The sequence below is a fragment of the Flavobacteriales bacterium genome, assembly GCA_016713875.1.
Classification (GTDB): Bacteria; Bacteroidota; Bacteroidia; order Flavobacteriales_F; family PHOS-HE28; genus PHOS-HE28.
On sequence record JADJOI010000003.1, the window covers coordinates 1,882,675 to 1,940,345 of the forward strand.

The following is a 57,671-nucleotide window of genomic DNA, read 5'->3' on the forward strand; positions in this document are numbered from 1 at the left end:
CCGAACCCTTGGGACCTTCTCCAGCCCCAGGATGTGACGAGCCGACATCGAGGTGCCAAACCATTCCGTCGATATGAGCTCTTGGGAATGATCAGCCTGTTATCCCCGGCGTACCTTTTATCCTATGAGCGATGGCCCTTCCATATGGAACCACCGGATCACTTTGTCCTACTTTCGTACCTGTTCGACTTGTCGGTCTCACAGTCAAGCACCCTTTTGCCAATATACTCAACGCACGGTTACCAAGCGTGCTGAGGGTACCTTTGAAAGCCTCCGATACATTTTTGGAGGCGACCACCCCAGTCAAACTACCCACCACACACTGTCTCCCTGTTTCGCAGGGATTAGACATCAGATGAACGAAGGGTGGTATTTCAACGTTGACTCCACGATGCCTAGCGACACCGCTTCAAAGTCTCCCACCTATCCTACACATCGGGCAGCCGATGTCAATGTGAAGCTATAGTAAAGGTGCACGGGGTCTTTCCGTCCCGTTGCGAGTACCCGGCATCTTCACCGAGACTACAATTTCACCGAGCTCGTGGCTGAGACAGTGCTCAGATCGTTACACCATTCGTGCAGGTCGGAACTTACCCGACAAGGAATTTCGCTACCTTAGGACCGTTATAGTTACGGCCGCCGTTTACTGGGGCTTCGATTCAAAGCTTTGCCTTGCGGCTGACCTCTCCTCTTAACCTTCCAGCACCGGGCAGGTGTCAGGCCCTATACATCATCTTTCGATTTTGCAGAGCCATGTGTTTTTGTTAAACAGTCGCCTGAGCCATTTTACTGAGACCCTACTTGCGCAGGGTACCGCTTATTCCGAAGTTACGCGGTTAATTTGCCTAGTTCCTTAGCCACGGATCACTCGAGCGCCTCAGGATTCTCTCCTTGACCACCTGTGTCGGTTTGCGGTACGGGCGGCTTGCATCTGAAGCTTAGAGGTTTTTCTCGGAAGTCTGATTAGGGTCACTATCCACTTGCCCGAGGGCTCGTGGTACTGTCAGGTTTCAGCAGGACCGGCGGATTTGCCTACCAGCCCTATACCTACGCCCTTCAACGCACATACCGTTCATGCGCGGACCTTTCACTCCTTCGTCACCCCATCGCAATGCAAGTCGGTGCAGGAATATTGACCTGCTGTCCATCAGCTTCGCCGTTCGGCTACGCCTTAGGTCCCGACTAACCCTGATCCGATTAACGTTGATCAGGAACCCTTGGTCTATCGGCGGGCAGGTTTTTCACCTGCCTTATCGTTACTTATGCCTACATTTTCTTTTCCGGACGCTCCAGCATGCCTCACGACACACCTTCAACGCCGACCGGAATGCTCTCCTACCGATCCTTACGGATCCCACAGCTTCGGTAGCATGCTTGATGCCCGATCATTATCCACGCCGGACCGCTCGACTAGTGAGCTGTTACGCACTCTTTAAATGGATGGCTGCTTCCAAGCCAACATCCTAGCTGTCAATGCAGTCCGACCTCGTTAGATCAACTTAGCATGCATTTGGGGACCTTAGCCGATGGTCTGGGTTATTTCCCTCTCGCGCACGGACCTTAGCACCCATGCGCTCACTCCCGGATATTGATGTTGTGGCATTCGGAGTTTGTCCGGGTTTGGTAGGCGGTGAAGCCCCCTAGCCCGATCAGTAGCTCTACCTCCACAACAATACGTCCGAGGCTGCCCCAAAAGGCATTTCGGAGAGTACGAGCTATCTCCCAGTTTGATAAGCCTTTCACCCCTAACCACAGCTCATCCGAAGACTTTTCAACGTCTACCAGTTCGGACCTCCATCCCGTGTTACCGGGACTTCATCCTGGCCATGGTTAGATCACTCAGGTTTCGCGTCTGCCGCCACTGACTATGCGCCCTGTTAAGACTTGCTTTCGCTTCGGCTACGGGCCTGAAGCCCTTAACCTTGCCAGTGACGAGCAACTCGTAGGCTCATTATGCAAAAGGCACGCCGTCATCCCCGGAGGGACTCCGACCGCTTGTAAGCGTACGGTTTCAGGGACTATTTCACTCCTCTGTTCGAGGTGCTTTTCACCTTTCCTTCGCAGTACTGGTTCGCTATCGGTCTCTCAGAAGTATTTAGCCTTGCCAGATGGTTCTGGCGGATTCAGACAGGATCTCACGTGTCCCGCCTTACTCAGGATACCACTAGGTACCACATGCATGCCGTGTACGGGACTATCACCCGCTATGGTCCAACTTTCCAGAAGGGTTCCACTATGAAGATGGATTCCACGTTATGGTCCTACAACCCCGGTTGCGCCGAAACGCCCCCGGTTTGGGCTGTCCCCTTTTCGCTCGCCACTACTCGGGGGATCTCTACTTGATTTCTTTTCCTCCAGGTACTTAGATGTTTCAGTTCCCTGGGTTCGCTTCCCTTTCGGGATATCCAGTCTTCAACTGGATGGGTTTCCCCATTCGGAGATCCGCGGATCACAGGATATTATGCTCCTCCCCGCGGCTTATCGCAGCCTATCGCGTCCTTCATCGCCTCTGAGAGCCAAGGCATCCGCCGTACGCCCTTAGTAACTTTTCAACCTTCGAGGTTTTGCTCGGTGGACCGATCTCTCGGTCTGTTTTGGTCGGTCTAACAAACACGTCAAAGAACAGTGCCCTGGATGGGCCGCCAGCGGTCGGCTCCTGAAGGAGCTTCGGCATGGCGCAGTGGAGAATATCGGAGTCGAACCGATGACCTCCTGCTTGCAAAGCAGGCGCTCTAGCCAGCTGAGCTAATTCCCCGTTCCCTATCCCTGGTAGTCCTGCGCAGATTTGAACTGCGGACCTCTACATTATCAGTGTAGCGCTCTAACCAGCTGAGCTACAGGACTAGGAGATGGTCACGGTGGCACCGTTAAAAATATCATCCATCTGAGACAGCGAAGGTCGGATCCCCTTGGAAGGGGAAACGAAGGGCTTGTCGAGCGATCGCTCTAAAAAGGAGATGTTCCAGCCGCACCTTCCGGTACGGCTACCTTGTTACGACTTAGCCCCAGTCACCGGTTTTGCCCTAGGCAGCTCCTTGCGGTCACCGACTTCAGGCACCCCCGGCTTCCATGGCTTGACGGGCGGTGTGTACAAGGCCCGGGAACGTATTCACCGCATCATGGCTGATATGCGATTACTAGCGATTCCAGCTTCACGGAGTCGGGTTGCAGACTCCGATCCGAACTGAGACGAGTTTTAGAGATCGGCATCCGCTCGCGCGGTAGCTTCCCTTTGTTCCTCGCCATTGTAGCACGTGTGTAGCCCAGGACGTAAGGGCCGTGATGACTTGACGTCGTCCCCACCTTCCTCACCGTTTACACGGGCAGTTTCTCTAGAGTCCCCGGCATTACCCGCTGGCAACTAGAGATGGGGGTTGCGCTCGTTATGGGACTTAACCCGACACCTCACGGCACGAGCTGACGACAGCCATGCAGCACCTCGCACGCAGTCCGAAGAAGATCACGTTTCCGCGACTGTCTACGTGCGTTCGAGCCCTGGTAAGGTTCCTCGCGTATCATCGAATTAAACCACATGCTCCACCGCTTGTGCGGGCCCCCGTCAATTCCTTTGAGTTTCAGCCTTGCGGCCGTACTCCCCAGGTGGATCACTTAACGCTTTCGCTAGGTGACTGACCGTATATCGCCAATCACGAGTGATCATCGTTTACGGCGTGGACTACCAGGGTATCTAATCCTGTTCGATCCCCACGCTTTCGTGCCTCAGCGTCAGTATCGCCTTAGTGAGCTGCCTTCGCAATTGGTGTTCTGTGCCATATCTAAGCATTTCACCGCTACACGGCACATTCCGCCCACTTCAAGCGCACTCAAGAATGGCAGTATCAATGGCAATTCTACAGTTAAGCTGCAGGATTTCACCACTGACTTACCACCCCGCCTACGCACCCTTTAAACCCAATGAATCCGGATAACGCTTGCACCCTCCGTATTACCGCGGCTGCTGGCACGGAGTTAGCCGGTGCTTATTCCTCCGGTACCGTCAACCCAGGACACGTCCTGGGGTTTCTTCCCGGATAAAAGCAGTTTACAACCCGTAGGGCCGTCTTCCTGCACGCGGCATGGCTGCGTCAGAGTTTCCTCCATTGCGCAATATTCCTCACTGCTGCCTCCCGTAGGAGTCTGGTCCGTGTCTCAGTACCAGTGTGGGGGATAACCCTCTCAGGCCCCCTAACGATCGTAGCCTAGGTGAGCCGTTACCTCACCTACTAGCTAATCGTGCGCATGGTCATCCTGTACCGCCGGAGCTTTCAAACCCGAGTGATGCCACTCAAGCTATTACGGGGTATTAATCCTCCTTTCGGAGGGCTATTCCCCAGTACAGGGCAGATTCCATACGTGTTACGCACCCGTGCGCCGGTCGCCGGCGATGTATTGCTACACCCCGCTGCCCCTCGACTTGCATGTGTTAAGCCTGCCGCTAGCGTTCATCCTGAGCCAGGATCAAACTCTCCGTTGTAAAAGTTTGTTTGATCTTGGACTCGACGTGGCCCTTCTTCTCGATCTGTGATCAAGAGGACCTTCTGCTGTTCTCAGAATGGACAATACTTCAAAGAACGTTTATGAGTTCCGGGGCATGCCCGGTCCACAGACGCTGTCAACCCCTCGTTCGCTGCGGACATTTCCGCGAGAGGGAGGGCAAAAGTAGGCGTTCGGTCGTTACCACCGACGAACTGGAGCGAATTTTTTTGAACAACTCGCGCCCAGCGCCACTTACAGCCCCTCCAAAGGGTCAGAACGAAAGAACGTTTGCTCGAAAGCGGCTGCAAATGTAGGTGGCCATCCAACTGGAAACAACACCGAGGGAAGAATTTTTTCACACCCCGTGGTCAAGGGGTGGTCAACGACATGGATAACACCTTGCCGTTGAAGAACTTATGACCATCGACCAGGAACCGTGCGACTTCCCTTCCCATGGCCTCCGCCGTCACCGGTGCCTGATACCCAGGAAAGGCCTCACGCAGCATATCCGTGTCCACAGCCCCCAGGGCCAAGCAGTTACAGCGTACCTGCCGGTCGCGCAGTTCCTCCGCCAAGCACTCGGTGATCCCCGCCAGGGCCATCTTCGACGCACTGTAACCCACGAGGCCGGCGAACTTGGCACTGCCCTGCACCCCCCCCATGCTACCGATGTTCACCACATGCCCCGGAGGATCGCCGCTCAACCGGTCCGCCAGGGCCTGCACCAGCAGCAGGGGCACATGGGCGTTCACGTGGAAAAGGGCCCCCAGGTCCTCAGCGGTCCAGGAGCCGAACGTGCGCTTGCGCAACAGCCCGGCATTGTTCAACAGGCCTAGCACCCGGCGCTGACCCACGCGATGCACCACCTCGTCCACCGCTGCGGGCCCGGACAGGTCCAGGGCCAGCACCTCCACCGCACCAGGACCATCGGAGCAGGCCTGCCGCAGGACCCGGAGCGCTCCCTCATCGCGGGCGACCGCCAGCACGTTCAACCCGTGCGTGCCGGCCAGGGCGCGCACCGCCTCACGGCCCACCCCGCGACTGGCTCCGGTCACCACGACAAGGGCATCCTGGTTCATGTCCGATCCCGTTGTCGGCGCCGTTCCTCGCGCCGTTGTTCACGAAGCTCCTCACGCTCCATCTCCTCCCTCGCCCGGGCGAGCACCACCGGGTCGAGCTGATCGCCCAGGTTGTCCATCTGCCGGGCGATCCATTATTGTTGGCGCGACCGAACGAATCCGCCCGGGCGCTGGCAGGAGTAGCGGCGTGGAGCAGGCAGTACGGCGGCCAGAAGGGCGGCCTCCTGGGAACCGAGCCGGGAGGCGCTCTTTCCGAAGCAGCGCTGGGCCGCCGCCTCCGCGCCGAAGGTGCCCGGTCCCAGTTCGGCGACGTTCAGGTACACCTCCAGGATCCGCTCTTTGGACCAGAGCAGCTCGACGAGCGCGGTGAACCAGACCTCGAGCCCCTTGCGGACCCAGGTCCGGCCCTGCCACAGGAAGACGTTCTTGGCCACCTGCTGGCTGATGGTGCTGGCGCCTTTCACGCGCCCCCTCCCCTTCCGTCGTTCGTTCTGATCGAGCGCCTTCTCGATGGCCTCGATGTCGAAGCCGTGGTGGAACATGAACTTCTGGTCCTCTGCAGCGATCACCGCATTGGGGATCGCCCGGGACATGGCCTCCAAGGGCCGCCAGCTGCGGTCCGCCCGTCCCTGTTCGACGCGTTGCACAAGCATGGTGGAGGTGACCGGCGGGGGCAGGACGGCCAGCAGCATCACCCAGCCGATGCTCAGGCCGAGGCCCCAGAGGACCACAGACACCGACGTCCGCACGAAGAGCCGCAGGTGTCGCATGCCACAAAAGAACGAAGCGGTGCCGTTCGGGCACCGCTCCGGACGTTCCGGCGGGCTTCGCTACCCCTGTTGCTTGCGCCGGGCGATGAGGTGGTGCGCGATGAGGGCCGCGCCGCCGAAGACCAGGACGCAGATGAAGTACGGCAGCGGGTTGTTGCCCTGTTCCTCGGGCAGCGCTCCGTACATCGCACGCTCCATGAAATGTCCGCAGAGCAGGCCCAGTCCGATGCCCAGGAGAAAGAGCCCGTTGCGCAGGCCGCGCATCGGCACTTCCCGGTCCATCAGGTTCCCGGGGTCCATGCCCTTGTCGATCATGGCCATGCGCTGGCGATGCCTCGCGGTGACCGAAACGTAGACGATCCCGAAGACCATCGCGAAGAGCGTGACCGGGATGAGGACCTCTGCTGCTGGCGTACCCATGGTGAATGTGTGATCGTGCTGGTGTGACGCCGGCCATCCCGGGGTCGGTTACGATCGATGGTCCACGCCCCGGGACGCCCATCCCGGCCAACCGCCGTTCATGTGTAGCCTTCATTCTACATGACAAAGGACCGGCACCTTCGTAACCGCAACGACCGAAGCCCCGTCCCATCCATGACCGGCCACATGCACGAGGAGGAGCTCATCGCCGCCGCCCGCCAGGGTGACCAGCAGGCGTATGCCCGGCTGATGCGGTCCTACAAGCACATGGTGTACACGGTGTGCATGCGCGTGCTGCGGAACCGGGAGGAGGCCGAGGAGGCCGCCCAGGACAGCTTCGTGAAGGCCTTCCGGAACCTGGGCGCCTATCAGGGGCGCGCGGTTCAGCACCTGGCTTTACAGCATCGCCTATCGCACGGCCTTGTCCGCGCTGCGGGCTCGTCGGCCGGGCGCGGTCGACCTGGAGGCCACACCGGAGCAGGCGCTGGCGGACACGACCCCCGGTGCGGGCCATGTGCAGGACCTGCGGATGATGGTGGACGCGGCCCTGGCCCGCATGCCCGCGGAGGATGCGGCACTGATGACCTTCTACTACCTGCAGGACCGCAGCGTCGAGGAGATCGTAACCATCACGGGCCTGTCGGTGTCCAACGTGAAGGTGAAGCTCCACCGGGCGCGCAAACGCATGCTCGACCTGGTGGAAGGGCCTTGGAAAGCGGAAGCATGGACGCTGATCAACGACTGACGGACGACGCCGTGGACGGGCGCCTGCGCGCCTTGTTCCACACCGCCGGGCCCATGGCCGCGCCGGATGACCTGGAGGACCGGGTGCTGATGCGGCTGAAGGCCAGCGCCTCGGGAACGGCCGTGATGGACAAGCCGCTGTTGAGCCGGACCGCCTGGGTGAGCGCAGCGGTGATGCTTCTTGTGCTGTGGGGCTGGACGTCGATGATCTCCGCCCCGGACATGCCGTCCACCACAGTGCCGATCCTTCCGATGCTCGGATGGGACACGGTCCTGTCCGCACTCACTGCGCCATGGACGCTGATGGCCCTGACCTGTGGCGCCCTGCTCGTGTTGCTGGACGCCATCCTCAGCCGACCACGGCCGGCCCCCCGCACCGCTTAAAGGAGCTGGCGCGCCGCGGCGATCACCGCCTCATAATCCGGTTCGGCCCCGAGCTCCGGGGTCAGCTCGACATGGCGGATGACGCCCTGGCGGTCGATGACCCAGACCGCACGGCAGTGCAGGCCTTCCATGGGGCCTTCAGCGATGGCGGCGCCCCAGCCCGTGGCCATGTCGCGGTAGCGGAAATCGCTTCCGGTGTGCACGTTGGTGATGCCCTCGGTCTCGCAGAAGCGCTTCATGGCGAAGGGCAGGTCCATGCTGATCACCAGCACGTGCGCGCCCAGGCCGGCCACCTTCTGGTTGAAGGTGCGGGTCTCGGTGGCGCAGACGCTGGTGTCGAGGCTGGGCAGGGAGAACAGCACCACGACCTCACCGCGCAAAGCGGCCAGATCATGGTTGCTGCGGTCCTGCTTCACATATCGGAGGGCCGGGGCGGTCTGGCCGACGCCGGGAAGGGCGGAGAGGGTGCGGGGTTGGGGCATGGGTTCGTCGGGTTGATGCGGAAGGCCGGTCGCGCAACGGGCGAACGGGCCGTGGCGGAACACCGCCGGTCCGCTATTGTTCGTTCATCGCCTTGGGAATGGCGTTCTCGTACAGCTTCCGGGCATCCTCGATGAGGCCGAACGGCTCGTCGTCCACCACCAGTTTGCCCTTGGTCACGTGCCCTAGGAGGATGAAGGGCACACGGCTGGCGCGCATCATGTCCAGGAAGGCGTTCTCCTGCTCCTCGTTCACGGCCACGGCCACGCGCCCCTGGCCTTCGCCGAAGAGGAACGCGTCCGGGCGCACCTCGCTGTCGGTGACGATGTCGAACCCCAGCCCGTTCACCAGGCCCATTTCCACGAGGGTGGTCCAGAGGCCGCCATCGCTGACGTCGTGGGCCGCGGTGATGACGCTGGAGCGGATGAGCATGAGCAACATGGTGTGCAGGCGGCCCTCCTCCTCCAGGTCGAAGTAGGGCGCGGGCGACCGGCGGATGCCGTGATGGCGGACGAGGTACTCGCTGCAAGCGATGTCGTCCGTGGAGCGGCCCAGCAGGTAGATGAGCTCGCCCTTGCTGCGGAAGCCCAGCCCCATGCGTTTGATGGCGTCGTTGAGCACGCCGACCATGCCGATGGTGGGCGTGGGGAAGACCGGCACGGTGGAATCGGCGCTGACGGTCTGGTTGTAGAAGCTGACGTTGCCTCCGGTGACCGGGGTGCCCAGGGCGCGGCAGGCCTCACCCATGCCGGCGATGGCCTCGCTGAACTGCCAGTACACCTCGGGGTCGTACGGGTTGCCGAAGTTCAGGCAGTTGGTGACCCCGCAGGGATCGCCGCCGCTGCAGGCGATGTTGCGGGCGGCCTCGCACACGGCGATCATGGTGCCCTTGCGGGGGTCGGCATGCACGTAGCGGCCGTTGCAGTCCACGGTGACGGCGAGGGCCTTGCCGGTGTCGCGCAGGAGCACGAGCCCCGCATCGCTGGGCGCGTTGGTGCTCATGTTGTTGGTGCGCACCATGCTGTCGTACTGCTCGTACACCCACCGCTTGCTGGCGATGTTGGGGCTGGCGAGGAGGTCGTAGGCCACGGCGCGCAGATCATCCGGCTCGGGGACGTCCACCGCGCGGAAGCGCTGGTTCTCGGCGAAGTAGGCCGGTTCCTTCACGGCCCGTTCATAGACCGGGGCGCCACCGCCCAGCACGAGGCTGTCCGCAGGCACCTCGGCCACCAAGCGGTCGTGCATGAAGTAGCGCAGCATGCCGCCATCGGTCACCGTTCCGATGGCCACGCAGTTGAGGTCCCACTTGTCGAAGATGGCCTTCACCTCGGCCTCGCGGCCCTTCTTCACCACCACGAGCATGCGCTCCTGGCTCTCGCTGAGCAGGATCTCCCAGGCGTGCATGCCGGCCTGCCGGGTGGGCACGCGGTCCAGGTGGATGTCCATGCCCGCCCCGCCCTTGGCGCTCATCTCGCTGGTGCTGCAGGTGATGCCGGCGGCGCCCATGTCCTGCATGCCGATGATGGCATCGGTCTGCGCAAGCTCGAGCGAGGCCTCCAGCAGCAGCTTCTCCATGAAGGGGTCGCCCACCTGCACGGCGGGCAGGTCGTCCATGCTGGTGTCGGTGATGTCCTTGCTGGCGAAGCTGGCGCCATGGATGCCGTCCTTGCCGGTGGCGCTGCCCACGATGAACACGGGATTGCCGGCACCGTGGCTGGTGGCGCTGATGACGCGATCCGTGCGCACGATGCCCACGCTCATGGCGTTCACCAGCGGGTTGCCGGTGTAGCAGGGATCGAAGTACACCTCGCCCCCGAGCACGGGCACGCCGAAGGCATTGCCGTAGTCGCCGATGCCCTTCACCACGCCGCGCATGTGCCAGCGGCTGCGGGCCTCGGCGGTGATGTCGCCGAAGCGCAGGCTGTTGAGCTGCGCGATGGGGCGGGCCCCCATGGTGAAGATGTCGCGGTTGATGCCGCCCACGCCGGTGGCCGCCCCTTGGTAGGGCTCGATGGCGCTGGGGTGGTTGTGGCTCTCGATCTTGAACGCACAGGCCCAGCCATCGCCGATGTCGACCAGGCCGGCGTTCTCCTGGCCGGCCTCGGCCAGCAGCTTGGGCCCGGTGCGCGGCAGGGTCTTCAGCAGGCGGATGGAGTTCTTGTAGGAGCAGTGCTCGCTCCACATGGCGCTGTAGACGCTCAGTTCGGTGAAGTTGGGCGTACGGCCCAGGATCCCCTGGATCCGGTCATACTCCTCGGGCAGCAGCCCGAGCTTGCGGGCGGTCTCCACCCCGGCCGGGGCGGTATCGGGGTCGAGCGTGGTGGTGGCCATGAGCGGAGGCCAAAGGTAACGGCCGGCACTCAGCGACCCGTCCCGCGGACATCCCCCAGCGCCCTGCCCGCGTCTACCTTGTGCCGCCCATGTCAGGTCTGCTGCTCGCCACGGCATACACCGCGCTGCTGCTCTTCGCCGCCCGCCGGATGGCGCTGTTCCGCAGGGTGCCGGGCATCAGCGGGCACGGGCTTGTAGCCTTGTTCGGGATGAAGCTCTTGGCCGGCGCGGCCCTGTGGGCGGTGTACACGCACGTCTATCCCGATCGCCACACGGCCGACATCTTCAAGTACTTCGACGACAGTGCGGTGATGCACGCGGCGCTGTGGGAGCGGCCGCTGGACTTCGTGCGGATGCTGACGGGCGTGGGCAACGATTCGCCCTACTTCACCGAGCGGTACTACCTGGTGATGAACAACTGGGTGCGGCAGTACGAGAACAACGTGTACAACGATTCGCACACGATGATCCGGCTGAACGCGGTGCTGCGGATCCTCAGTGCGGGCCATTACGCGGTGCACACGGTGTTCGCCTGCGCGTTCAGCATGGTGGGCCTGGTGGCCCTGCACCGCGCCCTGGACCCCTGGGCCCAAAGCCTGGAGCGCGGCCTGGCGGGAGCGGTGTTCCTGTGGCCCAGCGTGCTGTTCTGGCCGAGCGCACCGTTGAAGGAGAGCCTGCTGATGTTGGGGCTCGGCCTTTTCCTGCTGGGTGTGCTGCACCCCTCCGGGCGATCGCGCGGCCCGGTGGTCCTGGCCGCTCTGATCGGACTGGCCGTGATGCTGGTGGTGAAGTTCTATGTGCTGTTCTGCCTGGTGCCGGGTGTGCTGGCCCTGCTGCTGCAGCGCTGGCGGGGCGGCGGCATCCTGCGCTACGCCATCGCCACCCACCTGGGCGCGTTGATCCTCGTGATGGTCTCCGGCACCTTGTTCCCGGGCTACGATGTGCTGGAGCTCTTCCGCGTGAAACAGAAGGACTTCATCGGCATGGCGATGGGCGTGGGCAGCGGCAGCCTGGTGGAGATGCCGCTGCTCGGCGAAGGCGTGTGGGGCTTCGTGCGCAACGCCCCGCACGCGCTGTATATGACCTTCCTGTCGCCGTTCGAGGCGGCCGACCGCGGCGCCGTGGGCCTGGCGGGTGCGCTGGAGAACGCGGTCGTGCTGCTGCTGCCCCTGCTGGCGCTGTGGTGGCGCAAGCCCTGGCAGCAGGTGGACCAGGCCGCCCTGCTCTTCACCTGCTCCTTCGTGCTGCTGCTCGCCCTGGTGATCGGCTGGACGGTGCCCGTGGTGGGCGCCCTGGTGCGTTATCGCGTGCCCCTGCTCCCCTTCGTGGGCCTGCTCGCCCTGCTGCTGGTGGATGCCCGGCGGCTGCCGACCTTCGTGGTCCGCCTGCTCCGCGCCCCATGAAGACCATCGTGCATCGCATCGCCGCAGCCTCGCGTGCGGCCCTTCTGCTTCCCCTGCTCCCGCTCACCGGCTGTTACCAGCATGTGGACGCGGACCTGGTGGTGCACAACGCGGTGATCCACAGCATGGACGAGGCAGGCACGGTGCACCAGGCCATGGCCGTGAAGGATGGACGCATCCTGGAGCTGGGTCCCGAACGCGAGATCCTGAACCGGTACGACGCCAAGGAGCGCTACGATGCAGCGGGCCGCTCGGTGTACCCCGGCTTCATCGATGGCCACTGCCACTTCCTGGGCTACGGCCTCAACAAGCAGAAGGTGGACCTCACCGGGTCCCGGAGCTGGTCGGAGGTGTTGGAGCGCACCGCCGCCTTCGCGCGCACGCACCCCGGGCAGGGCTGGCTGCTGGGGCGGGGCTGGGACCAGAACGATTGGCCGCAGGCCGGTTGGCCGGACAACACCGCGCTGGACTCGCTCTTCCCCGACCGGCCCGTGCTGCTGCAGCGGGTGGACGGTCATGCGGCCGTGGTGAACACCGCCGCCATGCGGGCCGTGGGGCTCGACGTGGAGGCCGAGGTGGAAGGCGGCCTGATGATGAAGCGCGACGGCCGGCCCACGGGCCTCCTGGTGGACAACGCGGTGAACGTGTTCCAGAAGATCTTCGATGACGCGGACGAGGCCACCAAGCGACAGGCCCTGCTGGACGCGCAGGCCGACTGCTTGGCCGCGGGGCTCACGATGGTGGTGGACGCGGGGCTGGACACCAACACCATCGCCCTCATCCGCCGCCTGCAGGGCGAGGGCGTGCTGAAGATCAGGGTGTACGCCATGGTGTCCGATGCCCCGGGCCACCTGGACCACTTCGCACGGCACGGACGCATCGACGACGAGCGGCTGAAGGTGAACAGCGTGAAGGTTTACGCGGACGGGGCCCTCGGCTCGCGCGGTGCGCTGCTGAAGGCCCCGTACCACGACCATCCCGGACACCATGGACTGCAACTGGCCACGCGCGAGCACTTCGCGGAGGTGGCGGCGTGGTGCAAGGCCCACGACTTCCAGATGAACACGCACTGCATCGGCGACAGCGCCAACAGGCTGCTGCTGGAGGTCTATGGCGAAGTGCTCGGGGGCACCAACGACCGGCGCTGGCGGATCGAGCATGCGCAGGTGGTGTCGCCGCAGGACCGGCCGCTCTTCGCGCGGTACAGCATCGTGCCGAGCGTACAACCCACCCACGCCACCAGTGACGGACCCTGGGCGGAGCAGCGGCTGGGGCCGGACCGCATCGCGCATGCCTATGCCTACGAGGACCTGCGCCGCACCATGGGCGTGGCGGCCCTGGGCACCGACTTCCCGGTGGAAGGCATCGATCCGCTGCAGACCTACCGCAGTGCGGTGCTGCGCCAGGCCGCTGATGGCTGGCCGGAGGGCGGGTACCTGCCGGGGAACGCCCTGAAGCCGATGGACGCCCTGCGCGGCATCACCATCTGGAACGCGCTGGCGACCTTCACGGAGGAGGAGCTGGGCAGCCTGGAGCCCGGCAAGCGGGCGGACCTCACCGTGGTGGACCGCGACCTGGCGAAGGCCGATGCGGAAGGCCTGCGCAAGGCGCGCGTCGTGGCCACCTTCGTGAACGGCGAGCGCCTGCATTGACGGTACCTTCGGCAGCGATGACCACCGGCGCCTTCGTGCTCTCGCTCGACTTCGAGCTGTACTGGGGCATGCGCGACCGGCGTACCCTGGAGGCGTACGGTCCGCGGATCCTGGGCGTGCGGCAGGCACTGCCGCGGATGCTCGACGTCTTCGATGCGCACGGGGTGAAGGCCACCATCGCCACGGTGGGGCTGCTCTTCTTCCGCGACAAGGCCGGCCTGCTGGCGGCATTGCCCGATCGGCGGCCCGGCTACGCCAACACGGCCCTCTCACCCTATCACGGCCACATCGACGGCATCGGCCCGGCCGAGGAGCACGACCCCTACCACTACGGCGCCTCGCTGGTGCGCCTCATCCAGCGGCATCCGGCGCACGAGGTCGCCTGCCACACCTTCAGCCATTACTACTGCCTGGAGCAGGGCCAGACCGAGGTCGAGTTCGCCGCCGACCTGGAAGCCGCACAACGCGCGGCCGCCGCGTACGGGATCACGCTCAAGAGCTTCGTCTTCCCCCGCAACCAGTACAACGCGCGCTACCTGGGCCTGTGCCACGCCCACGGCATCACGGCCTACCGGGGCAACGAGCGCAGCTGGCTCTACCAGGCGCGCAACCGCGAGGACGAATCGCGCTTCCGCAGGGCCTTGCGGCTGCTGGACACCTGGTTGCCCTTGAGCGGACCGAACACCCACGCGTGGCCGGCGGTGCAGGAAGGCCTTCCGGTGGATGTGCCCTCGAGCCGCTTCCTGCGGCCGTGGTCAGCGCGCTATGCCCCGCTGGACGGGTTGAAGCTGCGGCGCATCACCAACGCCATGGACCACGCGGCGCAGCGCGGCGAACTGTTCCACCTCTGGTGGCATCCGCACAACTTCGGCGCCGACCTGGAGCGCAACATGGCCTTCCTGGAACGGATCCTGGACCACTACACGCACCTCCACCGGACCACCGGCCTGCGCAGCCTCACCATGGCCGAGGTGGCGCAGGAAGCGCGCGAACGCCATGGCGGCTGAACGGGTGGTGCTGTTGGCACGGGCGAGCGGGGCCACCGCCATGCTCTACCACGCCCTCGCCGCGCACCACGACGTGCAGGTGGTGCTGGAGGACCCTCCTCCACCGGTGCAGCTGCTGCGCTCGCGGGTGCGCCGCCTGGGCCTTTGGCGCGTGCTGGGCCAGGTGCTCTTCCAGCTGCTGGTGGCGCGCAGGCTGGCGCGACGTTCCTGGCATCGCGTACAGGCCATCCTTCGGTCCACCGGCACCTCCCAGGCGCCCATCCCGACGACGGTGACGCACCACGTGCCCACCGTGAACGGCCCGGACTGCCACGCCCTGCTCAAGCGCCTGGCCCCGCGCGTGGTGGTGATCAACGGCACGCGCATCCTGAAACGCGGCACGCTGAGCGCCATCGGAGCGCCCGTGCTGAATACGCACGTGGGCATCACCCCGCGCTACCGGGGCGTACACGGCGCGTATTGGGCCCTGGTGAACAACGATCGCGCGCATTGCGGCGTCACGGTGCACCTGGTGGATGAAGGGATCGATACCGGCGGGGTGCTCCACCAGGCCCTGATCGATCCCGGTCCGGAGGACGACTTCAGCACCTACCCGGTCCTGCAGATCGCCGCAGGCTGCCCGCTGATTGTGCGGGCCGTGCGCGAAGCCCTGGACGGCAGGCTGCTGGTGGTGCCGGGCACGCCGGACAGCGCGCGCTGGTACCACCCCACGCTCTGGGAGTACCTGCGGCATCGGCGTCGGATCGGCGTGCGGTGAACGCGCTTGTTCATCGATCGGGATGCCGGACCTGTCGAAGTGATCGCTCGCCGATCAAACCCTGGTGTTAACTCGGCGTCAATGGCACGTTACGGTCATCCGAACGCCGTGCGCACATCCCCACACATGCTCCACCGGCCCACCACCCTGCTCCTCGCCACGCCTCTGCTGATCATGGTCAGCCTCGCACAGAACCTGCCGATGGAGCAGTACTACAGCCCGGACGGGCATCAGTTGCTGCTGGGCGGCCTTCCGAGCACCGGTCTGTACGAGAAGGCGGCCATCCGCACCCTGGACCTCCAATTCACGCAGCCCAACTATTGGCAGCAGCTACAGCAGAACTACCAGGGACAGACGGACATCGCGGCCACGCTGTCGGTGGACGGTACGGTGTATGACAGCGTGGGCGTGCGCTTCAAGGGGCAGACCAGCTACATGATGCTGCCGCCGGGTGCTCAGAAGATGTCCTTCAACGTGACGCTGGACCACGTCGACGCGGGCCAGGACCTGATGGGCTACCAGACGCTGAACCTGAACAACGCCTTCCAGGACGCGTCGTTCCTGCGCGAGGTGGTGTTCCTGGACCTGATCCGCGACCACGTGCCCGCAGCGAAGGCCAACTATGTGCACCTCAACATCAACGGGGCCAGCTGGGGGCTATACCCGAACGTGCAGCAGCTCAACAAGGACTTCATCAGCGAGTGGTTCCGGAGCAACGACGGGCATCGCTGGCGGGCCGACCGGCCCGATGGACAGATGGGCGGTGGTGGTGGTGGTCAATGGGGCGATGGCACGGCCGCCTTGAACGACCTGGGGCCCGACACGGCCGATTACCAGGTGTACTACACACTGAAGGGCACGGACCTCACGAGCGATCCGTGGGAGGCCTTGGTGCTGACCTGTCAGAAGGTGGACGGGCTTCCGCAGGCACAGTTGTTCGACAGCCTGCCGAAGTACCTGGACCTCGACCGCACGCTGTGGTTCCTGGCCTCGGAGATCGCGTTCAGCGACGACGACAGTTACGTGCACAAGGGCAAGATGGATTACTACCTCTACTGGGAGCCCCTCACGGGTCGCATGGTGCCGCACGAGTTCGATGGCAACAGCGTGATGAAGAACAATGCGGTCAACTGGAGCCCCTTCTACCACGAGACCGACGCGAACTATCCGCTGCTGAACCGGCTGCTCGCCGTGCCCGAGTGGCGGCAGCGTTATCTGGCCCACCTGCGCACGCTCATCGGGGAGAAGATGCAGAGCGCTCCCTTCAACGCCTTGGTGGACGGCTACGTGTCGCTGATCGATGCGGAAGTGCAGGCCGACCCCAAGAAGCTGTACACCTACGCCAACTTCCTCACCGAGGTGAACGCCTTGAAGAGCTACATCACCAGCCGGCGCAACACGTTGATGGCGAACAGTGAGGTGGCGCAACCCGCACCGGCGATCCCCTCCGTGGAGCACGTGGTGGCGGGCACGGCCTGGCAGGCGCCACTGCCCACCGAAAGCCCCGTGGTGCGGGCGACGGTCACCAGCGGCAATGGGATCTTTGCCGTGCGGCTCTACCACGGCACGGGCATCGACGGCACCTTCACGCGGATGGCGATGTTCGACGACGGCCTGCATGACGACGGCGCGGCCGGCGATGGCGTATACGCCGCCACCCTCCCGCCCTACGCGCCCAACACCGTGCTGCGCTACTACGTGGAGGCCGTGGCCAACAACCCCGCCCGCACCGTGGTGTACGCACCGCCCGGTGCCGAGCATGATGTGTACACCTACACCGTGCAGGCTCAAACGGCGGTGATGCCCGTGGTGATCAACGAACTGATGAGCAGCAATGCGAGCACGGTGGCGGACAACGCCGGAGAGTACGAGGACTGGATCGAGCTGTTCAACGGCAGCGCGGCGGACATCGACCTCAGCGGCGGGTTCCTCACGGATGACGGCGCCGACCTCTTCAAGTGGACGATCCCGCCAGGCTCCATCGTGCCGGCCGGGGGCTACCTCACCTTCTGGGCGGACGAGGACCAGGTGCAGGGCGACGGCCACACCAACTTCAAGCTCAGCGCCGGCGGCGAGGAGCTGTGGCTGGTGAACGCGGACAGCGCGGTGGTGGACCATGTGGTGTTCGGTGCGATCGCCACGGACATGGGCTATGCGCGGGTGCCGAACGGAAGCGGTCCCTTCGTGGAGCAGGCGCCCACCTTCGCCGCCAACAACGACCTGGCTTCCTCCGTGCATGGAACCGCTGCGGGCACGGCGTTCGAGGCCTACCCCAACCCGACCGCCGGCGCCTTGACCGTACGCTGCGCCGCGCCGACCGACCTGGAGCTGCTCGATGCCACCGGACGTCTCCTATGGAGCGGCCAGGTGAGCGGCACGGCCGACCTTGATCTCCGCTTCAGGGAGAACGGCCAATACCTCCTGCGCTCCACCACCGGTGTGGCGCTGCGGGTGATGGTGCTGCGTTAGCCGAGGGCCTCCAGTGTGCGCCGGATCTGCAGGAAATGCCGGTCCTGGTGCGCGATGGGGAAGCGGAAGGCGTCGCCGACCTTGAAGCGCAGGATGGGGCCCAGGGTGCTGGTGATGCGCTCTCCCTCGATCCCCCGGGTGCGGGCGCGTTCGAGCAGCCCGTGCAGGCCATGGCGCATGTCGGCACAGCGATCGATCGCCGTAAGCCCTTGGGTGCGGGCCGTCCGCGGCTCGAAGGCGAATAGGGTGCGCATGCGCCAGCCGATGCGGCCGTCGGCTCCGGGCTGCATGGCCGTGGTGGCCAGCTGGCCCCAGCGACCCGGCGTGAAGCTGGGCGCGAAGCGCAGGCCATTGTGCGCTTGGGCATAGCAGGCATCGAGGCGGCGGTGGTAGACGCTGCTGCTGAGGTTCATGTGCTCCACCACCTCCAGCGCGCTCCACCGCTTGGGGTCGGGGCGGCGGGTGAGCGTGGTCAGTGGCAGGGTTCGCAGGGTCTCAAGCTGCGCGAGCTGATCGCGGAGGCGTTCCTGCAGGTGGTCGATGAGGGCGAGGGTGTTCAGGGCGTCCATCGGGTCAAAGCTCCCGCCCGATGCACGGGCCGGCGCTTGATGTGGATCAAGAACCCTCAACGCACGCGGGCCCGCAGACGGCTGAACGTCTCTGGGGTCATGCGCAGGTAGCTGGCGATGTCCTTTTGGGCGACCAACTGCAAGAGGTGCGGGCTGCGTCCCATCAGGTTGCGGTATCGCGCCTCCGCATTGAGGGTGAGCTGTTCGATCTCGCGCGTGGCACGCCCGATCAGCAGCTCTTCGAGGATGAGCCGACCCCAACGGTCCATCGCGGGCACGGTATCGTACAGGCCGTAGAGGGCCTCGTGCCGGATGGACCACAGGCGGCTATCGGTGACGGCCTGCACGGCGAAGCGACTGGGCGTGCGGGTGACGAAGGAGTCGTACACCCCGCTCCAGCTGCCGTCGTAAGCGAAGCCCACGCACACCTCCGATCCATCGTGTTCGACGAAGAGCCGCTGCACCCCCAGCTCCACGATGCTGAACCAGGGTTCCACCTCGCCGGTGCGGGTGATGAAGGCGCCCTTGGCGAAGTCGCGCGGCAGCCAGTGCGGTGCGACCACGGTCCATTCGGCGTCGGTGAGCTTCACGTACCTCTCGATGCTGCGGCGAACGAGGGACATGCGACAAAGATGCGGGTGCGAGGCCGTGGGCCAGAGGCCACCAGCCACAGGCCGCAAGCCACAAGCCGCTCACCTCGAGCCACAGCCCACGAGCTGGAGGCTGGAGGCTTCAGACAAGCGTCAGCGCGCATCTGTGTTCATCGGCGTTCATCCCGCAGGGGCGGGACAGGTCCTGTGGTTCATGGCATTCGGCTGGAGGCTGGAGGCTGGCGGCTGGAGGCCTGTGGCTGGTGGCTTCATACAAGCGTCAGCGCGCATCTGTGTTCATCGGCGTTCATCCCGCAGGGGCGGGACAGGGCCTGTGGTCCGTGGCATTCGGCTGGAGGGCTTCGGCCGAACGCGCAGGTGGAGCGGTGCGAGGGCACGACCGAAGCTCACGCAGAGGGGCAGAGGGCGCGGAGGCCGGAAGCTTCAGACAAGCGTCAGCGCGCATCTGTGTTCATCGGCGTTCATCCCGCAGGGGCGGGACAGGTCCTGTGGTCCGTGGCATTCGGCTGGAGGCTGGAGGCTGGCGGCTGGAGGCCTGTGGCTGGTGGCTTCATACAAGCGTCAGCGCGTATCTGTGTTCATCGGCGTTCATCCCGCAGGGGCGGGACAGGTCCTGTGGTTCGTGGCATTCGGCTGGAGGCCTTCGGCCGAACGCGCAGGTGGAGCGGTGCGAGGGTGCAAGAGTGCCGGGATGAAGGCCGGCGCGATAAACTTGTGCGATGGGACAACGGGGCAAGGCGACGCCGGAGACCTGCACGCTGGTGCGGATCCTCGGCGAATCGGTGCGGCCGGGTGAGCGGCGCACGCTGGACCTGCAGGTGGCGCGGCTGTACACCCGCACGCCGGTGGAGATCCCTGTGGTGGTGCAGCGCGGTCCGCAGGAAGGCCCGGTGCTGCTGCTGCTGGCGGGCGTGCATGGCGACGAGATCAACGGGATCGAAGCGGTGCGCCTGGTGATGGACGAGCTGAAGGTGCGGCCGCTGGAGCGGGGCACCCTCATCGCCATCCCCATCCTGAACGTGTTCGGCTTCCTGGCCATGAAGCGGGAGCTGCCGGACGGGCGCGACCTCAACCGCTTCTTTCCCGGCTCGGCGAACGGTTCACTGGCCAGCCGGCTCGCGCATGCCCTCGTGACCGAGGTGCTGCCGGCGGTGGATGCGACGATCGATCTGCACAGTGGCGCCGACCAGCGGCACAACCATCCCCACCTGCGCTACACCGAGGGTGACGAGCGGTCCCTGGTGCTGGCGCACGCCTTCGATCCGCCGCTGCTGCTGAAGGCGGCCATCCGCCCCAAGAGCATCCGGGAGCACCTGGTGAAGCAGCACAAGGCCTATGTGCTGTTCGAGGGTGGCAAGGCGCGCAGCCTGGACGAGGACGCGGTGCGGGTGGCGCTGCGCGGCATCACCCGGATCATGGAGCATCTCGGGTTGTGGACAGGTCCCAGCGACCTGGCGCGCGGTCCGGTGCATCTCTCGCAGAGCAAATGGGTGCGCGCCCCGATGGCCGGCATCTTCCACCCCACCGCGGAGAACGGCTCGCACGTGGCGCGCGGCATGGTGCTGGGCTTCATCACCGACCCGTACGGCGAGCAGGTGCGGCATGTGAAGAGCCCGATCGAGGGCTACATCCTGTGCGTGAACACCAGCCCGGTGGTGAACCACGGCGATGCCCTGATGCACATCGCCTACGACGGCACGCCGTGATCAGCGCACGCTGACACGCAGGACCTGCGCATCAGGCCCGGACCCGATGCGCACCGCGTACAGGCCCGGTGCCCAGTCCCGAACGTCGAAACGGACCAGCTGATCCGTGGTACGCAGGGCGGTGATCACCCGTCCAGCAACGTCCAGCACATCCACGGCCAACGGTGAGGACGCGAAGGGAAGAGACACCCACAGTTCCTCATGGGCCGGCACCGGCCACGCGCGGGCCGCAGTGGCGTCATCGGTGGATGCGATCGCCGTCCACAGCACGAAGAGCGGATCGCTGGTGGCCGTGCAGCCCTCGGCATCGGCGATGCTCACTGCGTAGGTTCCGGTGACCAGGACGTCATAGGTCTGCTGATCCGCACCGGGGATGGGCTGGCCGTCCAGCCACCATTGGTAGGCGGCCGCGGGCGAGCTCTCCAGCGTGTTGCCCAACTGGCTGATGGTGGGCGCTGCCACGGGGGGCAGGACGGAGAACACGAGCGGGTCGGAAGTGCCGAAGCACCCGGCGCTGTTGAAGCCCTCCACGGTGTAGCTGCCGGCGGTGCTCTGGAAGAAGGGCGCGTTCTGCAGGCCGCTGCTCCAGGTGTAGTCCACCAGATCGGCCGGAGCGTTCACCAGCACGCTGTCACCGGCGCAGATGGTGGTGTCCACCGCGAAGGTCATGTCCGGGCCTGCGGCCAGCAGGGCGGCGAAGGCATCCAGTTTGCCGTGGCCATAGAGCGTGTTGGGCGTGGTGCCGGTGAAGGCGTCGGCACGCGCAGAGTTGATGAGGGCCTCCTTCACATCGCTCCACGTGGCGGTGGGGCAGCGTTCAAAGAGCAGGGCCACGGTACCGGTGACCACGGGTGACGCGATGGACGTTCCACCGCCGCGGATATGGTAACCGCCGACATCCACCTTAAAGGGCTGGTTGGCGATGAGGAACTGCACCCACGACAGCGGGGCGGAGCTCAGGGTGATGTCGCCGGTGGACGCGAGGTCGGGCTTCAGGCGGCCATCGCGCGTGGGGCCGTTGCTGCTGCTGGGGCTGATCTCGCCCTCGGTGCCGGGGAAGGTCTGGAAGGTGTTGGTGTAGTCGGTATAGGCCAGCTCGTTCTGGTAGTTGGCCACGGTGATCACCTTGTCGCTGCACGCCCAGGCGTCCACGGTGCGCATCCCGGTGTCGGGATAGCGGTAGAGCGGGTCGTTCTGCCCGTTCACCGGGGAGAGGTCGAACACGATGCGCGAGGTGCCCAGTTCGTTGGCGCTCCACACGTGAAAGCGCCCCTGGCCGGTGGTGCTGAAGCGCCAGCGGTACTCCGCGGAATCGGGCTCGGGGATGAGCACGTCCACGCGCACCTGACCGCCGCGCAGTTCCGCGAAGTACTCCACATGGCCCAGGCGGTTGCCCAGGTCGGAGTACAGCGTGTCGGTGACCACCTGGCCCAGCATGTCCTGCACGCTGTGCCAGGGTCCCCGGCTGCGGGCGAGGTGGTAGCCGGTGTGCCACTGATCGGCGCCCACCGAGAAGCTGACATCGTTGAGGTCGGCGGTGTCGGCCCAGAGCTCGAAGTAGGCGGCCGGCACCCCGAAGCCGCTGGTGTAGTTGGTGAGGAACCACGTGTAGGCCGTGTCCGCCGTCACCGGGTAGCTGAGGTGATAGTCGGGCAGAGTGCGGCTGTTGCCGGCGGCACAGACCATGGCACGGCCGGGCGCGGCATCGAGCAGGCCGTCCACGATCAGCGAAGCGGCGTCGAGGCCATCGTGGCTTCCGAAGTAGGTGCCCAGGCTGGCGTTGATCACCGCGGGCCGGCCGAGGGCGGCGGCGTGGTCGAAGATGTACTGGACGGCATCGGCCACCGCGGCCCTCCAGTTGGGGCGGTTGAAGTCGCTGCTGACGATGATAAGGTCCGCGTCAGGGGCCACGCCCATGTGCCGGCCGTTGGCGCGCCCGTTCCCCGCTGCGGTACCGGCCACCGTGGTGCCGTGTCCGTAGAAGAAGAACTGATCCTCCGCCGGGCACTGCCCCGCGTTGATGGCCGCGCTGTCGTAGGCCTGTCCATAGCCATACGGCAGCGGCGCCAGTGCGAGCGAATCGTTCAGCGTCTGGTCCCAGTAGTGCAACACGCGGGTGCGGCCCAGGCTGTCCAGGAAGTCGGGGTGCAGCAGGTCGAGGCCGCTGTCGATGATGCCGATGATGGAGCCCGCGCCGGTGTATCCCTGGAGCAGCGGAGGCAGCCCGGCATGCACCTCGTTCACCCGGTTCTTCACGCGCATGCTATCGTTCAGGGTGTGGCCGCGGTCGAGGCTGAACTCGATGCCGCGCAGCGCCTCATGGCGGGCCAGGGTGCGCACGCGGTCCACGGGCACGGTGACGCTGAGCACGTCGCGGGTGACGGACTTCACACGGCCGCCCAGCTCGAGCACGGCGACGGCCAGGGTCGCTGCATCGCCGCGCAGCAGCAGGTCCACTTCAGCGCCGGGGCGATGAGGCTGACGCAGGTGGTGCTCCAACTGAAGGCCGAAGGGCTGGGGACGCTGGGCGGACGCCGCCATGGCGAGGACCGCGGAGAGAAGCAGGACGAACGGAAAGCGCATGCACAAAGCTACACCGGCCGCAAGGCCAGCATGGCCGCATGATCGGGCAACGCGGACAGGAAACGAACAGCCCCTGTTGATCGATCGATGTGGCAGGCGAAGTGGGTGCGGCCGTTGGTGACCAGCAGCACGGGCACCTGGAAGACGGTGTTGTAGCGGGCGGCCTGGTCGAAGGTGGCCTGGCGGATGGGCACGGACGGGGCCTTGCATTCCACCACGGCCAGCGGCGCACCATCCGGGGCGTGAACGACGATGTCGGCGCGCCGGGGCATGCCGTGGAGCACCAGGCCGCGTTCCACGATGATGAGGCCGGCGGGGCAGTGCAGGTCGTGGATCAGATGGTTGAGGAAGTGCTGCCGCACCCACTCCTCGGGCGTGAGGGCCACCCACAAGCGCCGCAACGGGTCGAAGACCTGGGGACCCTGCGGGCCTTGTTTAGTTTTGACGCCGTGGTCCGGCAGATCGAGCCCGATCATCTTCACCTGACCCCACAAAAGTGCGCACCAAGCAGGAGATCGTCGAGAACTGGCTGCCCCGCTACACCGGGGTGGAGCTGGCGGAGTTCAAGCCTTACGTGCTGCTGACCAACTTCGGCAACTACCTGGAGATCTTCTGCCGGCAGACGGGCGCCGAGCTGCGCGGGCAGGGCCGCCCCATGCAGGTGGCCGTGGCCGAGGACATGGTGATGATCAACTTCGGCATGGGCAGCCCCACGGCGGCCACGGTGATGGACCTGCTAACGGCGATCAGCCCCAAGGCGGTGCTCTTCCTGGGCAAGTGCGGGGGCCTGAAGCGCAAGAACGAACTGGGTGACCTGATCCTGCCCATCGCGGCCATCCGCGGCGAGGGCACCAGCAACGACTACATGCCGCCGGAGGTGCCGGCCCTGCCCAGCTTCATGATCCACCGGGCGGTGAGCGGCGTGATCCGCGACATGGACCTCGACTACTGGAGCGGCACGGTGTACACCACCAACCGCAGGGTGTGGGAGCACGACGAGGCCTTCAAGGAGCGCCTGCGGGTGGACCGCTGCATGGCGATCGACATGGAGACGGCCACCGTCTTCATCACGGGTTTCGCCAACGGCATCCCCACCGGGGCGCTGCTGCTGGTGAGCGACCAGCCGATGGTGCCCGAGGGGGTGAAGACCAGCACGAGCGACGCCAAGGTGACCGCGGGCTTCGCGGAGACGCATGTGAAGGTGGGCGTCCTGAGCCTGCGCGACATCATCAACGAGGGACGCTCGGTGAAACACCTGCGCTTCGAATGAGCGTGCTGGACGGCTTCAAGAAGGTGATGGCCGAGGTCCGCTCGGGCAGCTTCCGTCCGGTGTACCTGCTGCATGGCGAGGAACCCTTCTTCATCGACCGCGTGGCCGGGGAGATCGAGCGCTCGGCGGTGGAGGAGCATGCGCGCGATTTCGACCTGTCGGTGCTGTACGCGCGGGATTGCGACGCGGACCAGGTGAAGGACAGCTGCCTGCGCTACCCCATGATGGGCGAACGGCAGCTGGTGGTGCTGCGCGAGGCCCAGGGCTGGCGGATCGAGATGCTGGAGAAGCTGGAACCCTACGTGCTGAAGCCCACGCCCACCACGGTGCTGGTGATCTGCTACAAGAACAAGAAGGTGGACGGGCGCAAGAGCTTCGTGAAGAGCGTGGCCAAGCACGGGGTGGTGTTCACCAGCGACCGCCTGAAGGACGAGCAGCTGCCCGACTGGGTGCAGCGCTACGTGACGCACCACAAACGCCGCATCGCCCCCCGCGAGGCCCAGCTGCTGGCCGACCACCTGGGCGCCGACCTGGGCAAGGTGACCATGGAGGTGGAGAAGCTGTGCCTGGTGACCGAGGAGGGCGGCAGCATCACGGCGGACATCGTCCAGCGCTACGTGGGCATCAGCAAGGACCACAACATCTTCGAGCTGCAGAAGGCCATCGGCGCCCGGGACCGGGTGAAGGCCCTGGCCATCGCGCGGTACTATGGCCAGGACGCGAAGGGGCATCCCCTGCCGGTGACGGTGGCCAGCCTGCACGGCTACTTCACCAAGCTGGTGCTGATGCACACCCTGGGCGACCGTCCGGCGAACGAGCTGGCCTCGCTGGCCAAGGTGCCGCCGTTCTTCCTGAACGAATACCGCACGGCGGCCCGCAACTACAGCCTGGACCATCTGCTGCGGGCCCAGCACCTGCTGCGCAACTGCGACCTGGCCAGCAAGGGCCTTGGCGGTGGAGGTGCCGATGAGGGCGAGCTGCTCACCGAGCTGCTGGCCCAGGTGATCGACCGGTAAGGCGCCGTTCCTCAAGCCGCCGCCACCGTCCACCCCCGGGCCCCAGCGCGACCGGACGATCCCGTTACCTTCGCCACCCTTCCCGCAAAGGGCATCTCGCATGATCCGTCGCCTCTCGTGGCTCCTGGTGGCCACCCTCCTCCCCGCCTCCCTCCTGCTCGCCCAGAACACCAGCACCATCCGGGGCTTCGTGTACGACCAGGACAACGGCGAACCGGTGATCTTCACCAACGTGATCCTCCGGGGCAAGAGCCTGGGCGCCGCCACGGACGTCAACGGCTACTTCTCCATCAGCCGCATCCCGTCGGGCGACTACACCCTGATGGTGACCTCCCTGGGCTACGACACGCTCACCAAGTCCGTGAGCCTGGCCGCCGGGCAGATCCTCACCGAGAAGCTCTTCGTGGTGAAGACCAAGGTGGAGCTGAAGACCTTCACGGTGACGGCCGAGAAGACCGAGGCGCAGACGCAGGTGCGCATGAGCGTCACCAAGCTGGACCCCAAGCAGATCGACCGCATCCCGGCCATCGGCGGCGAGGCCGACCTGGCGCAATACCTGCAGGTGGTGCCGGGGGTGATCTTCACGGGTGACCAGGGCGGGCAGCTGTATGTGCGCGGCGGCTCGCCGATCATGAACAAGGTGATGCTGGACGGCATGGTGCTGTACAACCCCTTCCACAGCATCGGCCTGTTCAGCGTGTTCGACAACGACATCATCCGCAACGCGGACATCTACACGGCGGGCTTCAACGCCGAGCACGGCGGGCGGGTGAGCAGCGTGATGGACGTCACCACCCGCGACGGCAACAAGACGCGCCTGGCGGGCAAGGTGGGCGCCAGCACCTTCGCCGGCAAGCTGATGCTGGAGGGCCCGATGAAAAAGCAGAGCAAGCCGGGCTCGGGGTCCAGCTCCTTCCTGCTGAACGCGCGCCACAGCTACCTGGACCAGAGCAGCAAGGCCCTGTACACCTTCGTGGACACGGCGGGCCTGCCGTTCACCTTCACGGACCTGTACGGCAAGGTGAGCTTCAACGGGGCCAACGGCAGCAAGTTCAACCTGTTCGGCTTCAACTTCCGCGACGGGGTGAAGTACCGCCAGGTGAGCGACCTGACCTGGAACAACTGGGGCGCGGGGACCAACTTCGTGCTGGTGCCGGCAGGCAGCGCGGTGCTGATCGACGGGGTGTTCAGCTTCAGCAACTACCGGATCGAGATGCGAGAGGGCGCCCTGCCGGCCCGCAGCAGCGAGATCAGCGGCTTCAACGGAGGCCTGAACTTCAAGTACTTCATCCGCGACGATGAGATCAAGTACGGCATCGAGCTGCTGGGCTTCCGCACCGACTTCAGTTTCTTCAACAGCACCGGCCTCAACATCGTGCAGACGCAGAACACGAGCGAATTGGCGGCCTATGCGAGCTACAAGAAGAAGCTGGGCAAGTTCATCATCGACCCGGGCCTGCGCGTGCAGTACTATGCCTCGTTGAGCGTGATCAACCTGGAGCCCCGGATGGGCCTGAAGTGGAACATCACCGACGACCTGCGCTTCAAGGCCGCCGCCGGCCGCTACAGCCAGAACCTCGTGGCCGCCAACAGCGACCGCGACGTGGTGAACCTCTTCTACGGCTTCCTGAGCAGCCCGGAGAACCTGTCCGACACCTTCACCGAGGAGGACGGCAGCACCCGCGAGATCAAGGACCCGCTGCAGCGCGCGAACCACTATGTGGCCGGCTTCGAAGTGGACATCACCCCCGAGCTCACCGCCAACATCGAAGGCTACCTGAAGGACTTCCGCCAGGTGACCAACCTCAACCGCGACAAGGTGTTCGAGGACAACCCCGACTTCGCCGACAAGCCGGACGAGCTGAAGAAGGACTTCGTGGTGGAGACGGGCAAGGCGTACGGGGGCGACATCCTGCTGAAGTACGAGCACGAGAAGCTCTACCTGTGGGCGGTGTACAGCCTCACCTACGTGGACCGCTGGACCGGGCGTTACTCCTACAACCCCATCTGGGACCGCCGGCACAACGTGAACCTGGTGGCCAGCTACACCTTCGGGCGGCACGATGCCTGGAAGGTCAATGCCCGCTGGAACTACGGCAGCGGCTTCCCCTTCACGCAGACCCAGGGCTACATCGAGGGCAACCCCTTCGGCAGCGGCATCGGCACGGACTACACCTTCAGCAACGGCGAGCTGATCCTGCTCTATGGTCCGCTGAACCAGGGCCGCCTGCCCGACTACCATCGTCTGGACCTGGGGGTGACGAAAACGTGGCGCCTGAGCGACCGCAGTGCGATCGAACTCGACCTGAGCGTGACGAACGCCTATGACCGGGACAACATCTTCTACTACGACCGGGTGCGCGCCCGGCGGGTGGACCAGCTACCGGTGCTGCCGAGCGCGGGCCTGAGCTGGAGCTTCTAGCGGGAACTCAGCCGCGAGCCAAAGGCCGCAGGCCTCAAGCCACAGGCCGCGAGCCGCAGGCCACCAGCCACAGGCCTCAAGCCGCAGGCTACCAGCCACAGGCCACCAGCCACAGGCCACCAGCCACAGGCCTCAAGCCGCAGGCTACCAGCCACAGGCCTCAAGCCGCAGGCCACCAGCCGCAGGCCACCAGCCGCAGGCCACCAGCCGGAAGCCACGGGCCGCCAGCCACCAGCCACAGGCCGCTCACAACTGCCGGAGGCCGGAGGCTGGAGGCTTGAAGCTGGAGGCTGTAGGCTGGAAGCTGGAAGCTGGAAGCTGGAAGCTGGAAGCTAGAGGCTGGAGGCTGGAGGCTGGAGGCTGGAGGCTGGAGGCTGGAGGCTGGAGGCTGGAGGCTGAAAGCCCAACGTCGCTGCTCAGGGCGTGAACTTCTTGATGAAGGCCATGAGCTTGATCTGATGATGTTCGATGAGCATCAGCAGCTCTTCCACCTTCTCCTTGGGTGCCCATGGACGCCTCTGCAGCACCAGGGTCTGCGTTTCAAGTTCGAACGACGACCCCAAGGCGATCTCCATGAACCGGAGCTTGTCCTTTTCAGTCCGTCTTGAACTGCCTTCGGCGATATTGGATGTGATGGAAATAGCGGCCCTCGTAGACTGTCCCTTGAGTTCGGCGACCTTGGAATAGGGCAGGTCCTCGTAAAGGTCGAAGACGACGTCAATGATGTCCATGCCGAGCTGCCAAACCTCGAGTTTCTTGAAGTTCTTCATGATGTGGGCGGTATTTCCCGAATCTCGGCGATCCCCAGAAAAGGACCGCGCAGGCCACCAGCCGCAAGCCACAGGCCGCGAGCCGCAGGCCACCAGCCGCAGGCCACCAGCCGCAGGCCACCAGCCGCAAGCCACAGGCCGCGAGCCGCAGGCCACCAGCCACAGGCCACGAGCCGCAAGCCCCCCGACGGCGGCCACCCGCCGCAGGCCACGGGCCGCAAGCCACAGGCCACCAGCCACAGGCCACGAGCCGCAAGCCCCCCGCCGCCGGCCACCCGCCGCAGGCCACGGGCCGCAAGCCGCAGGCCTCAAGCCACAAGCCGCTCACAACTGCCGGACGCTGGAGGCTGGAGGCCGGAAGCTGGAGGCTGGAGGCCGGAAGCTGGAGGCTGGAGGCTTGAGGCTGGAGGCTTGAGGCTGGAGGCTGGAGGCTGGAGGCTGGAGGCTGGAGGCTGGAAGCTGGAAGCTGGAGGCTGGAAGCTGGAGGCCGGAAGCTGGAGGCTAGAAGCTGGAAGCTGGAAGCTGGAAGCTGGAAGCTGGAAGCTAGAGGCTGGAGGCAGGAAGCTGGAAGCCATCACCCCATTTTGTGCATGCCTGATCCCCGATAGCCGACCTGCGCCGCCGCCGCCTATCTTTACACCCCGTGATCGCCGATCCATCATCGGTGCGGTCCAAGAGGCGATGACGGGTTCCACCAAGTACATCTTCGTCACCGGCGGGGTGACCTCCAGCCTGGGCAAGGGCATCATCAGTGCCAGCCTGGCCAAGCTGCTGCAGGCGCGCGGCTTCACGGTCACCATCCAGAAGCTGGACCCGTACATCAACGTGGACCCCGGCACGCTGAACCCGTACGAGCACGGGGAGTGCTTCGTGACGGAGGACGGCGCCGAGACCGACCTGGACCTGGGCCACTACGAGCGCTTCCTCGACGTGCCCACGACCAAGGCGAACAACGTCACCACGGGCCGCATCTACCAGAACGTCATCAACAAGGAGCGCCAGGGCGAGTACCTGGGCAAGACGGTGCAGGTCATCCCGCACATCACCGACGAGATCAAGCGGCACATCCAGGCACTGGGGCGCCGCGGCATCTACGACTTCGTGATCACCGAGGTGGGCGGCACGGTGGGCGACATCGAGAGCCTGCCCTACGTGGAGGCCATCCGCCAGCTGAAGTGGGAGAAGGGCCGCGACTGCCTGGTGGTGCACCTCACCCTGCTGCCCTTCCTGCACACCACCGGCGAGCTGAAGACCAAGCCCACCCAGCACAGTGTGAAGGAACTGCTGAGCCTGGGCGTGCAGCCGGACGTGCTGGTGTGCCGCACCGAGCACCCCATGCAGAAGGGCATGAAGGACAAGATCGCCCTGTTCTGCAACGTGGACGCCCGGGCCGTGATCGAGAGCCGCGACGCGGACACCATCTACGATGTGCCCCTGCTGATGCTGGAGGAGAAGCTGGACGAGGTGGTGCTGCAGCGCCTGGGCGTCACCACCTATCCGGACGCCGACCTCACGGCCTGGAAGGACTTCCTGCGCCGCTACAAGGAGCCGAAGGGCGAGGTGCACATCGGCCTCGTGGGCAAGTACGTGGAGCTGAAGGACGCCTACAAGAGCATCAAGGAAGCGCTGGAGCACGCGGGCGCCGAGAGCGAGACCAAGGTGCACATCAAGTGGGTGCACAGCGAGAAGCTCACCGCCAAGAACGTGGTGAAGCAGCTCGGCGGCCTCAGCGGCATCCTGGTGGCGCCGGGCTTCGGGCACCGGGGCATTGAGGGCAAGATCGAGGCCATCCGCTTCGCCCGCGAGAACCAGGTGCCCTTCCTGGGCATCTGCCTGGGCATGCAGTGCGCCGTGATCGAGTTCGCCCGCCACGTGCTGGGCCAGTCCGACGCCAACAGCACCGAGATGAACGCGGACACCACCCATCCGGTGATCGCGATGATGGAGGAGCAGAAGGCCATCGTGAACAAGGGCGGCACCATGCGTCTGGGCGCCTATCCCTGCGCGGTGAGCGAAGGCACCCTGGCGGCCCGCATCTACCGGAAGAAGCAGGTGAGCGAACGGCACCGCCACCGCTACGAGTTCAACAACGCCTACCTCGATGCGTTCCGCGAGGCCGGCATGCTGGCCACCGGGATGAACCCGCAGGGCAAGCTGGTGGAGATCGTGGAACTGAAGGACCACCCCTGGTTCGTGGGCGTGCAGTTCCACCCCGAATACCGCAGCACGGTGGCCAAGCCGCACCCGCTGTTCGTGGCCTTCGTGCAAGCGGCGGTGAAGGAGGGCTTCAAGGCGACGGAGCGGACGGAAGCGTAGGAGGTTCCCATATGCTCATCCCGCTGAGGCGGGACAAGTCGTGGGCATGTGCCCATGTGCGCATGGCAAGTGGTATTGGGAATGGGCACATGAGCACATGGTGGGGCGGAACGCGCGCGGTCAAGAGGGCTCATGAGCACATGGAGCGTTGGGCCGTGCGTGGGCGCATGCCCACTTGGGCTCGTGGTGCGACGGGCCGCGCGCGGACAGATGCCCACACGGCTTACTGGCCCACCCCAAATGACTTTTCAACCGACCCAGGTCATTCCGCAGCTGCGGACTACCTTTCGGGAAACCCGTTCATCATGCAACGCCCACGACCCCGTCGCTGAAGCTGAACTGGATGGTCATGTTGTTCAGCGCGCTCCTCATCCATCAGAGCGATCACTGCACGGCGCAGTACACCGTGTACAACACGACGAGTGACTCATGGGATGTGGCCATCAAGTATGATGGTGGCAACCAATCGTCCATCACCACCTGTGCACCGGGCATGACCTTGATCACCACCGTCTTTGACATCATCGAGGTGAGGGTCTTTTGCTTCGGAGACCCGAACGATCCGGTTCAGCACGTCAAGGATGAATGCACAGGCCGGATCTTCGCCTCAGGGTATACAAGCTGTACGGGATATGAGGTCGGGGTCGACTTCAGCCACTGCCTCGACCCGGGTTGCCAGTATTTCACATGTGATGACCGGGAGTGCACGATCTTCATTCCGTGATCATGCGGTGCACAACGCTTGTCACGCTCGTGCTCTCCTTGTTGGCGCCTGAGCGCACGCATGGTCAATCCGCTGTGGACCACCGGTGGGACCATTGGACCTGGGGCGAGAACAACGGCTGGCACTTCGTGAACGATACCGTGACCTCTTTGGCCGGAAGTCCCATGCCGCTCAGTTACCGATCCGTGAGCTTATCGGACCCCGTTCACGGCACGTTGCTCTTCTATGGAGACCTGGTGACCATATGGAATGCCGATCACCAGCCTTTCCCCAGTGGTTTGGGATCGTTCGGCAGCCTGGGCAGCTCGCCACGTGTGATCACCTTCATGGCCGAGCCGGAAAAGCACGTCCTGATCTTTTTTGCCGAGGGGATCGGTGCACCGGACGGTGGGCTCTGGACAGCCACCGTGGACATGGGTTTGGCGAACGGGCTGGGCGACCTTGTTGCGCCTGCGGTCCTGGTAACGCCGGAACGAGGCTTGAAATGGTGCCCCATACCTGCGATCACGACCGATACGACATGGGTGCTGGCGAATGAGCCATCCACGGGTTCGTACTATGCCTACCCCTGGACCGTGAACGGGCCTGGCCCACCCGTTCTGGCCTATCAGGGTGTGGAGCCATCGGGGGTCAGCCATCTGCTGAAGACCGACCGTAGTGGCACGCGGGTGGCCACCAACACGCACTACGACCAACGTCTCGACCTTTTCCGATTCGACCGGTTCACCGGCCTGCTCTCGGACACTCTGACCATTTGGATGTCCGACGTGGTGACCATCGTGGGCATCGAGTTCTCACCCTCTGGAGAACTCCTCTATGTGGCGGTCAATTACTCCATTTCGCCGCGGATCACTGACGTGCTGCAGTTCGACCTGTCCGAATGGGAACATGCCGCCGTGAACGCTTCACGCCTGTCCTTGGCCGACACGGTTCCGGAAGAGCAACCGGCCGGAAAGGTCCAACTGGGGCCCGATGACCGGATCTATGTGGGTCGCGGCCATCTGGACAGCACGCGGCTTGCGGTGATCATGGAACCGGACGTGGTCGGACCGGCGTGCGATTATCGGCCGAACGCCGTACCGCTTTCGGCAGATCGGACGATCGGGTTCGATGTGTTGAACCTACCCACGCTCCACTGGCCGATCCCTGTTCAAGGCGTCGGCCATGCAGAACTCGACGGATCGAGGCCGGAGCTCCTGAGCGTGAAGCCGAATCCGGCCACGGACCAGGTCCACATCACCATCCCGGGATCGTGGAGGCTAGGGGGCGTTCTGCGGTTGTTCGACGCACTGGGTGCGCTCCGCCGCGAGACGGCGGTAGAGGCGGATGGAACGATCTTGCTCCATCGGGAAAACCTGGGTGATGGTGTCTATACGCTGTGTGTGGAGTACCCGGTCGGGAGCCCTGGGTTCGCGAAACTGGTGTTCGTCAACGAACCGTAGACCCCACGTCGGGCGCTGGCTTCAAGCGGTCAACGAACATTAGCGCATGTGGCCCAATGCGCATGGCACGGCGCGCGGATGCATGGTCGCATGGTCGGATGGCCACATGAGCACATGACCGCTCCCCCCTCCCGGCTATCTTTGCCGCCCCGCGAACGGCACCCCTTGCGCCCGCCGCCCCTTGATGGACCGCAATTCGATCATCGGTTTCGCCCTCATCGCCGCCATCCTCATCGGCTACACGGTGTGGACGGCCCCCAGCAGTGAGGAGCTGGCCCGCGCGCAGCGCGAGCAGGACAGCCTGGCGCAGCTCGAACTGGAGAAGAAGGCCGCCGAGGCCGAGCAGGCCGCCCGCATCGAGCCGGTGGTGCCCCCGGTGGACGCCCTGCTGGCCGCCGTGCCCGACAGCCTGCGCGACAGCGTGAACGTGGACAGCCTGCGCGATCGGGCCCTGGTGCAGCGCTACGGCATCTTCCACCCCGCGGTGAGCGGCCCCACCGAGCAGGTGCTGATCGAGAACGACAAGCTGCAGATCGGCATCAACACCCACGGGGGGCGTCCGGAGGTGATCCGCCTGAAGGACTACCGCACCTACGCCGGGCAGCCGCTGCTGTTGCAGGACCCCGACACGGGCAGCTACGGTTACCGCTTCTTCCTGGGCAACCTGGACCTGAGCACCGCCGACCTGCACTTCACCCCGCGCCAGCTGGGGCCCGGGGCCGTGGAACTGAAGGCCGCCACCACCGACCCGGGCAAGTACCTGGTGCTCACCTACCGGCTGGACAGCGCCGGCCACTTCCTGCACACCGACCTGAAGCTCGTGGGCCTGGAGCAGGAGGTGGACCCCGCCAGCCTGTTCTTCCAGTGGGACCTGTACGGCCAGCCGCACGAGAAGCACCTGCCCTCCGAGCGGCAGAAGAGCAGCATCTACTACAAGTACTTCAACGACGACCGCGACTACCTCAGCGAGACCGAGGAGGAGGACGCCGCCACGCTGCAGGGGCGCACCCACTGGGTGGCCTTCAAGCAGGACTTCTTCACCGTGGCCCTGGTGAGCGACAAGGGCTTCAGCGGCAGCGGCTCGGAGGTCGCCGTGGCGTGGACCGAGGCGGACACCGCCTACAACAAGCGCTACCACGCCAAGCTCTTCTTCGACCAGGGGCGCGCGGCCACCGTGGAGCTGCCCATGCGCCTCTACCTGGGGCCCAACCACTACAACACGCTGCGCCGCACAGGCATCGACCAGTTCGACCGCATCATCGACCTGGGCTGGGGCATCTTCGGTTGGATGAACCGCTGGCTGGTGATCCCCATCTTCAATTTCCTGGACCGGTTCGAACTGAGCTACGGCATCATCATCCTGGTGCTCACCATCGCCATCAAGCTGCTGCTGATGCCGCTCACCTGGAAGAACTTCGTCTCCAGCGCCCGCATGCGCGCCCTGAAGCCGGAGATGGACGCCATCAACGCCAAGCACAAGGATGCCGACCCCCTGAAGAAGCAGCAGGCGGTGATGGACCTGTACCGCAAGGCCGGTGTGAACCCCGCCAGCGGCTGCGTGCCCATGCTCATCCAGCTGCCCATCCTGTACGCCATGTTCCGCTTCTTCCCCAGCAGCATCGAGCTGCGGCAGGAGCCCTTCCTGTGGGCGGACGACCTCAGCAGCTTCGACAGCATCCTGGACCTGCCCTTCACCATCCCGTTCTACGGCGACCACGTGAGCCTCTTCACCCTGCTGATGGCCGCCAGCACCATCGTGTACTCGCTGATCAACCAGCAGCAGATGCCCCAGCAGCAGGGCATGCCCAGCATGAAGCTCATGCTCTGGATGTTCCCGATCATGATGCTCTTCTTCATGAACAGCTTCAGCTCGGGCCTCAGCTACTACTACCTGCTGGCCAACCTCATCAGCATCCTGCAGATGACGGTGATGAAGAACTGGTTCGTGGACGAGGCGAAGATCCGCGCGCAGCTGGTGCAGAACATGAGGACGCCGCGCAAGAAGAGCAAGTGGCAGCAGCGGCTGGACGAGCTGCAGAAGCAACAGCAACAGGCCCGCCGCCGCTGATGCGTGCGCCCATGCTCCGCCCCCTGCTGATCGCCCTTCCCCTGCTGGGGCTGCTGGCGGCCTGCCACGGACAGCGACCCGCCGCCGGCGATGGACCGGTGCGCGACCCGCGCTTCGGCAGCCCCGTGGACAGCCTGTTCTTCAGCCTGGAGCGCACGCCCTGCCTGGGCACCTGCCCGGCCTACCGCATCCGGGTGTACGCCACCGGCCGGGCCACCTACGAGGGCATCAGCCACGTGGAGCGCAAGGGCCTGCACCGCGCCACCCTGGACCGCGGCGTGCTGGAGGCCCTGCTGCGCGAGGCCGAGGCCATCGGCTTCTTCGACCTGCAGGACAGCTACGACCGGCCGGTGACCGACATCCCCAGCACGCGCCTGCGCATGGTGAGCGGCACCCGCGACAAGTCCATCCTGGCCCGCACCGGCGTGCCCCCCGCCCTCAAGGCCTTCGCCCTGAAGGCCGACAGCCTGCTGCTGCCCGCCGCCTGGACCCCGGTGCCCCCCGCCCAGTAAGGCCGTCACGTCCCCCGCCGTTGGTCACTTCAACCGTCCGTCCCGCCCCGGCGATCCTGCTACATTTGGACGCCTTTCAGCGCTCCCGAACCCTTCCCCGATGATGAAGAAACTCCTGTCCCTGCTGGCGGCTGCCTTGTTCACCGCCGGCCTGAGCACCGCCCATGAGGGCATGTGGCTGCTCAACAAGCTCAAGCAGATCAACGAGGCCGAGATGCAGAAGCTCGGCTTCAAGCTGACGGCCGACGACATCTACGCCATCAACCGCAGCGGCCTGAAGGACGCCGTGGTGCGGCTGGGCGGCGGCTTCTGCAGCGGCGAGATGGTGAGCGCCGAGGGCCTCTTCCTCACCAACCACCACTGCGGCTACGACGCGGTGCAGGGCCTCAGCAGCGTGGAGCACGACTACCTCACGGACGGCTTCTGGGCCATGACCCGCAAGGACGAGCTGCCCGCCGGCTTCAACGTGAGCTTCCTGCAGCGCATCGACGACGTGTCGGCCACGGTGCTCGCCGAGCTGAACGACGGCATGAGCGAGGCCGACCGCCAGGCCAAGGTGGCCGAGGTGGGCCAGCGCCTGGAGAAGGAGGCCGCCGACGCCTCCAAAGGCATCAGCGCCAGCCTGAAGACCATGTTCGAGGGCAACGAGTTCTACCTTTTCGTGTACAAGACCTACCGCGACGTGCGTCTGGTGGGCGTGCCCCCCAGCGCCATCGGCAAGTTCGGCGGCGACACCGACAACTGGATGTGGCCGCGCCACACCGGCGACTTCTGCATGTTCCGCGTGTACACCGGCCCGGACGGCGGTCCGGCCGACCCCAGCGAGGCCAACATCCCCTTCAAGCCCGCCCACCACTTCCCGGTGAGCCTCAACGGGGTGAAGGAAGGCGACTTCGCCATGGTGATGGGCTATCCGGGCAGCACGGACCGTTTCCTCAGCAGCCACGGGGTGAAGCTGGCCCTGGACGTGGAGCAGCCCAGCCGGGTGAAGGTGCGCCGCGTGAAGCTGGACATCTACGAGAAGCACCAGGCCACCGACGACGCGGTACGCATCAAGTACGCCAGCAAGCACGCGCAGGTGAGCAACTACTGGAAGTACTTCATCGGCCAGCAGCGCGGCCTGAAGCGGCTGAAGGTGTACGACAAGAAGAAGGCCCAGGAGGATGAGCTCATGGCCTGGGTGAACGCCACGCCGGAGCGCAAGGCCAAGTACGGCGAGCTGGTGAGCCTGCTGGACAAGGGCTATGCGGAGCGCGCCAAGGTGGAGAAGGCCAGCACCTACATGCAGGAGGCCGCCTTCGGCAGCGAGGTGGTGGTGTTCGGCTTCCGCAGCTTCGGGCTGCTGAACCAGTTGCGCACCGACGCCAAGGACGCCGAAAAGGTGGCCGCCGCCGTGGCCCGCGTACAGGCCTCGGCCGACGACTTCTGGAAGGACTACGACCCCGCCACGGACCAGGAGGTCACCGCGGCGATGTTCAAGCTGATCCACGACGATGTGGACCCCGCGCTGCAACCCGGCGTGATGAAGACCATCGCCGGCAAGTACAAGGGCGACTTCGACGCGTGGGCGAAGGCGCTGTTCAGCACCAGCATCCTCACCGACCGCAAGCGGCTCGATGCCTTCCTGGCGAAGCCCACGCTGAAGGTGATGGAGAAGGACCTGGGCATCCAGGCGATGGAGAGCTGCCTGACGCACTTCCGCGGTGTCATCGGCCCCATGAGCGATGCCCCGCAGACGGACATCGACAAGGGCTACCGCCTGATGGTGGCGGCCCTGCGCGAGCGCACCCCCGACCGCATGTGGTACCCCAACGCCAACAGCACCATGCGCCTCACCTACGGCACGGTGGGCAGCTACGTGCCCATGGACGCGGCCTTCTACAAGCACGTCACCACGGCCAACGGCATCCTGGAGAAGGAGGACCCCACCAACGATGAATTCATCGTGCCGGCGCGGCAGAAGGAGCTGCTGGCGAAGAAGGATTACGGCCGCTACGCCGATGCCAACGGCGAGCTGATCACCTGCTTCATCAGCAACAACGACATCACGGGCGGCAACAGCGGCAGCCCGGTGCTGAACGCGTACGGCGAACTGATCGGCATCGCCTTTGACGGCAACTGGGAGGCCATGAGCGGCGACATCGCCTTCGAGCCCGAGCTGCAGCGCACCATCAGCGTGGACATCCGCTACGTGCTGTGGACCATCGACAAGTTCGCCGGTGCCGGCCACCTGGTGAACGAGATGACGCTGGTGCAGGGCCCCAAGGAGGAGCCCAAGGCGGAGGTGGTGCCGGCCCCCGCCCCCACCCCGGCGATGCCCGCGAAGAACTGATCGAACGATCGCGCACCTGCGAACGGCCCCGGAGATGCTCCGGGGCCGTTCGCGTTGAGGGGACGATCAAATGAACTTGAGCGCGCGATCCAGGCCAGGGTCCATCCTAAAGCTTCACCGCCTTGCGGATCATCGGCTCGCCATCGACCAGCAGGGTCACGTGGTACAGGCCGGGCGCCAGGTAGCCCGTGTCCCAGTCGCGCCGCTGCGGACCGGCGGACAAACTGCCTTCGAACAGGGTGAAGAGCTCCTTGCCCATCCCATCGCTCACCAAAAGCGCCACCCGCGCCGACCGTGGGAGTTCGAACCCGATCACGGCCTGATCCTGGAAGGGGTTCGGGGTGATGGTGAGGCGCACATCGCCCTCGCCCGCCACTGGGATCGACCGGAGATCGGTGCCGGGTTGGGGAGCGCGACCGTCGGTGGCCCCTGAGCCTGCGCAGCAACCGGCGAGATCCTGTTGCATGGCGATGATCTGGGCCTGTTGTTCGTGGATCGCCCCGATCAGCAGTGGAATGAGCTTGACATAGTCCACGCCCATCACCGGAAACGCCGCGCTGACCTGGTTGCCCAGGCTGTCATATTGCGCAGGATATATGGTGGTCGACACCGCCTCCGGGATCACCTGTTGAACCTCTTGCGCGAGCAATCCAACTTGTAGGTCGGGGCTCAGCTCCATCATCGGATAGTCCGCGGTCAGGAACTGATAGGACTTCGGAGCCAGCTGAAGGACGCGCGACAATCCCTCGGTCAGGTCCGTGATGTTCGTTTTCAAGTTCTGGTCCGAGATCACGATCGTGCCATTGACCAAGTGAATGTCCCCTTGCACCCAGACATCATCTTCGAACCAGCCGGCCCAGTTCGTCGTGCCTCCGGAAGCGGACGCCCTGATCCCGTAGTTCGTGGTGGCTTGGGTCGCCCGAGCACGCACCCCGTAATTCTCTGCCGGCCCAAGGGACTCCGCAAAGAACCAACCCCCGTAGTTCTGGCGAGCGAACGAGGCTTGGCCCATGACCCCGACATTGTTGAGCAGTCCGGGATCGTTGAGGCCGGAGGCGAAACCCCGGACACCGAGGTTGTTGGTGGCCAGCGAGCCGGCCGAGAAGGAGGCCTGCCCTTCCACCCCGGTGTTGTTCAGGGTGATGCCTCCGCGGAGGTCGGCCTGACCGTACACACCACGGTTCCCTTGTGAACCTCCGCCTTGTGCCACGGTCAACTGAGCCACGCTCTTCACACCATAGTTCTGGTTCTCCGCGTCCTCACTGAAGAAATTCCCGCCGATGCGTGTGGTGCTCACCGCACCCGTGCCGGAGGTCACCTGCACGTCGAGCCCGTTGGAGGTGACATCCGCGCCTTGCACAATGCAGCGGATGCCGTAGATGGCGTTGTTGGCATCCGGGGTGCCATCAACGACGTGCAACTTTGCGGTCGGTGTTGGAGTACCGATGCCCACGTTCTCCTCCTCGTCCGGACAGGCCCCATTCGGAGGACCTACCGCGGTCCACACATGCTGCACCAGGTTCCCCATCTCCCACTCGCAGTTGTTCGGCAGGTTGCTGAAGGGGCGGTGCTCCAGCACACCGGTGGTCATGTTCACGGTCACCACCTCGTTGCTGCTGCTCAGCGGATCGGTGGGCAGGGATCGGATGCGGACCTTGCCGTTGAGCACATCCAGCCGCTCGCTGGGCTGCGTGGCGCTGTTCACATAGTCGCCGATGCCCACGAAGCCCTGCACCGCGTCGTTGGCGTTGGCGCGGTAGGGCCGCAGACGCAGGAGCTCCAGGCCGTTCACTGTGCCTGCAGAACCGCCCGCGCCGAGGGCACCCACGAAGCGGAAGGTCGCATGGTCCCAGGCATGGGCATCGCCGGCCGGCAGGGCGTTATCGCCCCACACGAAGCCGAATGCGCTGTTGTCATCCTGCTCAGCGCCGGTACCCGCCGTGCCTTGGTCGTAGAGCTGCCCCACGTAGGCCAGATCGCTGTTACCCGTGAGCGTGATGCCATTGCGGAACTGCGGACGGTAGCCGAACGTGGCCGGAGACGCACCTTGCGTGGGATGCACCAGATGAACGCGGGACCACGGGGCGTTGGGGTTAAGGACGAATCCTTGCGCATCGTTCTCCCCAATGGCCACAAAGCCTAGGCGGTTCAAGGTATATCCGTTCAGCAATGTCCCGGCTGTTCCGTTGAAATGTATAACCACCCCGTCCATGTCTGAATTCCTCAGCCAAAGATTCCCTGTTCCATTCATCGCCTGAACGTTAAAGGCGTTGGCAGGATTCACGTGCCATAATCTTCCTATCTCCCACTGCCCTCGCACCATGCTCCAGTTCTGGTTGTTCCCATTGCCTACATCCGTCCGGAAGGTGCAATTCGAAACGCCCCACTGATCGACAACCGGCAACTGGTCGCCACGGACCCGGAGGGTGGCAAAGTCCGAAGCGGCGGTCCCGATGGTCATATTCAACGGATTTACACCTGGCAAGAGGGCATCGGGCGCTAGGTACGTTCGGCCAAGTCCGTTAGTCAGGCAATGATCCCCGTCATTCTGCGCCCGAACCGATAGGCCAAAACCCATCAGTGACACAGCTACCCACACGCCCATTCGCTCTTTCATGGCTGTTGAGGTTTAGGGTGAAACATGAACGACTTGGACGGGCTGGTATGACCCCTGGCCGTCCTCCAGGTGTAAGCCGTACAGCCCTGCCGGAAGGGCCTCCAGACGTATCTCGGTCTGAGCACCCGTGGATGACTGCTCGCCGCTGAGCACCGACTTACCACACGCATCCACGAAGCGATAGCGCAGCGTACCGGCAATCTGCCGCTCGAACGCTAGGTTCACGGAGCCCTCGCAAGGCATGGGGTACACCAAGACCGATCGCAGGCGTGTGAGCACTTCCGCACCGACCGCCGCGGTGCAATAGCTCAGATCGAACGACGCACGGACATCATCGACAAGAGCATATGCCACGCCAAACGTTCCAAATCCGGAAGAGTCTACCAAAGTTTGCTCGCTAAGGGAGTCTGCAAAGAAATTCCCCACGGCCACGTACGAATACGCCGAATCTGGAACGTATACATCGGACACCATATACCAAATCGCGCTATCCGTTGGAACAAAATCGACGTGCAATGCAGCAGAATTAGGATATAGGTAGCTGACCCAATCGATCGGGAATTCGGTGAAGAACTTCAGGCCCAGACCCTTGCTTGAGTACTCCGTGGAATTCCCCGAAAAGCTACCCCAGCCGCCCATAGCCGTTCGAAAAGACAGGCAGACCGGGACGCCAGGTTGCAACGGTTCAGTGAGTTCCACACCAACGATCTCGCGATACCATGGAACCCCCCCCCCCCCCGTGGTGGCCAAGCCCACGTATGCTTGTCCGTCGGAGGCATACTGATAACCAAATTGATTGAGTGGCACATCTGCAACGCCATTTAGGTTACACGCGTTAAAGTAGTCGGCTGATGTTGTGTGAAGATTGGTCCACCCGGTCAGGAAGACACTACTGATCAGTTCTGGGCATGAGGTGTACTCCTCAAAGCTCCCATTGGGCACAAGGTTCTGGCCTGCGCTCAACAACACGCTCGTTAGCGCCACAGATATCGCCGCTACTCTCTTCATGGGTACACAAGCTATGCTTTGCGCTTCTGAGATCATTCAGTTCAGAGCTAGAAATAGTTTTCAACCGTTCGCCTTCCTTCGTGCCACAATCGCCCGATCTCTTCTGTGCCTCGCACCATGCTCCAGTTCTGGTTGTTCCCACTGCCTACATCCGTACGGAAGGTGCAGAGCGAAACACCGAACGCATCGTTCACCGGCAATTGGTCGCCGCGGACGCGGAGGGTGGCGCCAAGACCAGGTGCCGTGCCCACGGTAAGGTTCACAGGTGCGACAGGCACCTGCAAATCCGTTGCAAGCGAAGTTTGACCAACAGGGTTCGTGATCAGGTGATCTCCATCATTCTGCGCATGCACCAAGCCGGTAAGGCCCAGCAAAGAGAAGCCGAACAGGTGAAGTCGTCCCGTTCTCATGATGAAAGGTGTTAGGGTGAAACAGCAACCAAACGAACTGGCGCATAGGCACCAGCATTGTCATATATCCGAAGCACATAGGCTCCACATGTTAGGTGGCCGGTTGCAATAACGAACGGCCCTGAACGAGGTCCATTCGACCCCGTCAATACCCGCTGGCCATAGCTGTCGAGCAACTCCCAGCAAAGCAATCCATGCGAATGAGCAGGCACTTCCACAATGAACCGATCCACGAACGGGTTCGGGTAAGCGCCAACAATACGGGGGTCTTCAATCGAATGAATTCCATTGCTCCCACAGTATTGTAGGTCGCTGGATACGCGCACGTCGTCAATAAATGCGTACGAAATACCAGCCGCTCCGAACCCGGTGGTATCCAGTGGTTGAATCGCGGACATCGAGTCTGCGAAGAAGTTCCCAATGGCGAGCAGGGTGTAGTTGGAATCAGGTATGAATTCGCCGCTCACTAAATACCAAATAGCGGTATCCGTAGGCACCACATCCATGGAGACTGCCGCCGAATTCGGGTAGAGGTATGCGGGCCAATCGGTCGGGAACTCATGGTAGAAGCGCATCCCGACGCCCTTGGACGTGAACATGGCTGAACCACCGTCCCAGGAGCCAAAACCACCCAAGGCCATCTTGAACGACACACACACCGGAACACCCGCTTGCAAGGGTTCTGTCAGCGCTATACCCACGACCTCGCGGTACCAATCCAGGCCCGGGAATGTCGTTGCCAAGCCTATATAGGCGTTACCATCTGCCGGTTCTTGGTATCCGAGTGTATTAAAGGGCACCCCAGCAACGATGTTCGCCTGACATCGGTTGAAGTAGTCCGCCGAGTTCGTATGCAGGTTCAGCCAGCCCGTGGCATACTGCGCAAACCCAACGAACTCGGGGCATTGGGTAAACTCCTCAAAGGACCCATTAGGCACAAGGTTCTGGCCTGCGCTCAACAACACGCTCGTTAGCGCCACAGATATCGCAGCTACTCTCTTCATGGGTACACAAGCTATGCTTCGCGCTCTGTGAATTATTCCGCCCGGCTCCAGAAATAGTTCTCAACCGACGCGCGTCGATGAGCCGTTCGTGTTGAAGGGTGATGCCCGTCGCATCCTGAACCAGCCCCTACCTTTCTCCCATGTCCCGCGAAGCCCTGCTCGCCGCGCTGCCCGACCTGGTGGCGAAGGGCCTGATCACCGGGGAGCAGGCCGAACGCATCCGGGCGGAGTACACGGGTTCCGGCGTTCCGGAGGACCGGAAGGGCCAGCGCATGACGGCCGTGCTGGGCACGGTGGGGGCGGCGCTGATCGGCCTGGGCCTGGTGCTGCTCGTGGCGCACAACTGGGACGGCCTCCCGCGCGGGGTGCGTGCCCTGGTCGCCGTCCTGCCCGTGCTGGCGGGCCAGGCGATCGTCGCCTTCGGGCTGTGGCGCCGTCCCGGCCGCACGGCTTGGACCGAGGGCGGCTCGGTGTTCCTGGCCGCGGCCGTGGGCGCCTGCCTGGCGATCATCGCCCAGCTCTTCCACCTCGGTGGCGCGCTGCACGACTTCGTGCTGCTGTGGTCGGTGCTGATCCTCGGGCTGTGCTACGTGCCGGGCTCCGCGGTGGTGGGCCTGGGCGTCCTCGGCCTCATCACCTGGCAGGCGGTGCTGGTGCGCATGGAGAACGACACCCTGCCGTGGGCCTGGGCCCTGCTGCTGATGGCCTTCCTGCCTGCGGCCGTCCGGCGCATCCGCGACGCCGAACGGCGCGTGGCCGCGGGCTGGACGGGTGCGATGCTCGCGATCGCCATCGCGGTGGGCGTGCACCTCTTCATCCCCGAATGGCATCCCGTGGTGGTGGTGGGCACCGCCGCGCTGGCCTCGCTCTTCACGCTCACGCCCTGGTGGTCGACCACCCCGGCCCCCGGCACCACCGCGATGCGCCGTGTGGGCGACGTGCTGCTGCTGTGGCTTCTCCTGATGCTCGGCTCCTTCACCGTGGTGGACGCGGTGCAGGACGCGGACGACCGGCCCGGCGCGGCGGCCGTGGTGGTGGCCGTGCTCGTGCTGGCCGCCGGCGGTGCCTATGCCCGGGCCTGGCGGCGGCGGCGCCCACTGCAGGGCGGCCCGCTGCCCGAGGGCTTCGTGGCGATCGGGCTCCTGTACCTGGTGTCGCTGGCCTCGCCGTGGATCGCCGTGGTGCTGGCGAACGTGCTGACGCTGGCGCTGGGCGTGTGGCACGTCCGCGAGGGCGCGCACGCCGGCGCGTTGCGGCGCACCAACCTGGGCCTGCTGCTGATCGCGGTGCCCGTGCTGTGGCGCTTCTTCGAGGTGGACCTGAGCTTCGTGTGGCGCGGCCTGGCCTTCATCGCCATCGGCACCGCCTTCCTGCTGTTGAACCTGCGCCTGCTGCGGGCGCGCAAGCGGTCCTGACATGCGGCGGCCCCTGTGGATGTTCATGATCATCGCCCTCGCGCAACTGGCCGCGCCGGCCTGGATGATGTGGCGCTACGAACGCGTGCGGCTGCACGGCACCGAACACCGCTTCCGCACTGCGCCCATCGACCCGCGCGACCCCTTCCGCGGCGAGCATGTGATCTTGGAGTTCGAGGCGGAGACCGGTCCGTTCCCGCTGCCCGAAGGCTGGACGGATGGACCGCTCCATGCGGAGCTGGGCGCCGACAGCGCGGGCTTCGCGGTGATCGTGCGGCTGGGCACCGGTGCGGGCGAAGGTGATGCGGTGGCCGTGACCGTGGAGGACTGGAGCGTGAACGCGGACGACCGCACCGTGGGCCGCGTGAAGCTGCCCTTCGACCGCTACTACGTGCGGGAGGGCCAGGGACCGCGCACCGAAGCGTTGCTGCAGCCCACCTGGACGGACGAGGAACGGGTGGAGCCGCTGCCCGCCCATGCGGTGGTGCGCGTGCGCGACGGCCGGGCGGTGGTGACGGACCTGGTGATCGGCGGACGGTCGCTGGAGGCCTGGATGCGCGAGCCTTCCTGAACATCCACCGGCCACCAGCTTCAAGCCCCCGGCCGCCTGCTTCCGCTCCCTCAGCGTCCTCTGCGCCTCTGCGTGAGGGATATTCCGCTCCCACCACCGGCCACCAGCTTCAGGCCACCGGCCACCCTCTTCCATCCCCTCGGCGTCCTCTGCGCCTCTGCGTGAAGGCCGCTGCCAGGGCGATCACCGTCCGGGCCGCATCCGGGCTCCATCCTACCTTGCCGCCATGCCCCGCGTGCTCATCGCCGACGACGACCCGCTGAGCGCCGACCTGCTGGCCGCGCACATGCGCAAGCTGATGCCCCGCGCTGAGGTGGTGCTGGCGGCGGACGGCACGGCCGCCCTGGCCCGGTTGCGGGAGGCTCCCGTGGACCTGCTCTTCCTGGACCTGGACATGCCCGGCATCAGCGGGCGCGAGCTGTTGGAGGCCACCGACCCCGGCTGCCCGGTGGTGATCGTCACCGGCGACCCCAGCTTCGCGCTGGACGCCTTCCGTTTCAACGTGGCCGACTACCTGGTGAAGCCCGTGACCTTCGAGCGCTTCGCGCAGATGCTGCGCAAGGTGGGGCCGCGCACGGGGCCGAACGAGGGCCCGCGCGACCAGGTGTTCATCCGCGCCGGGCAGGAGATCGTGCAGCTGCGCCTCAGCGAGGTGCGCTTCATTCGCAGCGACAGCAACTACGTGCGCTTCGTGCTCGACGGCCGCGAGGTGAGCAGCCTGATCAACCTGAAGGACCTGGAGCAGAAGCTGCCGACGGACTTCGTGCGGGTGCACCGCAGCTACATCGTGAACCTGGCCCACGTGGAGAAGCTGGACACGATGGACGTGAAGGTGGGCCGCGAGCTGATCCCCGTGAGCGAGACCTACCGGGCGGAGCTCATTCGCCGGCTGCACCTGCTGTAGCCGCCAGCTGCGCCTGGCGCAGCATCAACGCACGGTCGCAGCAGGCCATGGTGCGCAGCAGCATCGCGACGTCCGCCGCATCGCCCATCAGGGCTTCGGCCGTGGCCGACATGCCGAAGAGCACGGCGTGGGGCCTCAGCTTGTGGCGCACACGCGGCAGCACGTCCGCGTCACCACCATCCGCCGCGCGCAGCACGTCCGCCCGCCAGGAGGCGAGTTCGCGGCGGTACTGCGTCATCACGCGCAGCAGCTTCTCGGCATCGCGGTCGTACTGGTCCTCCAGCGTGGCCAGTTGCGGCGGTCCGGTGCACGGGCCTTCCGCACGGCCGGTCCAGAAGGCGGCGGCCTCGGCCAGCATGCCGCGGTCGATGGGCTTCACGAGCCGTGCGTTGAGCCCGGCCTTCAGCGCCTCGGCCTCCTGCTCCGCATCCGCATAAGCGGTGACGGCGAGCATGGGCACATAGCGATGGCGGCGCAGCCCGCGGATGCGCATCGCGAGCTCGGTGCCGCGCATGTCGCCGCCCAGGTCCATGTCGATCAGCATCAGGTCGAAGGCGTGTCCATCGCAGGCCGCCAGCGCGTCCGCGGAACCGGCACAGGATACGAGCGACCAGCCCAGCGCGCCGGCCCACTGCGCGAGCAGTTCGCGGTTGGTGGACACATCGTCCACGTGCAGCACGCGCAGGCCGCGCACCTGGTCCGGCGCGGGAGCGGGGGCGGCGGGCGCGGTCACCGGCGCATCCAATGGGGGCAGCTCCACGGTGAAGCGGCTGCCCAGACCCGGGCTGCTGTGCAGGGTGATGGTGCCGCCGAGCAGCTCCACCAATCGCCGCGTGATCGCCAGGCCGAGGCCTGCCCCATCGCTGGTGTTGTCGCCCGTCCGGGCCCGCTCGAAGCGCAGGAAGATGGCACGCTGCCGGTCCTCGGCGATGCCCGGACCGGTGTCGGACACCTCGACCACGAGCCGCTCCTCGCGCAGCCGCACGCGCACATCGACCTGCCCCTGCACGGTGTACTTCACCGCGTTGGCCACGAGGTTGTCCACGATGCGGTGCAGGCGCAGCGGATCGCTGACGACATGGGCCGGAGCCTGGGTGAGGTCGAGGCGCAGGGCCAGTCCCTTGGCCTCGGCGGCGGGCAGGTGCGTGCGGGTGATGTCGGTGAACAGGGCATGGAGGTCGAGGTGCGCGGCGTGCGGGGTTTCCCGGCCGGCGTCGATGCGGGCGTGCAGCAGCAGGTCGTCCACCAGGTCGTGCAGGCGGCGGGCGCTGCGTTCGATCACGTCCAGGCGATCGCGGTCAGCGGTGCTCAGCGCACCGCGGTCGATGCCATCGGCCATGCCCAGGATGGCCTGCAGCGGGGTGCGCACATCGTGGCTGAGGTTGGCGGTGATCTCGCGGCGCAGGCGGTCGGCCTCTTCGGCGGCGTGGCGGGCCTGCTGCAGGTCGAGCACACGTTCGTCGATGCGCTGCTGCATCTGTTCCAGGCTGCGGGCCAGACGGCCCACCTCGTCGGATCGGTCGGTGGGCAGGGCCGCGCCCCCGGCCCCGGCGGCATAGCGCTCCACCTGCGCGGTGATCCGGTCGAGCCGCGCCGCCAGGCTGCGGGCGAAAAAGAGACCGAGCAGCGCGAAGCCCGCGGCGATGCCCAGCGTGAGGCCCAGGGCCCGGTCGCGGCGGGCGTCCAGTTCGGCGAGCAGCGGGGCCGCGTCCGCGCCAAGTCCGAGGTGGAGCGTGTAGGGCAGCGGGGTATCGTCCAGCGCGCGGAAGGTCCACCACCGATGGCCCACCGCCACCACGCTGTCGGGAGGTGGTAGCGGTGCACCGGTCACGGACTCCGGATCGACGAGGCCGCCCTGCTCGGAGCGGAACATGTGGGCGGTGTCCGGGTGCAGCACCACTTCACCATCGGGGCGGATCAGCACCAGCGTCGAGGTGACGCGCTGATCGGCCAGCAGCTCGGCGGACAAGGGGCGCAGGTCGGCGTTGATCACCACCAGCCCCACAAGCGCGCCGTCGGGACCGAAGAGGGCGCGGGCCGCGCGGAGGGTGGGCATCAACGGGCGCGACAAGGCGCCGTGCTCGCGGTTGAGGTCGATGCGGGAGAAGTAGGTCTCGCCGGGCGCCAGGGCCAGTGCCGCCTGGTGGTAGTCCCGGTCGCCTTTGGCCTGCAAGGCACTGTCGGCAATGCGCAGCACGCGGCCGTCGATGCGGTCGAAGCGCACCCGCTCCATGCCCAGGCTGTCGGCGGCCAGCAGGCGCACCTGAGCGTAGGCGGCGCGCGAGCGCAGGAAGCTCTCCATCAGCAGGGCCACACGCTGGAGGTCGGCGGCGCGCACCAGGCTGTCACCGGTGGTGTCGTTCGCCAGGCGAAGCACCGGGTCGTTGGTGGCCAGGAAGGCGATGTCGTCCGCCAGCGTGGCCGTGAAGGCGCGCAGGCGCAGTTCGGCCAGGTCGAGGTCGTGGCGCAGGTCGTTGCGCACGGTGAGCTGAACCTGTTCGCGCACGGCGCGGTACACCAGGAAGCCGGCCAGCAACGCGGCGCACGTCACCAGCAGGGTGAACACCGCCACCGTGCGGGTGACGATGGAGCGGTGCCAGGGGGTGCGCGAGGGGGAGGCCATCATCGGCGATCGTTCGGGGCCATACGGCCGGCGTGGTGGAACGCGAGCACGGCGCCCACGGCAGCGAGCAACGGCGCGAAGGTGGTGCCGAGCAGCGGCACCTTCATCAGCAGGCTGAAGGCCGTGCCGTTGCCCAGCACCAGACCGAGGTGGGCGTTCACCGTGCGCACGCTGTCGGCCAGGCGCAGGCGGCGGCGTTCCAGGATGTAGTCCACCGCGCTGAACCCATAGAAGTAGGCGCCCACGATGAAGAGGGCCAGCGTGGCCAGCGGCACGAAGAGCGGCATCACCAGGGAGAGCAGGCCGATGGCCAGGCCGATGGTGAGCTCCAGCACCCCATTGCGAAGGGCGATGGCCGCTCCACGCAGCGCATCGCGCAGCACCTGGGCCAGGCTGAACGGGTGCTCGGCGCCGGTAAGGAGCTCCTCGGCGCGTTCGCTCGCGTAGGCCAGCAGCGGCGACAGCAGGATCAGCACCAGGTACTTGTTGAGCGAGAGCAGCAGGTAGAGCACGAGCAGCTTCAGGGCCAGCCAGGTGAGCGCCTCGCGGGTGGCGTTGAACACGCGCTTCAACGCGGCCCACCAGCCCGTGTCCTGAGCAGGGTCCACCTGCAACCCCAGCTGGCTGGCAAGCCATGCGCCGAGCTCCTCCACCGGCCCCTGCAGCAGGGCGAACAGCCCGAAGGTGAGCAGCGCCCAGAGCAGCAGGGGCACCAGGAACATCCAGGTCATGCGGTGGCGGCGCATGAAGCCGAAGGCCTCCACGAAGCTGCTGAAGCCGTTGCCGAAGCCGTCCATCGGGGATGCGCAAGGTAGGGGCGCCGCCCGGCTACCTTTGGCGCTCCGCATGGACCTGTCCGCCCTCACCGCCATCTCGCCGCTCGACGGCCGTTACCGCGCACGCGCCGCGCCGCTGGCCATCTGGTTCTCCGAACTGGCCCTCATCCGCTACCGCCTGGTGGTGGAGCTGGCCTACTTCCGCTTCCTGTGCGAAGTGCCGCTGCCCGAGCTGCAGGGCACCGATGTGCGCCGGCTGGACGGCCTGTTCGGGCGGGTGTCGGCGTTGAGCGAGGCCGACGCGCAGGCGATCAAGGCCATCGAACGCACCACCAACCACGACGTGAAAGCCGTGGAGTACTGGCTGAAGGAGCGGCTCGATGAGCTGGGCCTCGGGGATCGCAAGGAGTTCGTGCACTTCGCGCTCACCAGTCAGGACATCAACAACACCGCCCTGCCGCTGCTGATCAAGGAGTTCGTGGGCGTGTACTACGTGCCGCAGCTCACCGCCTTGCGCGACCGGCTGCACGGGCTCGCGCTGGAGTGGGCGCAGGTGCCGATGCTGGCGCGCACCCACGGGCAGCCGGCCTCGCCCACCCGGCTGGGCAAGGAGCTGCAGGTGTTCGTGGAGCGGCTGGACGTTCAGTTGCGCGCCCTGCGCGCGGTGCCCTTCACCTGCAAGTTCGGCGGGGCCACCGGCAACTTCAACGCGCACCACGCGGCCTACCCCGAGCTCGACTGGCCGCGGCTGGCCGACCGCTTCTGCGACACCCTGCTGGGCCTGCAGCGCCAGCAGTTCACCACGCAGATCGAGCACTACGACCAGCTGGCGGCGCTCTTCGACGCCATGCGGCGCATCAACACCATCCTGATCGACCTGTGCCGCGACGTGTGGCAGTACATCAGCATGGACCACTTCCGCCAGCGCACCAAGGCCGGCGAGGTGGGCAGCAGCGCCATGCCGCACAAGGTGAACCCCATCGACTTCGAGAACGCCGAGGGCAACCTGGGCCTGGCCAACGCGCTGTTCGCGCACCTGGCGGAGAAGCTGCCCATCAGCCGTTTGCAGCGCGACCTCACGGACAGCACGGTGACGCGCAACATCGGTGTGCCCATGGCCCACACGATGCTGGCGGTGGACGCCATCCGGCGCGGGCTGGACAAGCTGCTGCTGAACGAGGAGGCCATCCATCGCGAGCTGGACGCGCAGTGGGCCGTGGTGGCCGAAGGCATCCAGACCATCCTGCGCCGCGCCGGCTACCCCGAGCCCTATGAGCGCCTGAAGGAGCTCACCCGCGGGAAGGACCGCATCGCTGAAGCGGACATCCACGCCTTCATCGACCGGCTGGACGTGAGCGAGGCGGTGAAGCAGCAGCTGCGCACCCTCGACCCGCGCCACTACACCGGGGTGGACCTGATGAGCCGGATGATCCCCTAGGCGGATGCGGACGCGCGTGTGGATCGCCGCGGCGGTCGGCCTCGCAGCGACCGCCGTGCTGCTCGTGCAGTGGTGCGACAAGCGAGTGCGGACGGCGAGCGCCCCGCACCTGTACGACCACGCCGCCGACGTGCCGCTGAACCGCGTGGCCGTGCTGCTGGGCACCAGCGCCCGGGCGAGGGGCGGTGGCCCGAACCTCTACTTCACGCATCGCATCGCCGCCACGGTGGAGCTGCTGAGGACCGGGCGTGTGCAGCACGTGCTCATCAGCGGTGACAACCGACATGCCTCGTACAATGAGCCCTGGGACATGCGGCGGGCGCTGATGGCGGCCGGGGTGGACAGCACGCGCATCACGCTCGACTACGCGGGCTTCCGCACGCTGGACAGCATGGTGCGGGCTCGCGATGTGTTCGGGCAACCGGGCTTCGTGGTGGTGAGCCAGCGGTTCCACACCGAGCGGGCCGTGTTCCTGGCGCGGCGCCTCGGCATCGCGGCGGTGGGCTATGATGCGCCGGACGTGCCTGCGGGCTACGGCCGCCTCACGATGCTGCGCGAGAAGCTGGCGCGGGTGAAGCTGCACCTCGACCTCTGGCTCGGCGTGGGGCCGCACTTCCCCGGGCCGCCCGAGCCCATCCGCTTCCCCGGAGCGTGATCATGCCCCGGCCAGGCGCTGGAAAGCCACCAGGTCCGTGCGGGGGATCCGCTCCAGGCCCAGGGCACGCATCTGCGTCACCACCTGGCCGCGGTGGTAGCTGCTGTGGTTCAGGGCGTGCATGATCATCTGCCAGGCGGGCTGGGCATAGGGGTTGCCCTTCAGGTCGTGGTAGCGGCAGGTGGCCATCAGGCCCTCTTCATCGAGCGAGCGCGCATAGCCGGTGAAGCGCTCCACGTGCGGCATCAGCGTGTCCAGCTCCTGGGTGGGCTCGGCGGGCCAGCGCATGGTGGCTCCGGTGAGGCGGAGGAACCACGCGTTCTCCGCATCGCGGATGTGCATCAGCGTGCCGCGCAGCGTGGGGAAGCTGCTGGCGGCATGCCGGTCGAGCAGGGCATCGGGCTCCTCCTTCAGGCGGTCGACGAAGGCGGTGCTGGCCCAGTGGTCGTAGGCGGCGTATTGCTGGATGAGGGTGCTGAGGTGGCTCATGGGTGGATAAAGCTGTTCAAAATTCCGACGCGCCGTTCGGCGATCGCCATGCGGCACCGGTCGAATTTCGCGGGGACAAAGTGCGCATGATCGGAACGCTGTTCGGCAAGAAGAAGATCACCGAGGACCGCCTCGCCAACGTGTTCGTCAACGCCCTGCTGGAACTGGTGGGGCATGGCTTCGCCGACGTGGCCGCCGAGCTGAACGAATCACCGGAGCTGGTCGCCGAGCAGGTGCTCGACCCCTCCGACGACGGTGCCTTCCTGATGACCGTGCTGGCCGGCAACCTGCTGGAACTGGACAGGCAGCTGCCTTCCGGGCTGGACCGTCGGCTGACGGCGCTCGTGCTGAGCAAGTTCGCGCAGGCCACGGGGCTCCGCTCCTCCGACCTGGAACGTGAGGTGGGCGCGCTGAAGGCGATGATGGCGCGCCTCAACCACCCCAGCAAGAACACGGTGTACGCCATGAGCCGCGCGCTCTTCCACCAGTACGACCTGTTCGGCCACCAGACGTGTGATCTCCTCGCCGATGGCCAGTGCGGCCGTGGCGGCGGGTGATGGTGCGTTGAGCACATGGATGTGGGTGCCACGTCGCTCGATGCGGAAGTCGTCCACCATGGCCCCGTCGGTGCCCAGCAGCATGGCCCGCACCCCGGCGCGGCCCGGGCGCAGGTCATCCATCTCCAGGGAAGGAACCAGCCGCCGCAGGGTGCGCAGGAAGAGGCGCTTGCTGAAGGCGCGGCGGTATTCGTCGATGCCGTAGCGCATGTTCTTCATGAAGAGCTTCCAGGTGCCGCCGTAGCTCAGCGCATCGGCCGTGTCGCGCAGGTCCACGTCGGTCTTGCCGTAGCCCTCGCGTTTGAAGGTGAACACGGCGTTGGGCCCGCATTCGATGCTGCCGTCGGTCATCCGCGTGAAGTGCACGCCCAGGAAGGGGAAGCGGGGGTCGGGCACGGGGTAGATCAGGTGGCGCACCTTGTGCTTGGCATGGTCCTCCAGCTCGTAGTAGTCGCCGCGGAAGCCCACGATGCGCTCGGGGAAGCGCACCCCGTCGGCCTTGGCGAGCCGATCGCTCTGCAGGCCGGCGCAGAAGATGGCGTGCCGGGTGCGGTAGGCGCCCTTGGTGGTACGGAGAATGCTGAAGGCCTCGCCGTGCTCGGTGCCGATGACGCGTTCGCCCAGATGCACCGCGCTGCGCGGGTTGAGGGCGAGGGCGAGCTCGGTCATCTTCGCGGTAGCGCCGCGGAAGTCGATGATGCCGGTGCAGCCCACGTGGATGCCGGCGATGCCGGTGCAGTGCGGTTCGATCTCCCGGATCTCCTGCGCGTTCACCCGGCGCATATCCTCGATGCCGTTGGCCTGGCCGTGCCCCCAGATCTTGTCCAAGCGGGGCAGCTCGGCAGGGTCGGTGGCCACGATGAGCTTGCCGCAGACGTCGTGGGCGATCCCGTGCTCGCGAGCGAAGGCCACCAGCTCACGGCGGCCGGTGACGCAGTTGCGGGCCTTGTAGCTGCCGGGCTTGTAGTAGATGCCGCTGTGGATGACCCCGCTGTTATGGCCGGTCTGGTGGTCGGCCAGGACCTGCTCCTTCTCGATCAGCAGGATGTCCAGCTGCGGGAAGCGGGCCTGCAGCTTGTGGAAGGTGCCGGCACCCACGATGCCGCCGCCCACGATCACCACGTCCCACGTGCGTCCGTTCTCCATGTCGGGTGTGTTGCCTGCGGCGCGAAGGTATCGGGCCGGAGGGCGCGGGCTCACGGGGCGGCGGCCCCGGCGGTTTCCTCGCGGGGAACGAGCAGCAGCAGCACCAGGCCCAGCACGAAGAAGCCGCCGATGGCGATCACCGTATTGCGCAGGTCGCCCGTGAGCTGGAACACCAGGCCGTAGGCCAGGGTGCCGAGCACGGTGCCCAGGTAGTAGCTCACGTCGTAGAAGCTGAAGAAGCTGGCGTGGTCGGTGGTGGCGGGCAGGAACTTGGCGTAGGTGCTGCGCGAGAGCGACTGGCAGCCGCCCATCACCAGGCCCACCCCGGCGGCCAGGGCGTAGAACTCATGCGCCCAGCGGGTGAAGTAGGCCGCGATGCACAGGCCCACCCACACGACCACACCCACCGACAGGGTGCGCAGGTTGCCGATGCGGCCGCTGAGCCGCGCGAAGAGCCCCGCCCCCACGGCGGCCACCAGCTGGATGAGCAGGATGCTGATGATGAGGCTCTCGTCGCCGATGGGCACCACCTGGCCGGTGGCATCGTGGTCCTTGATCTCGCGCGCGGCGAAGGCCACGGCCAGGTACATCACCGTCTGGATGCCCATGTTGAACACGAAGAAGGCGGCGAGGAAGCCGCGCAGGCGGGGCATGGCGCGCAGCTGGCCCCACACCTTGCGCAGTTCGCGGTAGCCCGCGGTGAGGGCATTCGCGGAGGGCGAACGTTCTCCATCCTGCTCGCGCACCGGTGTACGGGCGGGCAGGGCGCGGAAGGGGATCTGGGCCCAGCCGGCCCACCACAGGCCCACGGTGAGGAAGCTGAGCCGCGCGGCCAGGCCGGGCGTGTCCGGGATGCCGAAGAGCGCAGGCTTCATCACCATCGCCAAGTTGATGATCAGCAGGAGCACGCTGCCGAGGTAGCCCATGGTGTAGCCGCGGGCGCTCACCCGGTCATGGTCCTTCTTCTCGGCGATCTCCGGCAGGAAGGCGTCGTAGAACACAAGGCTGCCGCTGAACCCCACACAGGCGAGCATGAAGAGCGCCAGGCCCAGGAGCAGGTCGTCGAAGGTGAAGAAGAAAAGACCCGCGCAGCTGGCCGCGCCCACGTAGCAGAAGGCCTTGAGGTAGGCCAGCTTGTTGCCCCGGCTGTCGGCGATGCCCGAGAGGATCGGCGCCAGCAGGGTCACGATCAGGAAGCCGGCGCTGAGGGCATAGGACTGCAGGCTGTCCGCGGGCACGCCGTAGCGCGCGGCCACCTGGTCCGCGCCGTTGTCCATGGTGATGGCGGCGTAGTAGATGGGGAAGATGGCACTGGTGATGGTGAGCGAGTAGGCCGAGTTGGCCCAGTCGTACATGGTCCAGGCGCGGATGACGCGCTTATCACCGGGTATCACGCGAGCAAGGTAGGGGGCTGAACGCGAACGGCCCGAAGCGCATCCGGGCCGTTCCTGCGTGATCCGGACCGGATCACTCCAGCTCGAACTCCACGCGCCGGTTCTTGCTCAGGGCCACCTCGTCCTCGCCGGGGTCGGCGGGGCTGTCGGCCTTCTGACCCACGGTGGTGATGCGCTCGGCGGCGATGCCGCCCTCCACGAGCACCGCCTTCACGGCGTCGGCGCGCAGTTTGCCCAGTTCCAGCAGGTCGGGGCGCATGCGCGTGCGGTCGTCCTCCACCACGTCCATGTGACCTACGAGGCGCACCTTCACGGCGGGGTCGGCCTTCAGCGCCTCGACCACATCGTTCAGCGGCTGGTCCATGGCACCGTCGATGCTCTGCTGGAAACGCTTGAAGTAGATCGCCGTGGCGTCCACCTGCTGGGCGGGCTTCAGGCTCTTGTTCACCGTGGAGCGCTTGCTGTAGATGAACTCGCTCTCGGCCTTGTCCAGTTGTTCGCAGGTGCACTCGCTCATCAGCTTGATGGGCTTCACGCTCACGTCATCGATGTAGTAATAGGCCTTGAACACCTGGGGGCGCACTTCGCCCTTCGGGCGCTTCACCTTGCCGGTGACCACCTTGTCGTTGGCCACCGTGTTGCCGAGGATCAGATACTGCTCATCGCCCTTCGCTTCGTACACGCCGCACACGCCCTGCCAGGAGTAGAGGTCGTCGTAGATCTTCGTGCGCAGGTTGGGCACCTGCATCTCGTAGGTGAGGGCCGCCTCGTCGTCCTTCTTCACCATGATCTTGCTGACGTAGGCACCCAGTTCGTTGGCGCTGTACTTGCTGAGGTCGGCCAGGCTCACATAGTAGCTGATGCAGTACTTCTGGCCCTTGGTGAGCATCTTCTTGAACTTGACCTGCAGGTAGCTGCGCGGCTCCTTGTTCATGTAGCTCCACCACATGAGCCCGGCATAGTTGCTGCCGGTGAGGGCGCCCTGGTCGCCGTATTGGTTGCGCGGCGCCGAAGCGGGGCTGTTCACCACGCGGTCGCTGAACAGGTCGGCCGGCACGGCGGTGGGGCTCTTCCATCCCTTGGCCATCTCGATGCTGCCCATTCGCTTGAGCTTGCCCTCGACCTCCTCGAAGCTGCCGTTGGGCACCATGTTCAAGCTGTCCTCCACAGGGTTCTCATCGTCCTGGGCGATGAGCGGCGCGGTGAGAAACAGGGCGAGCGGGAGCAGGAAGGGTCGGAAACGCATGGTCATGGTCGATGGGTGGGCAAGATAACGGTCGCCGGCCGACCCACCGGGCAAGGCGCGTGCCACACGTACGGATCGATGTGCGACCTTCGTTGTTCACGGCATGCGCGCTCTCCTTCCCCTCCTTCTGTCCGCGGCGCTGTTCGCGCCCGGCGCCGCCAGTGCCCAATGGGCCGTGGGCCTGCTCGGTGGCCTGGGCCAGGATCATGGCTGGCAGGGGCGCACAAGCTGGATGGGTGCGTTGGTGGAGCACCGGCTGGGCGACAGCAGCTCGTTCGTGCTCCGCCTCACCGGCCTGGCCTTCACTCCGGTGGAGCGTGTGTACGGGGAGACCGTGGTGGCCGATGACGGGACCGTGGGCGTGGAGGCCGTGATGCACGAACTGATCGGCCGGGGCGGCGTGCAGCTGTCCGTGCGCTGGCCCTTCCTGACGGTGCCCTGTGAAGGGGGCTACCACCGCGGCGCCTACGTGATGGCCGGCGCCGGTTGGGAACACGCGTGGGTGCGGCAGGCCGGCTATGCCGTGCAGGAGGAAGTGGGCGCCGAGTCCATCCTGGTGCGCGAGCGACGCTGGACGGTGGACCGACTGACGGGCCACGCCGCGGTGGGCGCGCAATACGGCACACGCTGGGGTTCGCCCTTCCTGGAGGTGCAGATGAACGCCGGCCCCATGCCGTACGACACCGGCCTCTGGGGCATCACCCTGGTGGGGCTGCAGCTCGGCTACCGGTACGTGTTCGTTCGCCGCTGAGGCCTCCTGCTCTTTCCGCTTGCGCAGTGCGCGCCGCCGGATGCGCGATCGGGCTACCGGACGACGACGTGCAAGGCTTGTTTCGCCTCACCAAGCGAACACGCCATGCGCCCCACCGCTGCTCCGTTCCCCACGCGACCGCTGCCCGACCGCTGGACCCTGCTGATGCCCGGGCTCACCATTTTGTGCCGCGTGCTGGGCGTGGTGTGCGGGCTGGTGGCGTTGGGGATGGGGATGGGTTGAAAGCTGCTTCTTCAGCCCGGGCGGTCCTTGGTCCATTCTTCGACCCGGCCGCCGATCATCCGCTCTACTTTCGGTGCCTCCCATGAGGCCCGCCCTTCTCCTTTGCGCCGC

General features: G+C 65.6%; 46 protein-coding genes, 2 tRNA genes and 2 rRNA genes (2 of these 50 only partly in view). 25 read left to right on the forward strand and 25 right to left on the reverse strand.

Annotation, left to right across the window (positions count from 1 at the left end):
• The 7 genes from IPJ87_09660 to IPJ87_09690 all read right to left on the reverse strand — a co-directional run.
• A 23S ribosomal RNA gene (locus tag IPJ87_09660) occupies positions 1-2,555 on the reverse strand; it reaches 337 nt to the left of the window's first position.
• Between the two features lie 126 nt (positions 2,556-2,681).
• A tRNA-Ala gene (locus IPJ87_09665) sits at positions 2,682-2,755 on the reverse strand.
• A 12-nt stretch (positions 2,756-2,767) separates the two neighbouring features.
• Positions 2,768-2,844, reverse strand: a tRNA-Ile gene (locus IPJ87_09670).
• Between the two features lie 106 nt (positions 2,845-2,950).
• A 16S ribosomal RNA gene (locus IPJ87_09675) occupies positions 2,951-4,474 on the reverse strand.
• Together the 16S and 23S rRNA genes with 2 tRNA genes alongside form the textbook arrangement of a ribosomal RNA operon.
• Positions 4,475-4,844: 370 nt before the next feature.
• Entirely contained in the window at positions 4,845-5,555 is a 711-nt protein-coding gene (locus tag IPJ87_09680) for an SDR family oxidoreductase (GenBank protein MBK7942122.1), read from the reverse strand.
• Positions 5,556-5,689: 134 nt separating this feature from the next.
• Positions 5,690-6,325, reverse strand: a complete 636-nt coding sequence (gene mtgA / locus IPJ87_09685) for a monofunctional biosynthetic peptidoglycan transglycosylase (GenBank protein MBK7942123.1) — start codon at positions 6,323-6,325, stop codon at positions 5,690-5,692.
• Positions 6,326-6,385: 60 nt separating this feature from the next.
• Entirely contained in the window at positions 6,386-6,745 is a 360-nt protein-coding gene (locus IPJ87_09690; GenBank protein MBK7942124.1) for a hypothetical protein, read from the reverse strand.
• Positions 6,746-7,112: 367 nt separating this feature from the next.
• On the opposite strand from IPJ87_09690, the gene IPJ87_09695 reads away from it, so the two are divergent.
• Together IPJ87_09695 and IPJ87_09700 are read left to right on the forward strand one after the other, a co-directional pair.
• Entirely contained in the window at positions 7,113-7,490 is a 378-nt protein-coding gene (locus IPJ87_09695; GenBank protein ID MBK7942125.1) for a sigma-70 family RNA polymerase sigma factor, read from the forward strand.
• Positions 7,469-7,873 (forward strand): hypothetical protein, encoded by a 405-nt coding sequence (locus IPJ87_09700; GenBank protein ID MBK7942126.1) that lies wholly within the window; start codon positions 7,469-7,471, stop codon positions 7,871-7,873. Before IPJ87_09695 ends, IPJ87_09700 begins: the two co-directional genes overlap by 22 nt.
• On the opposite strand, the gene tpx is transcribed toward IPJ87_09700, so the two are convergent.
• Together tpx and purL are read right to left on the reverse strand one after the other, a co-directional pair.
• Complete coding sequence (gene tpx, locus IPJ87_09705) at positions 7,870-8,355, reverse strand: thiol peroxidase (GenBank protein ID MBK7942127.1); 486 nt, start codon at positions 8,353-8,355, stop codon at positions 7,870-7,872. The two genes, IPJ87_09700 and tpx, sit on opposite strands and share 4 nt — an antisense overlap.
• Positions 8,356-8,428: 73 nt before the next feature.
• Positions 8,429-10,684 carry a phosphoribosylformylglycinamidine synthase subunit PurL gene (gene purL, locus IPJ87_09710; protein ID MBK7942128.1) on the reverse strand — a complete coding sequence of 752 codons (2,256 nt, stop codon included), beginning with the start codon at positions 10,682-10,684 and terminating at the stop codon, positions 8,429-8,431.
• An 89-nt stretch (positions 10,685-10,773) separates the two neighbouring features.
• Between purL and IPJ87_09715 the strand changes: the two genes are divergently transcribed.
• From IPJ87_09715 to IPJ87_09735, 5 genes are all read left to right on the forward strand, one after another.
• Positions 10,774-12,087: a hypothetical protein gene (locus IPJ87_09715; GenBank protein ID MBK7942129.1), complete on the forward strand. Its 1,314-nt coding sequence runs from the start codon at positions 10,774-10,776 to the stop codon at positions 12,085-12,087.
• Positions 12,084-13,739, forward strand: coding sequence for an amidohydrolase (locus IPJ87_09720; GenBank protein MBK7942130.1), 1,656 nt, complete (start codon positions 12,084-12,086; stop codon positions 13,737-13,739). Before IPJ87_09715 ends, IPJ87_09720 begins: the two co-directional genes overlap by 4 nt.
• A 17-nt stretch (positions 13,740-13,756) precedes the next feature.
• Positions 13,757-14,746: a polysaccharide deacetylase family protein gene (locus tag IPJ87_09725; protein ID MBK7942131.1), complete on the forward strand. Its 990-nt coding sequence runs from the start codon at positions 13,757-13,759 to the stop codon at positions 14,744-14,746.
• Positions 14,736-15,503: a formyl transferase gene (locus IPJ87_09730; GenBank protein ID MBK7942132.1), complete on the forward strand. Its 768-nt coding sequence runs from the start codon at positions 14,736-14,738 to the stop codon at positions 15,501-15,503. Before IPJ87_09725 ends, IPJ87_09730 begins: the two co-directional genes overlap by 11 nt.
• Before the next feature lie 126 nt (positions 15,504-15,629).
• Positions 15,630-17,972, forward strand: a complete 2,343-nt coding sequence (locus IPJ87_09735; GenBank protein MBK7942133.1) for a CotH kinase family protein — start codon at positions 15,630-15,632, stop codon at positions 17,970-17,972.
• Here IPJ87_09735 and IPJ87_09740 read toward each other — a convergent pair.
• Entirely contained in the window at positions 17,969-18,541 is a 573-nt protein-coding gene (locus IPJ87_09740) for a DinB family protein (GenBank protein ID MBK7942134.1), read from the reverse strand. The genes IPJ87_09735 and IPJ87_09740 overlap by 4 nt on opposite strands.
• 56 nt (positions 18,542-18,597) lie before the next feature.
• On the reverse strand, positions 18,598-19,164 hold the full coding sequence (locus IPJ87_09745) for a Crp/Fnr family transcriptional regulator (protein ID MBK7942135.1): 567 nt from the start codon (positions 19,162-19,164) through the stop codon (positions 18,598-18,600).
• 707 nt (positions 19,165-19,871) lie between these two features.
• On the opposite strand from IPJ87_09745, the gene IPJ87_09750 reads away from it, so the two are divergent.
• The gene (locus IPJ87_09750; GenBank protein ID MBK7942136.1) at positions 19,872-20,858 is read left to right on the forward strand and encodes a succinylglutamate desuccinylase/aspartoacylase family protein; all 987 of its coding nucleotides are present in this window, start codon (positions 19,872-19,874) and stop codon (positions 20,856-20,858) included.
• On the opposite strand, the gene IPJ87_09755 is transcribed toward IPJ87_09750, so the two are convergent.
• Positions 20,859-23,441 (reverse strand): S8 family peptidase, encoded by a 2,583-nt coding sequence (locus IPJ87_09755; GenBank protein ID MBK7942137.1) that lies wholly within the window; start codon positions 23,439-23,441, stop codon positions 20,859-20,861.
• Positions 23,442-23,449: 8 nt separating this feature from the next.
• Positions 23,450-23,917 carry a type I restriction enzyme HsdR N-terminal domain-containing protein gene (locus IPJ87_09760; GenBank protein ID MBK7942138.1) on the reverse strand — a complete coding sequence of 156 codons (468 nt, stop codon included), beginning with the start codon at positions 23,915-23,917 and terminating at the stop codon, positions 23,450-23,452.
• 20 nt (positions 23,918-23,937) lie between these two features.
• Here IPJ87_09760 and IPJ87_09765 point away from each other — a divergent pair, with 20 nt between their 5' ends.
• The 3 genes from IPJ87_09765 (at position 23,938) to IPJ87_09775 (ending at position 28,149) form a co-directional block, all read left to right on the forward strand.
• Positions 23,938-24,711, forward strand: coding sequence for an AMP nucleosidase (locus tag IPJ87_09765; GenBank protein MBK7942139.1), 774 nt, complete (start codon positions 23,938-23,940; stop codon positions 24,709-24,711).
• Complete coding sequence (holA, locus tag IPJ87_09770) at positions 24,708-25,727, forward strand: DNA polymerase III subunit delta (protein MBK7942140.1); 1,020 nt, start codon at positions 24,708-24,710, stop codon at positions 25,725-25,727. The genes IPJ87_09765 and holA overlap by 4 nt, the downstream gene beginning before the upstream one ends.
• Before the next feature lie 100 nt (positions 25,728-25,827).
• On the forward strand, positions 25,828-28,149 hold the full coding sequence (locus IPJ87_09775) for a TonB-dependent receptor (protein ID MBK7942141.1): 2,322 nt from the start codon (positions 25,828-25,830) through the stop codon (positions 28,147-28,149).
• Between the two features lie 416 nt (positions 28,150-28,565).
• On the opposite strand, the gene IPJ87_09780 is transcribed toward IPJ87_09775, so the two are convergent.
• On the reverse strand, positions 28,566-29,117 hold the full coding sequence (locus tag IPJ87_09780; protein ID MBK7942142.1) for a four helix bundle protein: 552 nt from the start codon (positions 29,115-29,117) through the stop codon (positions 28,566-28,568).
• Positions 29,118-29,600: 483 nt separating this feature from the next.
• On the opposite strand from IPJ87_09780, the gene IPJ87_09785 reads away from it, so the two are divergent.
• The 6 genes from IPJ87_09785 (at position 29,601) to IPJ87_09810 (ending at position 38,313) form a co-directional block, all read left to right on the forward strand.
• Positions 29,601-31,235 carry a CTP synthase gene (locus IPJ87_09785; GenBank protein ID MBK7942143.1) on the forward strand — a complete coding sequence of 545 codons (1,635 nt, stop codon included), beginning with the start codon at positions 29,601-29,603 and terminating at the stop codon, positions 31,233-31,235.
• Between the two features lie 349 nt (positions 31,236-31,584).
• A complete protein-coding gene (locus IPJ87_09790) occupies positions 31,585-31,959 on the forward strand; it encodes a hypothetical protein (protein ID MBK7942144.1) in 375 nt (124 codons plus the stop codon).
• Between the two features lie 128 nt (positions 31,960-32,087).
• Positions 32,088-33,401, forward strand: a complete 1,314-nt coding sequence (locus IPJ87_09795; protein ID MBK7942145.1) for a hypothetical protein — start codon at positions 32,088-32,090, stop codon at positions 33,399-33,401.
• Between the two features lie 184 nt (positions 33,402-33,585).
• Positions 33,586-35,469 (forward strand): membrane protein insertase YidC, encoded by a 1,884-nt coding sequence (gene yidC, locus IPJ87_09800; GenBank protein ID MBK7942146.1) that lies wholly within the window; start codon positions 33,586-33,588, stop codon positions 35,467-35,469.
• 11 nt (positions 35,470-35,480) lie between these two features.
• Entirely contained in the window at positions 35,481-35,981 is a 501-nt protein-coding gene (locus tag IPJ87_09805) for a hypothetical protein (GenBank protein ID MBK7942147.1), read from the forward strand.
• 103 nt (positions 35,982-36,084) lie between these two features.
• On the forward strand, positions 36,085-38,313 hold the full coding sequence (locus IPJ87_09810; GenBank protein MBK7942148.1) for a S46 family peptidase: 2,229 nt from the start codon (positions 36,085-36,087) through the stop codon (positions 38,311-38,313).
• Between the two features lie 106 nt (positions 38,314-38,419).
• Here the strand turns inward: IPJ87_09810 and IPJ87_09815 are convergent, their stop codons facing one another.
• From IPJ87_09815 to IPJ87_09830, 4 genes are all read right to left on the reverse strand, one after another.
• Positions 38,420-40,465 carry a tail fiber domain-containing protein gene (locus tag IPJ87_09815; protein ID MBK7942149.1) on the reverse strand — a complete coding sequence of 682 codons (2,046 nt, stop codon included), beginning with the start codon at positions 40,463-40,465 and terminating at the stop codon, positions 38,420-38,422.
• 477 nt (positions 40,466-40,942) lie between these two features.
• Positions 40,943-41,938 (reverse strand): hypothetical protein, encoded by a 996-nt coding sequence (locus IPJ87_09820; protein ID MBK7942150.1) that lies wholly within the window; start codon positions 41,936-41,938, stop codon positions 40,943-40,945.
• 47 nt (positions 41,939-41,985) lie between these two features.
• On the reverse strand, positions 41,986-42,348 hold the full coding sequence (locus IPJ87_09825) for a hypothetical protein (GenBank protein MBK7942151.1): 363 nt from the start codon (positions 42,346-42,348) through the stop codon (positions 41,986-41,988).
• Positions 42,349-42,359: 11 nt separating this feature from the next.
• Positions 42,360-43,352 carry a hypothetical protein gene (locus tag IPJ87_09830; protein ID MBK7942152.1) on the reverse strand — a complete coding sequence of 331 codons (993 nt, stop codon included), beginning with the start codon at positions 43,350-43,352 and terminating at the stop codon, positions 42,360-42,362.
• Positions 43,353-43,492: 140 nt separating this feature from the next.
• Between IPJ87_09830 and IPJ87_09835 the strand changes: the two genes are divergently transcribed.
• From IPJ87_09835 to IPJ87_09845, 3 genes are all read left to right on the forward strand, one after another.
• On the forward strand, positions 43,493-44,767 hold the full coding sequence (locus IPJ87_09835; GenBank protein MBK7942153.1) for a DUF2157 domain-containing protein: 1,275 nt from the start codon (positions 43,493-43,495) through the stop codon (positions 44,765-44,767).
• 1 nt (position 44,768) lies between these two features.
• The gene (locus IPJ87_09840; protein ID MBK7942154.1) at positions 44,769-45,338 is read left to right on the forward strand and encodes a GDYXXLXY domain-containing protein; all 570 of its coding nucleotides are present in this window, start codon (positions 44,769-44,771) and stop codon (positions 45,336-45,338) included.
• A 226-nt stretch (positions 45,339-45,564) separates the two neighbouring features.
• A complete protein-coding gene (locus IPJ87_09845; protein ID MBK7942155.1) occupies positions 45,565-46,242 on the forward strand; it encodes a response regulator transcription factor in 678 nt (225 codons plus the stop codon).
• Here IPJ87_09845 and IPJ87_09850 read toward each other — a convergent pair.
• Both IPJ87_09850 and IPJ87_09855 read right to left on the reverse strand, forming a co-directional pair.
• On the reverse strand, positions 46,217-48,868 hold the full coding sequence (locus IPJ87_09850) for a response regulator (GenBank protein MBK7942156.1): 2,652 nt from the start codon (positions 48,866-48,868) through the stop codon (positions 46,217-46,219). The two genes, IPJ87_09845 and IPJ87_09850, sit on opposite strands and share 26 nt — an antisense overlap.
• Positions 48,865-49,662 carry an EI24 domain-containing protein gene (locus IPJ87_09855; GenBank protein ID MBK7942157.1) on the reverse strand — a complete coding sequence of 266 codons (798 nt, stop codon included), beginning with the start codon at positions 49,660-49,662 and terminating at the stop codon, positions 48,865-48,867. Before IPJ87_09855 ends, IPJ87_09850 begins: the two co-directional genes overlap by 4 nt.
• A gap of 49 nt (positions 49,663-49,711) precedes the next feature.
• Between IPJ87_09855 and purB the strand changes: the two genes are divergently transcribed.
• Together purB and IPJ87_09865 are read left to right on the forward strand one after the other, a co-directional pair.
• A complete protein-coding gene (gene purB / locus IPJ87_09860; protein ID MBK7942158.1) occupies positions 49,712-51,079 on the forward strand; it encodes an adenylosuccinate lyase in 1,368 nt (455 codons plus the stop codon).
• Positions 51,080-51,083: 4 nt separating this feature from the next.
• On the forward strand, positions 51,084-51,734 hold the full coding sequence (locus IPJ87_09865) for a YdcF family protein (GenBank protein ID MBK7942159.1): 651 nt from the start codon (positions 51,084-51,086) through the stop codon (positions 51,732-51,734).
• Here IPJ87_09865 and IPJ87_09870 read toward each other — a convergent pair whose 3' ends face one another.
• The 5 genes from IPJ87_09870 to IPJ87_09890 all read right to left on the reverse strand — a co-directional run bounded on the left by IPJ87_09870 (position 51,735) and on the right by IPJ87_09890 (position 56,572).
• On the reverse strand, positions 51,735-52,223 hold the full coding sequence (locus tag IPJ87_09870) for a DinB family protein (protein MBK7942160.1): 489 nt from the start codon (positions 52,221-52,223) through the stop codon (positions 51,735-51,737). It lies immediately after the preceding gene.
• Positions 52,220-52,399: a hypothetical protein gene (locus IPJ87_09875; protein ID MBK7942161.1), complete on the reverse strand. Its 180-nt coding sequence runs from the start codon at positions 52,397-52,399 to the stop codon at positions 52,220-52,222. Before IPJ87_09875 ends, IPJ87_09870 begins: the two co-directional genes overlap by 4 nt.
• A 33-nt stretch (positions 52,400-52,432) precedes the next feature.
• Complete coding sequence (lhgO, locus tag IPJ87_09880; protein ID MBK7942162.1) at positions 52,433-53,926, reverse strand: L-2-hydroxyglutarate oxidase; 1,494 nt, start codon at positions 53,924-53,926, stop codon at positions 52,433-52,435.
• A gap of 50 nt (positions 53,927-53,976) precedes the next feature.
• A complete protein-coding gene (locus IPJ87_09885) occupies positions 53,977-55,317 on the reverse strand; it encodes an MFS transporter (protein MBK7942163.1) in 1,341 nt (446 codons plus the stop codon).
• A gap of 76 nt (positions 55,318-55,393) precedes the next feature.
• Positions 55,394-56,572 carry an OmpA family protein gene (locus IPJ87_09890; GenBank protein MBK7942164.1) on the reverse strand — a complete coding sequence of 393 codons (1,179 nt, stop codon included), beginning with the start codon at positions 56,570-56,572 and terminating at the stop codon, positions 55,394-55,396.
• Between the two features lie 97 nt (positions 56,573-56,669).
• Here IPJ87_09890 and IPJ87_09895 point away from each other — a divergent pair, with 97 nt between their 5' ends.
• The 3 genes from IPJ87_09895 to IPJ87_09905 all read left to right on the forward strand — a co-directional run.
• Entirely contained in the window at positions 56,670-57,317 is a 648-nt protein-coding gene (locus IPJ87_09895; GenBank protein ID MBK7942165.1) for a hypothetical protein, read from the forward strand.
• Positions 57,318-57,422: 105 nt separating this feature from the next.
• Positions 57,423-57,560, forward strand: a complete 138-nt coding sequence (locus tag IPJ87_09900; protein MBK7942166.1) for a hypothetical protein — start codon at positions 57,423-57,425, stop codon at positions 57,558-57,560.
• An 82-nt stretch (positions 57,561-57,642) separates the two neighbouring features.
• Positions 57,643-57,671: the start of a tetratricopeptide repeat protein gene (locus IPJ87_09905; GenBank protein ID MBK7942167.1), read on the forward strand. The gene runs 1,795 nt beyond the window's last position; 29 of the gene's 1,824 nt are visible here — the first part of the coding sequence; it begins with the start codon at positions 57,643-57,645; its stop codon lies off the right edge, out of view.

Coding starts and splice junctions, on each gene's coding strand:
- IPJ87_09680 (MBK7942122.1), bottom strand. CDS start 5,555: ATGAACCAGGATGCCCTTGTCGTGGTGACCGGAGCCAGTCGCGGGGTG.
- mtgA (MBK7942123.1), bottom strand. CDS start 6,325: ATGCGACACCTGCGGCTCTTCGTGCGGACGTCGGTGTCTGTGGTCCTC.
- IPJ87_09690 (MBK7942124.1), bottom strand. CDS start 6,745: ATGGGTACGCCAGCAGCAGAGGTCCTCATCCCGGTCACGCTCTTCGCG.
- IPJ87_09700 (MBK7942126.1), top strand. CDS start 7,469: ATGGACGCTGATCAACGACTGACGGACGACGCCGTGGACGGGCGCCTG.
- tpx (MBK7942127.1), bottom strand. CDS start 8,355: ATGCCCCAACCCCGCACCCTCTCCGCCCTTCCCGGCGTCGGCCAGACC.
- purL (MBK7942128.1), bottom strand. CDS start 10,684: ATGGCCACCACCACGCTCGACCCCGATACCGCCCCGGCCGGGGTGGAG.
- IPJ87_09715 (MBK7942129.1), top strand. CDS start 10,774: ATGTCAGGTCTGCTGCTCGCCACGGCATACACCGCGCTGCTGCTCTTC.
- IPJ87_09720 (MBK7942130.1), top strand. CDS start 12,084: ATGAAGACCATCGTGCATCGCATCGCCGCAGCCTCGCGTGCGGCCCTT.
- IPJ87_09725 (MBK7942131.1), top strand. CDS start 13,757: ATGACCACCGGCGCCTTCGTGCTCTCGCTCGACTTCGAGCTGTACTGG.
- IPJ87_09730 (MBK7942132.1), top strand. CDS start 14,736: ATGGCGGCTGAACGGGTGGTGCTGTTGGCACGGGCGAGCGGGGCCACC.
- IPJ87_09735 (MBK7942133.1), top strand. CDS start 15,630: ATGCTCCACCGGCCCACCACCCTGCTCCTCGCCACGCCTCTGCTGATC.
- IPJ87_09740 (MBK7942134.1), bottom strand. CDS start 18,541: ATGGACGCCCTGAACACCCTCGCCCTCATCGACCACCTGCAGGAACGC.
- IPJ87_09745 (MBK7942135.1), bottom strand. CDS start 19,164: ATGTCCCTCGTTCGCCGCAGCATCGAGAGGTACGTGAAGCTCACCGAC.
- IPJ87_09750 (MBK7942136.1), top strand. CDS start 19,872: ATGGGACAACGGGGCAAGGCGACGCCGGAGACCTGCACGCTGGTGCGG.
- IPJ87_09755 (MBK7942137.1), bottom strand. CDS start 23,441: ATGCGCTTTCCGTTCGTCCTGCTTCTCTCCGCGGTCCTCGCCATGGCG.
- IPJ87_09760 (MBK7942138.1), bottom strand. CDS start 23,917: ATGATCGGGCTCGATCTGCCGGACCACGGCGTCAAAACTAAACAAGGC.
- holA (MBK7942140.1), top strand. CDS start 24,708: ATGAGCGTGCTGGACGGCTTCAAGAAGGTGATGGCCGAGGTCCGCTCG.
- IPJ87_09775 (MBK7942141.1), top strand. CDS start 25,828: ATGATCCGTCGCCTCTCGTGGCTCCTGGTGGCCACCCTCCTCCCCGCC.
- IPJ87_09785 (MBK7942143.1), top strand. CDS start 29,601: ATGACGGGTTCCACCAAGTACATCTTCGTCACCGGCGGGGTGACCTCC.
- IPJ87_09790 (MBK7942144.1), top strand. CDS start 31,585: ATGTTGTTCAGCGCGCTCCTCATCCATCAGAGCGATCACTGCACGGCG.
- yidC (MBK7942146.1), top strand. CDS start 33,586: ATGGACCGCAATTCGATCATCGGTTTCGCCCTCATCGCCGCCATCCTC.
- IPJ87_09805 (MBK7942147.1), top strand. CDS start 35,481: ATGCTCCGCCCCCTGCTGATCGCCCTTCCCCTGCTGGGGCTGCTGGCG.
- IPJ87_09810 (MBK7942148.1), top strand. CDS start 36,085: ATGAAGAAACTCCTGTCCCTGCTGGCGGCTGCCTTGTTCACCGCCGGC.
- IPJ87_09820 (MBK7942150.1), bottom strand. CDS start 41,938: ATGAAGAGAGTAGCGGCGATATCTGTGGCGCTAACGAGCGTGTTGTTG.
- IPJ87_09825 (MBK7942151.1), bottom strand. CDS start 42,348: ATGAGAACGGGACGACTTCACCTGTTCGGCTTCTCTTTGCTGGGCCTT.
- IPJ87_09830 (MBK7942152.1), bottom strand. CDS start 43,352: ATGAAGAGAGTAGCTGCGATATCTGTGGCGCTAACGAGCGTGTTGTTG.
- IPJ87_09835 (MBK7942153.1), top strand. CDS start 43,493: ATGTCCCGCGAAGCCCTGCTCGCCGCGCTGCCCGACCTGGTGGCGAAG.
- IPJ87_09840 (MBK7942154.1), top strand. CDS start 44,769: ATGCGGCGGCCCCTGTGGATGTTCATGATCATCGCCCTCGCGCAACTG.
- IPJ87_09845 (MBK7942155.1), top strand. CDS start 45,565: ATGCCCCGCGTGCTCATCGCCGACGACGACCCGCTGAGCGCCGACCTG.
- IPJ87_09850 (MBK7942156.1), bottom strand. CDS start 48,868: ATGATGGCCTCCCCCTCGCGCACCCCCTGGCACCGCTCCATCGTCACC.
- IPJ87_09855 (MBK7942157.1), bottom strand. CDS start 49,662: ATGGACGGCTTCGGCAACGGCTTCAGCAGCTTCGTGGAGGCCTTCGGC.
- purB (MBK7942158.1), top strand. CDS start 49,712: ATGGACCTGTCCGCCCTCACCGCCATCTCGCCGCTCGACGGCCGTTAC.
- IPJ87_09865 (MBK7942159.1), top strand. CDS start 51,084: ATGCGGACGCGCGTGTGGATCGCCGCGGCGGTCGGCCTCGCAGCGACC.
- IPJ87_09870 (MBK7942160.1), bottom strand. CDS start 52,223: ATGAGCCACCTCAGCACCCTCATCCAGCAATACGCCGCCTACGACCAC.
- IPJ87_09875 (MBK7942161.1), bottom strand. CDS start 52,399: ATGCCCCACCAGTTCCAGCAGGGCGTTGACGAACACGTTGGCGAGGCG.
- lhgO (MBK7942162.1), bottom strand. CDS start 53,926: ATGGAGAACGGACGCACGTGGGACGTGGTGATCGTGGGCGGCGGCATC.
- IPJ87_09890 (MBK7942164.1), bottom strand. CDS start 56,572: ATGACCATGCGTTTCCGACCCTTCCTGCTCCCGCTCGCCCTGTTTCTC.
- IPJ87_09895 (MBK7942165.1), top strand. CDS start 56,670: ATGCGCGCTCTCCTTCCCCTCCTTCTGTCCGCGGCGCTGTTCGCGCCC.
- IPJ87_09900 (MBK7942166.1), top strand. CDS start 57,423: ATGCGCCCCACCGCTGCTCCGTTCCCCACGCGACCGCTGCCCGACCGC.